This is a genomic window from Luteimonas abyssi, from assembly GCF_001482195.1.
Classification (GTDB): domain Bacteria; phylum Pseudomonadota; class Gammaproteobacteria; order Xanthomonadales; family Xanthomonadaceae; genus Luteimonas; species Luteimonas abyssi.
Genome location: NZ_KQ759763.1, coordinates 1,780,219 through 1,837,394 on the forward strand (window position 1 = coordinate 1,780,219; position 57,176 = coordinate 1,837,394).

At 69.3% G+C, this 57,176-nt stretch carries 54 protein-coding genes (1 of these 54 running past the window's edge); 35 read left to right on the top strand and 19 right to left on the bottom strand.

Going from position 1 to position 57,176, the window contains the following annotated elements:
- The first annotated feature begins 72 nt into the window (after positions 1-72).
- Positions 73-987, top strand: a complete 915-nt coding sequence (locus RG19_RS07400; protein ID WP_058834718.1) for an SDR family oxidoreductase — start codon at positions 73-75, stop codon at positions 985-987.
- Between the two features lie 108 nt (positions 988-1,095).
- Here the strand turns inward: RG19_RS07400 and RG19_RS07405 are convergent, their stop codons facing one another.
- The 7 genes from RG19_RS07405 to rpsF form a co-directional block, all read right to left on the bottom strand.
- Positions 1,096-1,773: a YiaD family glycine zipper/OmpA-like lipoprotein gene (locus tag RG19_RS07405; RefSeq protein ID WP_058834719.1), complete on the bottom strand. Its 678-nt coding sequence runs from the start codon at positions 1,771-1,773 to the stop codon at positions 1,096-1,098.
- 114 nt (positions 1,774-1,887) lie between these two features.
- Entirely contained in the window at positions 1,888-3,324 is a 1,437-nt protein-coding gene (locus RG19_RS07410) for a cryptochrome/photolyase family protein (protein ID WP_058834720.1), read from the bottom strand.
- Positions 3,325-3,395: 71 nt separating this feature from the next.
- Entirely contained in the window at positions 3,396-4,529 is a 1,134-nt protein-coding gene (gene alr / locus RG19_RS07415; RefSeq protein ID WP_058834721.1) for an alanine racemase, read from the bottom strand.
- 84 nt (positions 4,530-4,613) lie between these two features.
- The gene (locus RG19_RS07420) at positions 4,614-6,029 is read right to left on the bottom strand and encodes a replicative DNA helicase (protein WP_058834722.1); all 1,416 of its coding nucleotides are present in this window, start codon (positions 6,027-6,029) and stop codon (positions 4,614-4,616) included.
- Positions 6,030-6,320: 291 nt separating this feature from the next.
- Positions 6,321-6,788 (bottom strand): 50S ribosomal protein L9, encoded by a 468-nt coding sequence (gene rplI / locus RG19_RS07425; RefSeq protein WP_058834723.1) that lies wholly within the window; start codon positions 6,786-6,788, stop codon positions 6,321-6,323.
- Between the two features lie 137 nt (positions 6,789-6,925).
- Complete coding sequence (rpsR, locus tag RG19_RS07430) at positions 6,926-7,156, bottom strand: 30S ribosomal protein S18 (protein ID WP_058834724.1); 231 nt, start codon at positions 7,154-7,156, stop codon at positions 6,926-6,928.
- A gap of 11 nt (positions 7,157-7,167) precedes the next feature.
- Complete coding sequence (rpsF, locus tag RG19_RS07435; protein ID WP_058834725.1) at positions 7,168-7,599, bottom strand: 30S ribosomal protein S6; 432 nt, start codon at positions 7,597-7,599, stop codon at positions 7,168-7,170.
- 563 nt (positions 7,600-8,162) lie between these two features.
- On the opposite strand from rpsF, the gene RG19_RS07440 reads away from it, so the two are divergent.
- Positions 8,163-9,716, top strand: a complete 1,554-nt coding sequence (locus RG19_RS07440) for a hypothetical protein (protein ID WP_157515196.1) — start codon at positions 8,163-8,165, stop codon at positions 9,714-9,716.
- Positions 9,717-9,850: 134 nt separating this feature from the next.
- Here the strand turns inward: RG19_RS07440 and RG19_RS07445 are convergent, their stop codons facing one another.
- Positions 9,851-10,192: a HesB/IscA family protein gene (locus RG19_RS07445; protein WP_058834727.1), complete on the bottom strand. Its 342-nt coding sequence runs from the start codon at positions 10,190-10,192 to the stop codon at positions 9,851-9,853.
- Positions 10,193-10,296: 104 nt separating this feature from the next.
- On the opposite strand from RG19_RS07445, the gene asnS reads away from it, so the two are divergent.
- From asnS to RG19_RS07530, 17 genes are all read left to right on the top strand, one after another.
- Positions 10,297-11,697 (top strand): asparagine--tRNA ligase, encoded by a 1,401-nt coding sequence (gene asnS, locus RG19_RS07450; RefSeq protein ID WP_058834728.1) that lies wholly within the window; start codon positions 10,297-10,299, stop codon positions 11,695-11,697.
- Between the two features lie 4 nt (positions 11,698-11,701).
- A complete protein-coding gene (locus RG19_RS07455; protein ID WP_058834729.1) occupies positions 11,702-11,887 on the top strand; it encodes a hypothetical protein in 186 nt (61 codons plus the stop codon).
- Positions 11,888-11,915: 28 nt separating this feature from the next.
- On the top strand, positions 11,916-12,215 hold the full coding sequence (locus tag RG19_RS07460) for a hypothetical protein (protein ID WP_058834730.1): 300 nt from the start codon (positions 11,916-11,918) through the stop codon (positions 12,213-12,215).
- 67 nt (positions 12,216-12,282) lie between these two features.
- Positions 12,283-12,618, top strand: coding sequence for a hypothetical protein (locus RG19_RS07465; RefSeq protein ID WP_058834731.1), 336 nt, complete (start codon positions 12,283-12,285; stop codon positions 12,616-12,618).
- A gap of 84 nt (positions 12,619-12,702) precedes the next feature.
- A complete protein-coding gene (locus RG19_RS07470) occupies positions 12,703-13,341 on the top strand; it encodes an FMN-binding negative transcriptional regulator (protein ID WP_058834732.1) in 639 nt (212 codons plus the stop codon).
- 40 nt (positions 13,342-13,381) lie between these two features.
- Positions 13,382-14,167, top strand: a complete 786-nt coding sequence (locus RG19_RS07475) for an SDR family oxidoreductase (RefSeq protein WP_058834733.1) — start codon at positions 13,382-13,384, stop codon at positions 14,165-14,167.
- A gap of 104 nt (positions 14,168-14,271) precedes the next feature.
- Positions 14,272-15,096, top strand: coding sequence for an endonuclease VIII (gene nei / locus RG19_RS07480; protein ID WP_058834734.1), 825 nt, complete (start codon positions 14,272-14,274; stop codon positions 15,094-15,096).
- A 67-nt stretch (positions 15,097-15,163) separates the two neighbouring features.
- Entirely contained in the window at positions 15,164-16,597 is a 1,434-nt protein-coding gene (locus tag RG19_RS07485; RefSeq protein ID WP_058834735.1) for an aldehyde dehydrogenase, read from the top strand.
- Positions 16,598-16,617: 20 nt separating this feature from the next.
- Positions 16,618-17,292, top strand: a complete 675-nt coding sequence (gene can, locus RG19_RS07490) for a carbonate dehydratase (RefSeq protein ID WP_058834736.1) — start codon at positions 16,618-16,620, stop codon at positions 17,290-17,292.
- The gene (locus RG19_RS07495) at positions 17,285-17,752 is read left to right on the top strand and encodes a RidA family protein (protein WP_058834737.1); all 468 of its coding nucleotides are present in this window, start codon (positions 17,285-17,287) and stop codon (positions 17,750-17,752) included. The genes can and RG19_RS07495 overlap by 8 nt, the downstream gene beginning before the upstream one ends.
- A 4-nt stretch (positions 17,753-17,756) precedes the next feature.
- The gene (locus RG19_RS07500; protein ID WP_058834738.1) at positions 17,757-18,320 is read left to right on the top strand and encodes a 3-hydroxyanthranilate 3,4-dioxygenase; all 564 of its coding nucleotides are present in this window, start codon (positions 17,757-17,759) and stop codon (positions 18,318-18,320) included.
- 43 nt (positions 18,321-18,363) lie between these two features.
- Positions 18,364-19,389 (top strand): amidohydrolase family protein, encoded by a 1,026-nt coding sequence (locus RG19_RS07505; RefSeq protein ID WP_058834739.1) that lies wholly within the window; start codon positions 18,364-18,366, stop codon positions 19,387-19,389.
- Between the two features lie 110 nt (positions 19,390-19,499).
- A complete protein-coding gene (gene kynU, locus RG19_RS07510; RefSeq protein ID WP_058836476.1) occupies positions 19,500-20,774 on the top strand; it encodes a kynureninase in 1,275 nt (424 codons plus the stop codon).
- 85 nt (positions 20,775-20,859) lie between these two features.
- Positions 20,860-22,233 carry an FAD-dependent oxidoreductase gene (locus RG19_RS07515; protein ID WP_058834740.1) on the top strand — a complete coding sequence of 458 codons (1,374 nt, stop codon included), beginning with the start codon at positions 20,860-20,862 and terminating at the stop codon, positions 22,231-22,233.
- Complete coding sequence (gene sbcB, locus RG19_RS07520) at positions 22,230-23,672, top strand: exodeoxyribonuclease I (protein ID WP_058834741.1); 1,443 nt, start codon at positions 22,230-22,232, stop codon at positions 23,670-23,672. The genes RG19_RS07515 and sbcB overlap by 4 nt, the downstream gene beginning before the upstream one ends.
- 142 nt (positions 23,673-23,814) lie before the next feature.
- Positions 23,815-24,501 carry a DUF2461 domain-containing protein gene (locus RG19_RS07525; RefSeq protein WP_058834742.1) on the top strand — a complete coding sequence of 229 codons (687 nt, stop codon included), beginning with the start codon at positions 23,815-23,817 and terminating at the stop codon, positions 24,499-24,501.
- Between the two features lie 2 nt (positions 24,502-24,503).
- The gene (locus RG19_RS07530) at positions 24,504-25,052 is read left to right on the top strand and encodes a DUF2939 domain-containing protein (protein ID WP_058834743.1); all 549 of its coding nucleotides are present in this window, start codon (positions 24,504-24,506) and stop codon (positions 25,050-25,052) included.
- A 23-nt stretch (positions 25,053-25,075) separates the two neighbouring features.
- Here the strand turns inward: RG19_RS07530 and RG19_RS07535 are convergent, their stop codons facing one another.
- The 4 genes from RG19_RS07535 to RG19_RS07550 form a co-directional block, all read right to left on the bottom strand.
- Positions 25,076-26,020 carry a 5'-nucleotidase gene (locus RG19_RS07535; protein WP_058834744.1) on the bottom strand — a complete coding sequence of 315 codons (945 nt, stop codon included), beginning with the start codon at positions 26,018-26,020 and terminating at the stop codon, positions 25,076-25,078.
- 61 nt (positions 26,021-26,081) lie between these two features.
- Positions 26,082-26,852 (bottom strand): NAD kinase, encoded by a 771-nt coding sequence (locus RG19_RS07540; protein ID WP_058834745.1) that lies wholly within the window; start codon positions 26,850-26,852, stop codon positions 26,082-26,084.
- Positions 26,853-27,000: 148 nt separating this feature from the next.
- Positions 27,001-32,007, bottom strand: coding sequence for an NAD-glutamate dehydrogenase (locus RG19_RS07545; RefSeq protein ID WP_058834746.1), 5,007 nt, complete (start codon positions 32,005-32,007; stop codon positions 27,001-27,003).
- Positions 32,008-32,196: 189 nt separating this feature from the next.
- Positions 32,197-33,381, bottom strand: a complete 1,185-nt coding sequence (locus RG19_RS07550) for an acyl-CoA dehydrogenase family protein (protein WP_425599724.1) — start codon at positions 33,379-33,381, stop codon at positions 32,197-32,199.
- 95 nt (positions 33,382-33,476) lie between these two features.
- Between RG19_RS07550 and RG19_RS07555 the strand changes: the two genes are divergently transcribed.
- The 4 genes from RG19_RS07555 (at position 33,477) to RG19_RS07570 (ending at position 40,152) form a co-directional block, all read left to right on the top strand.
- Complete coding sequence (locus RG19_RS07555) at positions 33,477-34,415, top strand: ArsR/SmtB family transcription factor (protein ID WP_058834747.1); 939 nt, start codon at positions 33,477-33,479, stop codon at positions 34,413-34,415.
- Positions 34,412-35,503, top strand: coding sequence for a homocysteine S-methyltransferase family protein (locus RG19_RS07560; protein ID WP_058834748.1), 1,092 nt, complete (start codon positions 34,412-34,414; stop codon positions 35,501-35,503). Before RG19_RS07555 ends, RG19_RS07560 begins: the two co-directional genes overlap by 4 nt.
- A 117-nt stretch (positions 35,504-35,620) precedes the next feature.
- Positions 35,621-38,335: a methionine synthase gene (metH, locus tag RG19_RS07565; protein ID WP_058834749.1), complete on the top strand. Its 2,715-nt coding sequence runs from the start codon at positions 35,621-35,623 to the stop codon at positions 38,333-38,335.
- A 386-nt stretch (positions 38,336-38,721) separates the two neighbouring features.
- Positions 38,722-40,152, top strand: a complete 1,431-nt coding sequence (locus RG19_RS07570) for an amidohydrolase family protein (RefSeq protein ID WP_082672547.1) — start codon at positions 38,722-38,724, stop codon at positions 40,150-40,152.
- 4 nt (positions 40,153-40,156) lie between these two features.
- Here the strand turns inward: RG19_RS07570 and RG19_RS07575 are convergent, their stop codons facing one another.
- From RG19_RS07575 to RG19_RS07600, 6 genes are all read right to left on the bottom strand, one after another.
- Positions 40,157-40,975, bottom strand: coding sequence for an alpha/beta fold hydrolase (locus tag RG19_RS07575; RefSeq protein ID WP_058836479.1), 819 nt, complete (start codon positions 40,973-40,975; stop codon positions 40,157-40,159).
- 49 nt (positions 40,976-41,024) lie between these two features.
- Positions 41,025-41,663, bottom strand: a complete 639-nt coding sequence (locus RG19_RS07580; RefSeq protein WP_058834750.1) for a DUF2058 domain-containing protein — start codon at positions 41,661-41,663, stop codon at positions 41,025-41,027.
- Positions 41,664-41,676: 13 nt separating this feature from the next.
- Positions 41,677-41,898 carry a SlyX family protein gene (locus RG19_RS07585; RefSeq protein ID WP_058836480.1) on the bottom strand — a complete coding sequence of 74 codons (222 nt, stop codon included), beginning with the start codon at positions 41,896-41,898 and terminating at the stop codon, positions 41,677-41,679.
- 130 nt (positions 41,899-42,028) lie between these two features.
- Positions 42,029-42,784 (bottom strand): FKBP-type peptidyl-prolyl cis-trans isomerase, encoded by a 756-nt coding sequence (locus RG19_RS18365; protein ID WP_058834751.1) that lies wholly within the window; start codon positions 42,782-42,784, stop codon positions 42,029-42,031.
- Between the two features lie 70 nt (positions 42,785-42,854).
- Positions 42,855-43,793: a BamJ family beta-barrel-assembly machinery protein gene (gene bamJ, locus RG19_RS07595; protein ID WP_058834752.1), complete on the bottom strand. Its 939-nt coding sequence runs from the start codon at positions 43,791-43,793 to the stop codon at positions 42,855-42,857.
- Positions 43,794-43,962: 169 nt separating this feature from the next.
- Positions 43,963-44,529, bottom strand: coding sequence for a glutathione peroxidase (locus RG19_RS07600; RefSeq protein WP_058834753.1), 567 nt, complete (start codon positions 44,527-44,529; stop codon positions 43,963-43,965).
- 168 nt (positions 44,530-44,697) lie between these two features.
- On the opposite strand from RG19_RS07600, the gene RG19_RS07605 reads away from it, so the two are divergent.
- The 6 genes from RG19_RS07605 to RG19_RS07630 all read left to right on the top strand — a co-directional run bounded on the left by RG19_RS07605 (position 44,698) and on the right by RG19_RS07630 (position 49,029).
- The gene (locus RG19_RS07605; RefSeq protein WP_157515197.1) at positions 44,698-45,069 is read left to right on the top strand and encodes a hypothetical protein; all 372 of its coding nucleotides are present in this window, start codon (positions 44,698-44,700) and stop codon (positions 45,067-45,069) included.
- 3 nt (positions 45,070-45,072) lie between these two features.
- Positions 45,073-45,444, top strand: a complete 372-nt coding sequence (locus RG19_RS07610; protein WP_058834755.1) for a GntR family transcriptional regulator — start codon at positions 45,073-45,075, stop codon at positions 45,442-45,444.
- The gene (locus RG19_RS07615) at positions 45,441-46,316 is read left to right on the top strand and encodes an ABC transporter ATP-binding protein (protein WP_058834756.1); all 876 of its coding nucleotides are present in this window, start codon (positions 45,441-45,443) and stop codon (positions 46,314-46,316) included. The genes RG19_RS07610 and RG19_RS07615 overlap by 4 nt, the downstream gene beginning before the upstream one ends.
- Entirely contained in the window at positions 46,313-47,344 is a 1,032-nt protein-coding gene (locus RG19_RS07620) for an ABC-2 transporter permease (protein ID WP_058834757.1), read from the top strand. Before RG19_RS07615 ends, RG19_RS07620 begins: the two co-directional genes overlap by 4 nt.
- 70 nt (positions 47,345-47,414) lie before the next feature.
- The gene (locus RG19_RS07625) at positions 47,415-48,245 is read left to right on the top strand and encodes a GIN domain-containing protein (protein ID WP_058834758.1); all 831 of its coding nucleotides are present in this window, start codon (positions 47,415-47,417) and stop codon (positions 48,243-48,245) included.
- A gap of 16 nt (positions 48,246-48,261) precedes the next feature.
- Complete coding sequence (locus RG19_RS07630) at positions 48,262-49,029, top strand: hypothetical protein (RefSeq protein WP_157515198.1); 768 nt, start codon at positions 48,262-48,264, stop codon at positions 49,027-49,029.
- A 94-nt stretch (positions 49,030-49,123) separates the two neighbouring features.
- Here the strand turns inward: RG19_RS07630 and RG19_RS07635 are convergent, their stop codons facing one another.
- A complete protein-coding gene (locus RG19_RS07635) occupies positions 49,124-50,515 on the bottom strand; it encodes a class II fumarate hydratase (RefSeq protein WP_058834760.1) in 1,392 nt (463 codons plus the stop codon).
- A 190-nt stretch (positions 50,516-50,705) separates the two neighbouring features.
- Between RG19_RS07635 and purB the strand changes: the two genes are divergently transcribed.
- The 6 genes from purB to RG19_RS07665 form a co-directional block, all read left to right on the top strand.
- A complete protein-coding gene (gene purB / locus RG19_RS07640; protein WP_058834761.1) occupies positions 50,706-52,073 on the top strand; it encodes an adenylosuccinate lyase in 1,368 nt (455 codons plus the stop codon).
- A gap of 5 nt (positions 52,074-52,078) precedes the next feature.
- The gene (locus tag RG19_RS07645; protein WP_058834762.1) at positions 52,079-53,284 is read left to right on the top strand and encodes a hypothetical protein; all 1,206 of its coding nucleotides are present in this window, start codon (positions 52,079-52,081) and stop codon (positions 53,282-53,284) included.
- A gap of 37 nt (positions 53,285-53,321) precedes the next feature.
- Complete coding sequence (locus tag RG19_RS07650) at positions 53,322-53,762, top strand: VOC family protein (RefSeq protein WP_058834763.1); 441 nt, start codon at positions 53,322-53,324, stop codon at positions 53,760-53,762.
- 69 nt (positions 53,763-53,831) lie between these two features.
- A complete protein-coding gene (locus tag RG19_RS07655; protein ID WP_058834764.1) occupies positions 53,832-55,058 on the top strand; it encodes a ribosomal protein uL16 3-hydroxylase in 1,227 nt (408 codons plus the stop codon).
- Positions 55,058-55,978, top strand: a complete 921-nt coding sequence (locus tag RG19_RS07660) for a GNAT family N-acetyltransferase (RefSeq protein WP_082672548.1) — start codon at positions 55,058-55,060, stop codon at positions 55,976-55,978. The genes RG19_RS07655 and RG19_RS07660 overlap by 1 nt, the downstream gene beginning before the upstream one ends.
- A gap of 233 nt (positions 55,979-56,211) precedes the next feature.
- On the top strand, positions 56,212-57,176 hold the 5' portion of the coding sequence (locus tag RG19_RS07665) for a 2-oxoglutarate dehydrogenase E1 component (RefSeq protein WP_058834765.1). Its footprint extends 1,870 nt past the window's final position; 965 of the gene's 2,835 nt are visible here — the first part of the coding sequence; its start codon is at positions 56,212-56,214; the stop codon falls past the right edge of the window.

Genomic DNA, 57,176 nt, shown 5'->3' on the forward strand with positions numbered 1-57,176 from the left:
GCGGCCGATACGTCACACGGCCGCCTCGACATGCCGATGTCATCCCCCCGAGACGATCCAGGATCTTTCCCGATGAGCAGATGGACCACCAACGACATACCGTTGCAGGCCGGCCGGACAGCCGTGGTGACCGGGACCGGCGGGATCGGTTTCGAGATCGCACTCGCCCTGGCCCGGGCCGGAACGCGGGTGGTGATCGCCGGCCGCAACCCCGACAAGGGCGCCCAGGCGGTGGCCGCCATCCACCAGGCCATTCCCGCGGCCCAGGTGATGTTCGGCCAGGTCGATCTGGGCGACCTCGCCTCGATCGATGCCTTCGCGTATCGCCTGGCGCAGGAACAGGACAGCCTCGATATCCTGATCAACAATGCCGGCGTCATGAACCCGCCGACCCGGCGCGAGACCCGCGATGGGTTCGAGCTCCAACTCGGCACCAACCATCTCGGGCATTTCGCGCTGACGGCCGGTCTGCTCCCGCTGCTGAAGCGGGGAAACACCCCGAGGGTGGTATCGCTGAGCAGCGTGGCGGCCCGCGACGGCGCCATCGATTTCGACAACCTCCAGGCCGAACACGGCTACAAGCCGATGTCCGTCTACAGCCAGTCGAAGCTGGCGTGCCTGATGTTCGCGCTCGAGTTCGACCGGCGCAGCCAGGCGGGTGGCTGGGGCGTGGCGGGGATCGCCGCGCACCCTGGCGTCTCGCGTACCGACCTGCTGCCCAACGGCGCGGGGCGCACCAGCGCCGCGGGATTGGCCCGGCGATTCCTCTGGTTCCTGTTCCAGCCGGCCTCCCAGGGCGCATTGCCGGCGCTCTTCGCGGCCACCGACCCCGCCGCACGACGTGGTGCCTACTACGGACCCGACAGACTGGGCGAAACCCGTGGACACCCCACCGAAGCCAAGATGCCCAAGCAGGCCCTGGACGCCACCGTCGCGTCGCGGCTCTGGGAGGTGTCCCAGCGGCTGACGCGCACGTCGTTCGGGTAGAGGCTCCGCCCCTGCCGCTGCCCCCTCCCGCCTCGAACGAAAAAAGGGCCGCACGGAGCGGCCCTTCTTCGCTTACGCCACCCGTGAACGAGGCGACTGAAGCGACGTTTACTGCTGGATCGGCACCAGGGTGATCTCGACGCGGCGATTCTGCGCGCGACCGGCCTCGGTCCCGTTGTCGGCGATCGGACGGCTGAAGCCGGCGCCGACCGTGATCATCCGCTGCTGGTTGATGCCCTGCCCGCCCAAGTACTGCGACACGGCCTGCGCCCGGCGCTCGGACAACTGCTGGTTGTAGCTGGCGCTGCCCTGGTTGTCGGTATGGCCGGCGATCTCGATCACCGTCTGCTCGTACTGGCGCAGCGTGCTGGCGACGTTGTTGAGGACCGGATAGAACTGCGGCTGGATGTCGGCCTGGTCGAACCCGAAGGTCACGTTGCCCGGCATGTTGAGGGTGATGTTGTCGCCCTGGCGCACGACATCGACACCGGTGCCGGCCATCTGGCGGCGCAGCTCCGCTTCCTGGCGATCCTGGTAGGAGCCGACTGCGCCACCGGCGAGCGCCCCGACGCCGGCGCCGATCATCGCGTGCTGGCGACGCTCGGTCGCGCTGTCGCCGCTCAACAGACCGGCCACGGCACCGATGCCGGCGCCCACGAGCGCGCCGGTACGGGTGCGGTTCGGATCGTTCGGGTCGTTGGTCTGTCCGGTATAGCTGGCACAGCCGGTCATCAGCAGGGCGCTGGCGAGGGCGGCGGTCAGGCCGGTGGTCACTGACTTGCGCATGGTCGTCTCCCTTGAGGTCCGCCGGAACGTCCGGCTTGGTTGAAGTAGCGACCGCATCCTAGCCATGGCGGAGTGGCGGAGGGGTGACGGTATACGTCACCGGACACCACCCATTCATTTTTCCGGACGCCCGCGCGAAGACACCTTGCCGTAGGCATCGAGTGCCGCCTGCCGCCCTTCCGCGAGATCGACGATCGGCGCCTTGGGATAGCCGCGCAGGGACTTGAGCGCCGCCGCCGGCACCTCCCAGGGTGCGAGCCGATGACGCGCCGGCAGCGTTTCGAGCTCCGGCAACCAGCGCAACACGTAGGCCGCCTCGGGATCGAAGCGCTGCGCCTGGGTCAGCGGGTTGAACACCCGGAAGTACGGCGCCGCATCGGCACCGGTCCCGGCCACCCATTGCCAACCGAGCGTGTTGTTGGCCAGGTCGGCATCGACCAGCGTGTCCCAGAACCACCGCGCACCATGCCGCCAGTGGATGCGCATGTGCTTGGTCAGATAGCTGGCGACGATCATCCGTACCCGGTTGTGCATCCAGCCGGTATGCCAGAGCTCGCGCATCCCGGCATCGACGATCGGCACCCCGGTCCGCCCGCGCTGCCAGGCCTCCAGCCGCGCGCCCCGCGCCGGCGCCCACTGGAAATCCTCGAAGCGCGGGTTGAGGTTCTCGTCGACGGTCCGCGGGAAATGATGCAGCAGATGGTGGGCGAACTCGCGCCAGCCCAGTTCGGCGACGAAGGTCTTGCCGTCCTCCCCCGCATCGCGCTCTCGTGCGGCGTGTGCCACCCGGGCGATGGACACCTCGCCGAAATGCAGGTGTGGGGACAGCCGCGAGGTGCCACGCGCCGCCGGCAGATCGCGCGCACGGCCGTAGCCGTCCAGGCCTGCATCGAGGAAGTGCGTGAGCGCCGCACGCGCGCCCGGCTCGCCCGGGGTGAACCGATCCCAGCAGCCCGCGTCCCAGCCACGCGCCGGCCGCAGGTGCAGCCCGTCGAGCGGCACGCCGTGCGGAACCGCATCGTCGTCTTCGAGCGTCTCGAAGCGTGCCGGTGCATCCCACAATCGCGGCGCCCGCCATTGCCCCAGCGCGCGCTTCCAGAAGGGGGTGAAGACCTTGTACGGATCCCCCTGGCCGGTCTCGATCTCCCACGGCTCGAACAGCAAGGCGCCGTTGAAGCTCTCGGCGCGCAGGCCGCTGCGTCGCAGCGCGCGCTTGATCTCGGTGTCGCGTGCCTCGACGGCGGGCTCGTAGCGCCGGTTCCAGAACACCGCCTCGGCACCGACCGCTGCGCAGATCGACTCCAGTGTCGCCAGCGTCGGGCCATGGAAGCAGCGCAGTTGCGATCCGCGTTCGCGCAGACGGGCATCGAGCGCCGCCAGCGCGTGGTGCCGCCACGCATCCGAGGCCGCACCGGGGCGCCAGTCGCCCTCCTCGGCAGGCGCATGGATGTACACCATCAGCGGCACGTAGCCGCCGTCGATGGCGGCACGCAATGCCGGGTTGTCGTCGAGACGGAGGTCGTTGCGGAACCAGACGAGGGCGATCTGCATGCCGCAGTATCGATCAATCGGGTCGAAGCGGCGTCAAGCCGGTGTCGCGCCCGCCTCGGTCTGCCGCCGCGCTATGCCTCGACCGGCGGCAGATACTCACGCGGAATGCGGTCGTTGAGTCCGACCAGAAACTCGTACGGGATGATGCCGGCCGCCTCCGCCAGCGCTTCCACGCGCAACATCGCGCCGCGCTGCTCCCCGACCAGGATCACCTCGTCCTCGTTGAACGCGCTGTCGTGGCCGATGTCGACCATGAACTGGTCCATGCACACCCGCCCCACCACCGGGTAAAGGTGGCCGTGGATCAGCACCTGACCGCGCCCGGACAACGCGCGGGGATACCCGTCGCCATAACCGATCGGCACGGTCACCACGCGGGTATCGTCCGTCGGCGCCCAGGTCGCTCCGTAGCTCACGGTCCGGCCTGCGCGCACCACCTTGAAGTACACCACCCGCGAAACCAGCGACAGCGCCGGCGCCACTTCCACTGTCGCGCGTGCTGCCGGATCCGGCAGGACGCCGTAGAGCATGATCCCCGGCCGCACCAGATCGAGATGGGTCGCGGGCGCATGCAGGATGCCGCCCGAGTTCGCCAGATGGCGCAATGGCATGCGCGCCCCGATCCTGTCGAAATGAGCGCACGCCTCGAGAAAGCGCTCCAGCTGAAGCGCCGTCATCGCCGAGGTCGGATCGTCCGCGCAGGCCAGGTGCGAGTAGATACCCTTGATCTCGCACCAGCGCGACGCCACCGCGGCCTCCACGAAGGCAGCGGCCGAGTAATGGTGTACCCCGATCCGCTCCATGCCGGTGTCCACCTTCAGGTGCACCACCGCGCGTGTGCCCATGGCCTCGGCGGCCGCCTCGACCTGCCGGAGCTTGTCGAGCGACGACACCGTGATCTCCAGGTCGTGGGCCAGGAACTGCCCGACCTGCGGCCCGAAGATGCCGCCCAGCACCAGGATCGGCACCGTGATCCCTGCGCGGCGCAGCGCGACGCCTTCCTCCAGGAACGCCACCCCCAACTGATCGACGCCGGCCTGCTGCAATCGCCGCGCGACCGGCACCAGCCCATGCCCGTAGGCGTTGGCCTTGACGATCGCCATCGCCGGCGTCCCGGTATGCGTGCGGATACGGTCGAGATTACCGGCGATGCGGTCGAGATCGACCACGATCCGGGTCGGGCGCTGGTCGACGGAGATCGTCATAGCGCGGCGCCCACCCCTTCGAGACGGAGGGCGTGATGTCCGGGAGTGAGCATGGAAACGGATTGTAGCCGTGTGCGCCTGCGGCTACTCGAAGCTGCCCATCGCGTCGTTGGCGAGGTTGTCGAACCGGGTGTACTCGCCGAAGAAGCGCAGCTTGAACGACCCGGTCGGGCCGCTTCGGTGCTTGCCGATGATGACCTCGGCCAGGCCCTTGTCGGGCGAGTTTTCCTTGTTGTAGTACTCGTCGCGGTAGATGAAGATGATCATGTCCGCGTCCTGCTCGATGGCGCCCGACTCGCGCAGGTCGGCCATCACCGGGCGCTTGTCGGTACGCGATTCCAGCGAGCGGTTGAGCTGCGACAACGCGATCACCGGCACATTGAGCTCCTTGGCCAGACCCTTGAGCGAACGCGAGATCTCGGAGATTTCGGTCGCGCGGTTCTCGCTGTTGCCCGGCACCTGCATCAACTGCAGGTAGTCGATGACGATCAGGCCCAGGTCGTGCTCGCGCTTCAGCCGGCGCGACTTCGCCCGCAGCACGTCGGGGGACAGGCCCGGCGTGTCGTCGATGAAGATCTTCGATTCCTTGAGCATGCGGATCGCCGCGGTCACGCGGCTCCAGTCCTCGTCCTCCAACTGGCCGGTCCGCAGGCGGGTGGCGTTGATGCGGCCGTTGGACGAGATCAGGCGCAGCGCGAGCTGGCTGGCCGACATTTCCATCGAGAACACCGCCACCGCCTTCTTCGACTTCAGCGCGGCGTACTCGGCGATGTTGAGCGCCAGCGTGGTCTTGCCCATGGCCGGGCGCGCCGCCAGGATCAGCAGGTCGGTGGGCTGCAGGCCCGAGGTCATCTGGTCGAAGGCCTCGTAACCGGTCGGCAGGCCGGTGATGCCGTCGCCGTTGGCGAAGCGGGTCTGCAGCACGTCGAAGGCTTCGGCCATCGCCTTGTTGATGGCGGTGAAATCGGTGCGACCGCGCGCGCCGGCCTCGGCGATCGCGAACACCTGCTGCTCGGCCTTGGAGAGGATCTCGCTGGAGTCGCGGCCCTCGGGCTGGAACCCGTCGTTGACGATCTCGGTGCCGACGTCGATCAGCTGCCGCATCACCGCCTTGTCGCGCACGATCTCGGCGTAGGCACGGATGTTGGCCGCCGACGGCGTGGTGCTGACCAGCTCGATCAAGTAGGCGCCGCCGGCGACCTGCTCGGAGGCACCCTGCGATTCGAACCACTCGCCCAGGGTGACCGCATCGAACGGCCGGTTACGCTCGGCCAGCTCGCGGATCGCGCGGAAGATCAACTGGTGGTCACGCCGGTAGAAGTCGTTGTCGACCAGCATGTCGGCGACGCGGTCGAACGCCTCCGGTGCCAGCATCAGGCCACCGAGGACCGCCTGCTCCGCCTCCACCGATTGCGGCGGCAGCCGCAGCTGGTCGATACGGACGTCGTGTTCGTGACCGCCGCGGTCGCCGCGGTCGCTGAAACGGGGTCGAGCGGACATCGGGATTCGAACTCCTGTGGCGGTACGCGGCACCCGGTCGTGCCATGGCGAGCGCCGGGTCGACATCGTAGTCGCCCTGGGCTCGGGGGGGTGCAGACAACTCTGTTGACGAGCTGTGGATAACCTGGGGAGATCGCACAGGCCGCGACGCCACCCGGGTCCGGGCACGGCGGCGGCGATCGTCCGTCCGGTCCGGGCCGCGCCCGGCGATCCACACGGGGCCGGGACCACCCCCCGAAAACAAGACGGGCGCCTCTCGGCGCCCGTCCCGTCGAACCGGAAACGCGCGGATCAGACCGCGACGGCTTCCTGCTCGATGACCACCTTGACGGTGGTTTCGACGTCGGCCAGCAGATGCACGACCACTTCGTACTCGCCCACGTGGCGAATCGGACCTTCGCCCATCACCACTTCGGACTTGTTGAACTCCACGCCCGACTGCGCCGACAGCGCCTCGGCGATGTCGCGGTTGGTGATCGAGCCGTACAGCTTGCCTTCCGACGACGCGTTGGCCTTCAGCGAGACGGTGAAGTCCTCGGCCTCGATCTTCGACAGGCGCACGCTCGCGGCGTCGTGCTGGTCCTTGGCCTTGGCCTCGTACTCGGCGCGCTTGGCCTCGAACGCGGCCAGGTTGCCGGCGGTCGCCGGCACGGCCTTGCCCTGCGGGACGAGGAAGTTGCGGCCGTAGCCCGGCTTCACCTCGACGGTGTCGCCGAGATTGCCGAGGTTGGTGATCTTCTGCAGCAGGATCAGTTTCATGGGATTGCTCCGTGTTCGTTAGTGGCCCGACGCCGGCAATGCGGCGCGCGTGACCACAACGGGTGCTGTCCGAAACGGACGGAAACGTCTTACGGGACGCGCGCCCGCACCGACAGGTGCGGACGCGGCGGCAACCATCAGACGTTGTGGTTGTCGGTGTACGGGATCAGGGCGAGATAGCGGGCACGCTTGACCGCGGTCGCCAGCTGGCGCTGGTAGCGCGACTTGGTGCCGGTGATGCGGCTCGGCACGATCTTGCCGTTCTCGGTGATGTTCTGGCGCAGGGTGTTGAGATCCTTGTAGTCGATCTCCTTCACACCCTCGGCGGTGAACTTGCAGTACTTGCGGCGACGGAAGAACTTGGACATGTCAGGGCTCCTCAGGCGGCTTCGGCGTTGTCGTCGGCCTTGTCGGCCTTCGGGGCATCATCACCGGCGGTGTCGTCATCGCGACGGCGACGCTCGGGGCGCTCGGGCTTGTCGCCCTTGTCGTCCTTGTTCTTCATGATCAGGGACTGTTCGGTGACCGCTTCGTCCTGGCGGATCACCAGGTGGCGCAGGATCGCGTCGTTGAAGCGGAAGGTCTCGACCAGTTCGTCGAGCACCGACTGGTCGGCCTCGATGTTGAACAGCACGTAGTGCGCCTTGACCAGGTTGTTGATCGGGTAAGCCAGCTGACGGCGGCCCCAGTCTTCCTGGCGGTGGATGGTGCCGTTGCCGGTCTGGACGATCGAGGTGTAACGCTCGACCATCGCCGGCACCTGCTCGCTCTGGTCCGGATGGACCAGGAACACGATTTCGTAGTGACGCATGGTGGTTCCTTTCGGTTATCGGCCGCGCGGCGATGCCGTGCGGTGTGGACAGCCCCCCGTCGTGGGTCCAGCAGGACACGCGGTGGAGCAAGGGCTTCCGGGGCTGGACGCGAGGCCCAGAGACACAGGAAGCCTAGCATTTTCGCAGACCCGGCGCCCCACGGCAACGGGCAGGCAGCCCGGGCGCCCGGACCCGCGGGGTATCGCGTCGGCCGGTCTTCCGGCTGCCGGGCGCGCGCTCGGCCCGGACGCGCCCGAGCGTGCCCGCCCGACGCCGGTGAACGCTGCGTCGATTCGGCCCTGCGCTGGCGCGTGGCCATCTTCACGCACGTATTCAGATCCGGCGCCCCACCGCCCCCCCGGGCTGTGCCCGACCCTCGATTTACGGCCGCCCAGGCGATGCGCGACCGCACCGCACCGCGCAGTCATGCATCGATAACGGACTTGTCATGGCGCTGGAGTGCGGCCACGGGCGGGCTCAGGGCAGCGTCTTCGCTTCCGTGCCACTGCCCCCGAGCGGCCGGCCCATCACCCGACGCCCACCGCTTCCAAGGAGACCTCCGATGTCCTGTCGCTCCGTGCCGGCGCTGTCTCGGCGCCCCGTATCCGCGCTCGCCGCGGCGCTCGCGCTCGTTCTGATCCCCACATTGGCTCACGCCGCACCGCCGACCTTGACCGACCTCGGCGCCCATCACTACGTGCAGGACGTCTCCGACGATGGCGCGGTGGCGGTCGGGCTGTTCGACGATCGGGACACGGGGACCATCGGCGTCTCGCGATGGACAGAGACTGGCGGCACCGACGTCATCGGCGGGCTGGGACGGAACCCCGGCGCCGGATCGCCGGCGGTTTCGGCCGACGGCAGCAGGATCGCGGCCACCGTGAGCGGCGACGTCACCACGGCCGCCTTCTGGAGCGAAGCCGAAGGTTGGCAACCCATCGACGGCCTCGGTTTCCTGCCGCCTTATCCGGGCTGGGGCACCTACGCCAATGCCATTTCCGCCGACGGCCAGCGCCTTGCCGGCGGCACCATCGCCGCCCCGGTGACCCTGGGGCGCATGCGTGCCTTCAGCTACAACCCCGACGATTGGCAAGACCGCTGGTCCGATTTCGGCTGGCAGGAACTGCCGCTGCTGCGCAAGGGCAGCTTCTCCGAAGCGACCGCCATCTCCAACGACGGCACCGTACAGGCGGGCCGCTCGACCACCGGCATCAGCAGCGCGTTCCGGGCGGTCATGTGGAAAGACGGCCGGGTCAGCGAGCTTCCTGGCTACGGCGACGACCACCTCGGCGGCGAGAGCGTGGCCTGCAATGGCGACTGTTCGGTGATCGTCGGCGGCGGTGGCGGCAACAGCGCGTTCGCGCCCGTGCTCGCATGGCGCTACCGCCCGGCCGACGTCCGCCGGCCGGCCTGCCATCTTCAACCGCACGCCGACGCACCGCGCGACGCACTGCGCTACTACGCGCGCAGCACCAGCGAAGACGGCAACGTGATCGTCGGTTCGTACCACTACAACCAGGTCTCGGACGATGGCTGGATCAGGAATCTGTCGAAGGGATTCATCTGGATCGGCGATGCCACGGGCGGCACCATGCACGATCTCCAGGGCTATCTCACGCGTCTCGGGCAACCCGGCCTCGCGGGCTGGCAGGACCTGAACGCCACCGGCCTGTCGGCGGATGCGCGTTACCTGGTCGGCTGGGGCGTGGACGCCGCGGGCACCCCGCGCGGTTGGCGCGTCGACTTCGGCGGAGCACCCCGCGCAACCGGCGGAGCCGAGGACCGCACCCGCTGCCCGACCAGCCTGAAGCCCCCGCATGCGCACCTCGCCTCCGCGCCCGCAGCGGAGGCCGACGACTTCCGAGAAACCCCGGAGGGCCGCTTCGGCGACGGGGCCGGCACCGAGTACGTCCTGCGCAACGACGGCATGCGCCTGACCGGCGCGATGGCGGGCAGGAATGAGACGACGGAACTCCTCCCGCTGGGCGGAGGACGCTATCTGACGCCGGGGCAAGGGGTGTTGACCGTGACCCACGACACACGGGGACTGGTCACCGGCATCGAGTCCCTGCGGCCCGATGGCGGCCGCCGTCGGCTCGAGCGGATTGCGGACTGAGGCATCGCCTCCGGAGTCCGTTCCGGCGCCGGGACGGAGCCGGTCCATGCACCGGGCCCAGGCACGCCGTACATGCGCCGCCGGAGGGCGACGAGAGATGATGACGTCGCCGGACGGGGCCGACGCGCAGCGCCTCAGATGGCCTTGTCGGCGTCGGTGGTGAAGCTCTCGCCGCACCCGCACTCGGCGGCCGCATTCGGGTTGTGGAACACGAACTCGTGGTTCAGTCCCTTCTGCGCGAAGTCGATCCGGGTACCATCGACCATCGGCTGGCTGACGGCATCGACATAGATGCGCAGCCCGTCCTGCTCGCTCACGGTGTCGCCCGCGCGCTCCTCGTGCGCGAGATCCACCACGTAGCCCCAGCCGGAACAGCCGGTCTTCTCGACACCGAAACGGATGCCGAGGACACCGGGAGTGCCCGCGACGAAACGGCGGGCGCGGTCGAGGGCGGCGGGTGCGAGGAAGATGGCCATGGATCGATTCTAGCTCCGGACATGCTGCGACGCCTTAGTCGGCGCTGACTTTTCGGTAGACTGCTGCGTTCCGATATCGGTTCCATCAGCACGGGATTCAAGGCATGACGACGGTGAGCGTGGCACAGGCGCTGGCGGGCAAGGTGCCCGAGGGCGGCGAAGTGACGGTGCGTGGCTGGGTGCGGACCCGGCGCGACTCCAAGGCCGGGCTCAGCTTCGTCAACGTGAGCGACGGCTCCGGCTTCCATCCGATCCAGGTGGTGGCATCGTCGAGCCTGTCCAACTACGACGCCGAAGTGAAGCGGCTGACCGCGGGCTGCGCGGTGATCGCCACCGGCACGCTGGTGCGTTCGCAGGGCCAGGGCCAGCAGTTCGAGATCCAGGCCGCGCACGTCGAGGTCGTCGGCTGGGTGGAAGACCCCGAGACCTACCCGATCCAACCGAAGGCGCATTCGTTGGAGTTCCTGCGCGAGGTCGCGCACCTGCGTCCGCGGACCAACCTCTTCGGCGCGGTCACCCGCATCCGCGATTGCCTCGCCAAGGCGGTGCACCGCTACTTCCACGAGCACGGCTACTACTGGATCAGCACGCCGATCGTCACCACCTCCGACGCCGAGGGCGCCGGGCAGATGTTCCGGGTCTCCACGCTGGACCTCGCCAACCTGCCCCGAGACGCACAGGGCGGGGTGGATTTTTCCCGCGACTTCTTCGGTCGCGAGGCGTTCCTGACCGTTTCCGGTCAGCTCAACGTCGAGGCCTACTGCCTGGCGATGTCCAAGGTCTACACCTTCGGCCCGACCTTCCGCGCCGAGAACAGCAACACCACCCGCCACCTGGCGGAGTTCTGGATGGTCGAACCCGAGATCGCCTTCGCCGACCTGGCCGAGAACGCACGCGTGGCCGAGGATTTCCTCAAGTATCTGTTCCGCGCGGTACTCGACGAGCGCGGCGACGACATGGGTTTCATCGCCGAGCGCGTGCAGAAGGACGCGATCGAGCGCCTGGAGAAGTTCGTCAACGCCCCGTTCGAGCGCATCGAGTACGGCGACGCCATCGAGCTGCTGCGCAACTCCGGCCACCGTTTCGAGTTTCCGGCCGAATGGGGTCTGGACCTGCAGACCGAGCACGAGCGCTGGCTCACCGAGCAGCACGTCGGCCGCCCGGTGGTGGTGACCAATTACCCCGAGCACATCAAGGCGTTCTACATGCGCCTCAACGACGACGGTCGCACCGTGGCCGCGATGGATGTGCTGGCGCCGGGCATCGGCGAGATCATCGGCGGTGCCCAGCGCGAGGAGCGTCTGGACGTGCTCGACACCCGCATGGACCAGTTCGGTCTCGATCGCGAGCACTACGACTGGTACCGCGATTTCCGCCGCTACGGCAGCGTGCCGCACGCCGGCTTCGGCCTCGGTTTCGAGCGCCTGGTGGTGTACGTGTGCGGGCTGTCCAACATCCGCGACGCCATCCCCTACCCGCGCGCACCGGGCCACGCGGAGTTCTGATCGCATGGCTCTGCTGGCCGGGGTCGTCGCCATGATCGTTGCCGGGATCGTCGCCGGCCCGCGTACGCCGCAGCAAGCGGGTCCCGGCGGGGTCAAGACGATCGTGCGGCATCGCCGACCGGCGCGTGCGCCGATCCTGGCCGCAGGATCCAGCCTCGTCTCCGCGGTCGCCGCGGCCTGGGCGCGTTGATGTCGTCCGTTTTCACCGGGAGTCCGCCTTGACCCTGTTCTTCGCCCTGGTCTTCGTCGGCGTCGCCATCGGCGGCGGCTGCGCCTTCGTCATTTTCTGGCCGCTGTCGCTGGTGCACCTGCGCGAGCGCGAACCGGCGATCCGCGCCAAGCTGGGCGAGAGCCCGTTTCTGAGCCCATCGGCACTGCGCTGGCTGCTGTCGGGCGACTACCGCGAAGTGCGCGACCGGCGCTTCACCGGCCTGGCCACGCCGGCGCGCATCGCCCTGGTGGTCACCGTATGCGGCGTCGTCATGGCGGCGATGCTGGCGCTCTGGGCGCTGAGCTGATCCGAACGACCGCGCGCCGGGCACGGCCGCCACCCGTTTCAGAGGAACCCGTTCAGAGGAACCCGTCATGCACCACGACATCCGCAATCCCGCCGTCGACGACAGCTACGACGAATGGTGGCTGGCCAGCCTCGGCCGCACCGTGGTCTGGGCCCGCCTGCGCGTGCGCGTCGGCGGTACCGCCGAAGTCTTCGACAGCGACGGCAACACCTTGTCCTACGACAGCGAGGACACCGCTCGGGCCGCCCTGCTCGACGCCGAATTCGTCGGCTACGACGGCCTCGACGAGGACGACGCCCTCGCCCGCGGATTCTCCCTGAACGAGCTGGCGCCGCCCCAGGCTGAGGACGACGACCGGCTGCGGCCGCTGATGGTGCGCGCACTGGCGGGCGGCAACGCCTGACCGCCCTGCGGCGGATCGACAGCGCCCACCGCGCCGACGCGCCGGTCCCGGCCCCGCACACCTTCGACCCTTCGAGGGAGACCCATGCACACCCCCGCTGCATTCGCGGTCGCCGACCTCGCCGCACTCGATGCGCTGCTCTCGAACGATCCCTTCGTCACCCTGGTCACCGTCGAGGCGGATGGCACGCCATGCGCCACGCAGTTGCCGGTCCTGTACCGGCGCGAGGCCGGGGCCGTGCTGATCGAAGGCCACTGGGCGCGGCCGAATCCGCAATCGTGCCATGCCGGCTCGGCGCTGCTGATCGTGCAGGGGCCGCACGCCTACGTCTCGCCGGGCTGGTACCCGGACAAGGAGGCCGCGTCGCGCGTGCCGACGTGGAACTACGCGACCGCTCACCTCACCGGCACCCTGGAACGCTTCGACGACGAGCCCGGTCTCGCCGATCTGGTGGTGCGCACCAGCGGTGCGTTCGAGGCCCGCGTCGGCGGCGACTGGCGATTCGATCCGATGGCCCCGCGCTTCCGGCGCCAGCTCGCCGGCATCGTCGGCTTCCGCTTCGTGCCCGGGCGCATCGTCATCAAGCACAAGCTGAGCCAGAATCATCCCGAGGCGAACCGGCGCGCGGTCTCCGCGGCGCTGGCCACAGGCGACGCGGGCGCACGCGACGTGGCCGCGTTGATGCGCGCCACACTGCCGTCGAACGCACCCGCCACCGACTGACCCGCCACGCGAACCGGACACCGGACTTCAGGAGCCCCGTATGGACCTCGACCTCACCGGCAGGCACGCCCTCGTGTGCGGCGCTTCCGAAGGCATCGGCCGCGCCGCCGCGCACGAGCTCGCCGCGCTCGGCGCCCGCATCACCGTGCTCGCACGCCGCGAGGCGGCATTGCGCGACGTCGTCCGGGCGTTGCCCGCATCGGCCGGGCAACAGCACGACGTCTGCGTCGCCGACCTGGCCGATGCCACGTCGCTGCGAGGCACGCTGCAGGCGCTGGTCGCACGGCAGCCGGTCGACATCCTGATCAACAACACCGGCGGCCCGCCCGGCGGCAGTGCGCACGAGGCCGCCGCGGAGGCCTACCTGGAGGCGTTCACCCGCCATCTCGTCGCCGGGCAGACCCTCGTCCAGGCGGTCCTGCCGCACATGCGCACGCAGCGCTGGGGCCGCATCGTCAACGTGGTCTCGACCTCGGTGCGCGAGCCGATTCCCGGCCTGGGCGTGTCCAACACCGTACGCGGTGCCGTCGCCGGCTGGGCCAAGACGCTGTCGCGCGAACTCGGTCCCGACGGCATCACCGTCAACAATGTGCTGCCGGGCTTCACCGAGACCGCTCGGATCGACCAGATCGTTCGCGAGCGCGCCGCCCGCGAGTCCCGCGACGAAGCCGCCGTCCGCGCCGACATGGCGGCGAGCGTCCCTGCGCGGCGCTTCGCCCGGCCCGAGGAGACCGGCGGCGTGATCGCGTTTCTGTGCTCGCCGGCGGCGGCCTACGTCACCGGCGTCAGCCTGCCGGTGGACGGCGGACGGATGGCCTCGATCTGATCGACCCGATCCTGTCGGGTTCGCGCTGATCCGCAACACACGGGTGCCGGAGCGCCCCGCGCTGCGCTCACCCGCCGCCGACGCGGGGCCTGCTTCGATGCCGAATGCCTGAAGGTCCCGAAACCCACGCCCTCGCCGACCGCCTGCGGCAGATACTCGTCCGCCGCAAGATCCTCGACGTCGGTTTCCTGGCCCCGGCACTGCGCAAGGAATCCGCTGCACTCACCGGCCAGCGCGTGCGCGGCGTCGACGCGCGCGGCAAGGCGCTGCTGACCCGGTTCGGGAACGGTCTGGTGCTGTACACGCACAGCCACCTGTTCGGGTTCTGGCGGATCGAGGCGCGCGGATGCGAGCACGACACCGCGACCGCGCCGCGGGTGTTGCTGCGGACCCGCACGCACAGCGTGCGCCTGTTCGCCGCACCGTCGGTGCGGGTGGTCGACGAGCGGCAGGTCGAGACGATCCCCTATCTGGCCGGGCTGGGTCCCGACGTGCTCGCCCCCGGGACGACGGCCGCCACGCTGGCGACCCGCACCGGACAGCCGCCGTTCGCGCGCAGGCCCCTGGCCGCGCTGCTGCTCGATCAAGGCTTCGCCGCCGGCATGGGCAACTATCTGCGCTCAGAGGTGCTGTTCGCCGCGCGCCTGTCGCCGCACCGTATCGCCGGCACCCTCGATCGCAACGAAGCGGCACGGCTGGGGCGTGCCCTGCTCGCCGTCCCGCGCCGGTCCTATCGCGCACAGCTCGAACGCGCCGAAGTGAAGCCGGATCTCGTTTCCGGCAAAGCGTATCTGGCCGATACACCGTCGTCGTTCCGCTTCCGGATGTTCGAGCGGGACGGCGAGGCATGCCCCAGGTGCGGCGGCCCCGTGCGGCAAGAGCGGCTGGCGCAGCGACGCCTGTACTGGTGTCCGCACTGCCAGCACTGAGCGGCCATACGCCGACGCACGGCGGCGCCGGATGGGGCTCGGCCGATGGGCCGGTTAAGCTGTAGGGATGTTGCGCTTCGGCCATCTCATCGACGGACAGACCCGCGACGGCAGCCGCCGGCTCGAGGTTTTCGAGCCGGCGCGCGCGACGCCCTACGCGCAGGTCGCGGACGGAACCGCCGCCGACGTGCACGACGCGGTCACCGCGGCCGGGCGCGCCTTCCCCGAATGGAGCCGTTGGCCGGCCGAGCGCCGTGCGCGCTGCCTGGAGCGGCTGGCCGATGCGCTGGAGCAACGTGCGGGCGACTTCGCCCATGCCGAATCGCGCGATGGCGGCAAGCCTTACGCGCTGGCGCACGACGCCGAGATTCCGCGCGCGATCGCCAACCTGCGCTTCTTCGCCCACGCCGCCACCCAGTTCGCCAGCGAAAGCCATCACGGCCAGGCCGGTCTCAACTACACCCTGCGGCTGCCGCTGGGCGTGGTCGGCACGATCTCGCCGTGGAACCTGCCGCTGTATCTGTTCACCTGGAAGATCGCCCCCGCGCTGGCCGCCGGCAATACGGTGGTGGCCAAGCCCTCCGAGGTGACGCCCGCGACCGCCGCGATGCTCGGCGCGCTGGTGCGCGATGCGGGTTTCCCGGACGGTGTGCTCAACATCGTCCACGGTCGCGGCGAGACGGTGGGCGAGGCACTGGTGACGCATCCGCAGGTCCGCGCGGTGTCGTTCACCGGCAGCACCGCGGTGGGGCGGCGCATCGCCGGTCTCGCCGCTCCGATGCTGAAGAAGCTCTCGCTGGAACTGGGCGGCAAGAATCCCACCCTGGTCTTCGCCGACAGCGATTGGGAGACCCACCTGGACACCCTGGTGCGCTCCGCCTTCCAGAACAGCGGCCAGATCTGCCTGTGCGGTTCGCGGCTGCTGATCGAGCGCGGCATCGCGCATCGCTTCCGGGATGCCTTCATCGAGCGTGTGCGCGCGCTGCCGGTCGGCGATCCGATGGACCCCGCCGTGCGCGTCGGCCCGCTGGTGTCGCGCGCGCACTTCGACAAGGTGACCTGGGCCATCGAGCGCGCACGCGCCGAGGGCGCACGGGTGCTGTGCGGCGGTGGGCCGCTGGATCGCCCCGGCTGGTTCGTCGCACCGACCGTACTCGACGGCCTCGGCCCGGACGCCGCGACCAACCGGGAGGAAATCTTCGGGCCGGTGGTCACCCTGCAGTCCTTCGAGCGCGACACCGAAGCGCTCGCGCTCGCCAACGCCTCGGACTACGGGCTCGCCGCCAGCGTGTGGACGCGCGATCTCGACCGCGCGCACCGCTTCGCCGCGCATCTGCAGGCGGGCATCGTCTGGATCAACAGCTGGCTGGTCCGCGATCTGCGCACGCCGTTCGGCGGAACGGGTCACTCCGGGCTCGGCCGCGAAGGCGGCCTCGAGGCGATGCGTTTCTTCACCGAGCCGAAGAACGTCGGCCTGTCATTCGAACACCGTCTGCTCTAGCACTCTGGGATAATCGCACCATGGGCGAACTCGACAACCTCCTCCAACGCAACCGCGACTGGGCCGAGCGCGTGCTGCGCGACGACCCGGAATTCTTCCACCGTCTGGAAAACCAGCAGACGCCGCGCTATCTGTGGATCGGCTGTTCCGATTCGCGGGTGCCGGCCAACCAGATCCTCGGCCTCGATCCCGGCGAGGTGTTCGTCCACCGCAACGTCGCCAACGTGCTGTCGCACGGCGACCTCAACGCATTGTCGGTGATCCAGTTCGCGGTCGACGTGTTGAAGGTCGAGCACGTCCTGCTGGTCGGTCATTACGGCTGCGGCGGCGTGCATGCGGCGATGACCGGCGCACGCGTGGGCCTGGTCGACAACTGGCTGCGGCACGTGTCCGACATCAACCACAAACATGCCGACCTGCTGGGTTCGGTCGCCGACGAACGCCTGCGGCATGCGCGCCTGTGCGAGCTCAACGCCATCGAACAGGCGCTCAACATCTGCCAGACCACGGTGGTGCGCGACGCCTGGGCACGCGGGCAGAAGCTGGCCGTGCACGGCTGGGTCTACGCGCTGGGCGACGGCCGCGTGCGCGAACTCGGCATGGATGTGACATCGGTGGAGCAGATCGGCCCGGCCTACGCCGCGGCAGTGGCGGATGTGGCCCGGGTGGCGGCGCAGGGCCGCCGCGATGACTGAGGCCGTCCAGGCCGGGGCCGCACCGCGCCCGGTCGGGCGGTATCCGCATGCCCGCCGCGTGGGCGACCTGTTGTTCCTGTCCGGCCTCGGCCCGCGCGACCCGGCCAGCGACGGCGTTCCCGGCAACGTACTCGACGACCACGGCCGGGTCGTCGCGCACGACATCGCGGCGCAGACCCGCGCGGTGTTCGCCAACGTGCGCACCGTCCTCGAGGCCAGCGGCGCCCGTTGGGAAGACCTGGTGGACGTCACCGTCTATCTCACCGACATGGCCGGCGACTTCGACGGCTACAACGCGGTCTGGGCCGAAGCATTTCCCGATCCCGCAGGCGCACCGTGCCGGACCACGCTGGGCATCGATGCGCTGCCGACGCCGATCGCCATCGAGCTGAAGTGCGTGGCGGCCGTCGGCCCGAACACCGCCCTCGCCGCACGGGCGATCGAACCGTCGAAGGAGTAGACCCATGCTGCCTCCACCGCTGAACTTCCAGAAGTGGATCGACGAACACCGTCACCTGCTCGAACCGCCGGTGGGCAACAAGTGCCTCTACGACGGCGACTTCATCGTGATGGTCGTCGGCGGCCCCAATGCGCGGACCGATTATCACTGGGAAGAGGGCCCGGAGTGGTTCCACCAGCTCGAGGGCGACATGGTCCTGCGCGTCCAGGAGGACTACGACGGCGAGCGCGGCACCCTGCGCGACATTCCGATCCGTGCCGGCGAGACCTTCCTGCTGCCGCCGAAGGTCCCGCACTCGCCGCAGCGCGGGCCCGGCTCCATCGGCCTGGTCATCGAGCGCAAGCGGCTGGCGCACGAGGACGACGGGCTGCTCTGGTTCTGCGAGCGCTGCAACGCCAAGGTCTACGAGGAGTTCTTTCATCTCGAGAATATCGAGCAGGACTTCTTCCGCGTCTTCGAACGCTTCTACCGCGACGACCACCTGCGCACCTGCAAGGCCTGCGGCCATCTGAATCCGCGCCCGAACCGCTACGAGCTGCAGGCCGACTCGCAGGCCGACATCACCTGAGTGCCGGCAGACCGCGCGTTCCTCCTCGTCTACGATGCCCGTCATGCTCAAGATCGACATCCACGCCCACTACCTGCCACGCGACTGGCCGGACCTGGCGAAGAAGTACGGCGATCAGCGGTTTCCGGTGATCCATCACACCGACGACGGCCGGCACCGCATCTACAAGGACGGCAAGTTCTTCCGCGAGATCTGGTCCAAGACCTGGGATCCGCACGAACGCATCGAGGATTTCGCCCGCTTCGGCGTGCAGGTGCAGGTGATCAGCACGGTGCCGGTGATGTTCAGTTACTGGGCCAGGCCGCAGCACGCACTCGAACTGCACCAGGCGCTCAACGACCACATGGCGCAGACCTGCGCCGCCCACCCGCGCCACTACGCCGGCATCGGGACGGTGCCGCTGCAGTCGCCGCGACTGGCGATCCAGGAGCTGGAGCGCTGCATGGACCAGTTGAACCTGCAGGGCGTGCAGATCGGCTCGCACATCCAGCTCGCCGACGGGCAGCACTGGAATCTCGACGCACCCGAACTGTTCCCGTTCTTCGAGGCCGCCGCCGATCTCGGTGCGGCGATCCTGGTGCATCCCTGGGACATGATGGGCGCCGACACCATGCCCCGGTACTGGCTGCCCTGGCTGGTCGGCATGCCGGCCGAACAGGCGCGCGCGGCCTGCAGCCTGATCTTCGGCGGCGTGCTCGAGCGCCTGCCGCAGCTGAAGATCTGCATGGCCCACGGCGGCGGCAGCTTCCCGTACACCATCGGGCGGATCGAGCACGGCTTCAACATGCGTCCCGACCTGGTCGCCACCGACAACCCGCACAACCCTCGCAACTATCTCGACCGGCTGTACTTCGATTCCTGGGTCGCCGACCCGCGCGCGTTGCGCTATCTGATCGACACCTGCGGCATCGATCGCGTCATGCTCGGCACCGACTACCCCTTCCCGCTCGGCGAACAGACGCCCGGCGCCGGCATCGCCGAACTCGGCCTGGACAGCGCCGGCCAGGCACGCCTGTATCACGGCACCGCGCTGGAATGGCTGGACCTGCCCATGTCCCGTTTCGCCTGACGGCCCGCTGCTTGCGCGAACTCGCCGCCGCATCCCCGGGATCGCCGGCCCCCTTCCTTGCCGGCGCCCCGTCCCGCCGCCCGCCGGCCCAGACCGATCTCACCGACCCGATGACCCGACCGCTTCTCCCCGCCCATTCCGACGCCCTCGCCCTCGACGCCCACGACCCGCTCCCGACCCGGCGCGACGAGTTCCTGATCCCACGCCACGGCGATGGCGAACAGGCCTACTTCGTCGGCAACTCGCTCGGCCTGCAGCCGCGTGCGGCGCGCGCCAGCGTGGACGAAGTGCTCGATGCCTGGGAACGGGTGGCGGTGGAAGGCCACTTCACCGGCCAGGCGCAGTGGATGACCTACCACGAGCTGGTCGCCGAACCGCTCGCGCAGGTGGTCGGCGCACATCGCGAGGAAGTCGTCGCGATGAATTCGTTGACCGCCAACCTCCACTTCCTGATGGTCAGCTTCTACCGCCCGACCCGCGAACGGCCGGCAATCCTGATGGAAGCCGGCGCGTTTCCCTCCGACCGCTACGCACTCGAGTCGCAGGTGCGCTTCCACGGTTTCGATCCCGCCACCGACCTGATCGAAGTCGAGCCCGGTGCCGACGGCCTGTTCGGGACGGCGCGGATCGCCGACGCCATCGAGCGGCACGGCGACCGCCTCGCACTGGTGCTGTGGCCGGGCGTGCAGTACCGCACCGGAGAAGCGTTCGATCTGGCCGAAATCACCCGCCTCGCCCATGCTGCCGGCGCCGTGGCCGGCTTCGATCTGGCCCACGCCGTCGGCAACCTGCCGCTGCACCTGCACGACAGCGATGCCGACTTCGCCGTGTGGTGCCACTACAAGTACCTCAACAGCGGGCCGGGTGCGGTCGCCGGCGCCTTCGTCCACGCGCGCCACGCGCAGGCCGACCTGCCCCGCTTCGCTGGCTGGTGGGGTCACGACAAGGCGACGCGCTTCCGCATGGGTCCCGAGTTCCAGCCGACGCCGGGCGCCGAAGGCTGGCAGCTGAGCAACCCGCCGATCCTCGGCCTCGCCCCGTTGCGTGCGGCCCTGGCGCCGTTCGCGGACACCGGCATGCCGGCGCTGCGGGCGAAGTCGGCGCGTCTGACGGGCTACCTGGAACACCTGATCCGGACGCATCTGCAGGATGTCCTGGACATCGTCACGCCAGCCGACCCCGCCCGCCGCGGCGCCCAGTTGTCGCTGCGCGTCAGAGGCGGCCGCGACGAGGGTCGCGCATTGTTCGATCACCTCGCCGCACACGGCGTCCTCGGCGACTGGCGCGAGCCCGATGTCATTCGCATCTCGCCGGCACCGCTCTACAACACCCATGCCGACATCCTGCGGTTCGCGCAGGGCGTGGCGGCTTGGCGCGCGGGATGAGCGCATCCCTCGCGCCACACCCGCACATGTCCGGGCTTGGGCAGGTGCGGCGTTCCGCCCCCCTCCGCACGCGGAGCGCGTTCTGATGGCCGAGCGTCACCTCACCATCGTCGGCGCGGGCCTGGCCGGCGCGCTGCTGGGGATCCTGCTGCGCCGGCGTGGCTGGCGCGTCGATCTCTACGAAAAGCGCGGCGACCCGCGCGTGCAAGGCTACGGCGGCGGACGCTCGATCAATCTCGCCCTGGCCGAGCGCGGACGGCATGCCCTGCGCCAGGCGGACGCCGACGAGGCGGTGATGGCCCACGCGATCATGATGCGCGGGCGCATGGTCCATGTCGGCGACGCGCCGCCGCGCCTGCAGCGCTACGGTCGCGACGACAGCGAGGTGATCTGGTCGGTCCATCGTGGCGACCTGAACATCGTGCTGCTCGACCTGGCCGAGGCGGCGGGCGCGCGCCTGCATTTCGACCGCGGCCTGGACCGCGTGGATTTCGATGCCCGAACCGCACGCTTCCTGGACCCGCGCGATGGCGACGCGCACGAGGTCGCCTTCGAGGCGCTCGTGGGTGCCGATGGCGCAGGGTCGGCACTGCGCGCGGCGATGACGCGGGTGACGCCTCTGGGTGAGCAGGTCGACTTCCTCGACCACGGCTACAAGGAACTCGAAATCCCTCCCACGGCCGACGGCGGCTTCAGGATCGAGCCCAATGCCCTGCACATCTGGCCACGCGGTCACTACATGTGCATCGCCCTGCCCAACGACGAGCGCACCTTCACCGTCACCCTGTTCCTGCCGCACCACGCCGATCCCGGGACCGGGCCGGCGTTCGACCAACTGCCGGACGTCGCGGCCGCACGCGCGTTCTTCGAGCGGGAATTCCCGTCCGCGCTGGCGCTGATCCCCGCCTTCGACCGCGACTGGGCGGCCAACCCGGTCGGCCAGCTCGCCACCCTGACCCTCGACCGCTGGCACCTCGACCGCAGGGCGGTCCTGCTGGGCGATGCCGCCCATGCCATGGTGCCGTTCCACGGCCAGGGCATGAACTGCGCGTTCGAGGATTGCGTCGCCCTGGCGCAGCATCTGGATGCGCATGCGGATCTGGCCGATGCCTTCGCCGCCTTCGAGGCCGAGCGCAAGCCGAACGCCGCAGCGATCCAGCACATGGCGCTGGAGAACTACCACGAGATGCGCGACCGTGTGGACGACGCCGACTACCTGCTGCAGCGCGAGCTCGAACTGGCCCTGCAGACCCGGCATCCCGCACGCTTCGTCCCGCATTACGCGATGGTGACCTTCATGCGCATGCCTTACCGCGAGGCGCTGGAGCGCAGCGAGATCCAGCGCATGCTGCTGTCGCAGGCGACCGACGGCATCGACACCCTCGATGCCGTCGACTGGGCAGGCCTGGACGCCGCCATCCACGCGCGGCTGCCGCCGCTGGAGCCCGAATCGCGATGAGTGCGAGCTTCCTGTTCTACGACCTCGAAACCTTCGGCCGCGACCCACGTCGCTCGCGCGTGGCCCAGTTCGCGGCGATCCGGACCGACGAGGCGTTGATCGAGATCGAGCCGCCGATCGACATCATGCTGCGCCCGGCCGACGACCTGCTGCCCTCGCCCGGCGCCACCCTGGTCACCGGCATCACTCCGCAACGCGCCCTGCGCGACGGCCTCGCCGAGGCCGACGGCTTCGCCCGGATCCAGGACGCCATGGCGCAGCCGCGGACCTGCAGCGTGGGCTACAACTCGCTGCGCTTCGACGACGAGTTCGTGCGGTACGGGCTGTTCCGCAACTTCCACGACCCCTACGAGCGCGAGTGGCGCGGCGGCAACTCGCGCTGGGATCTCCTCGACGTGATGCGCCTGGCGCACGCGCTGCGCCCGGACGGCATCGTCTGGCCGAAGCGCGAGGACGGCGCGACCTCGTTCAAGCTCGAGCACCTGGCCGCCGCGAACGGCGTGCGCACCGGAGACGCGCATGAAGCCGTGTCCGACGTGCGTGCCTTGATCGGCATGGCGCGACGGCTGCGCGATGCGCATCCGAAACTCTGGGCCTACGCGTTGCGCCTGCGCGACAAGCGCCACGCCGGCAGCCTGCTCGACGTCGCCGCCATGGAGCCGGTGCTCCACGTGTCCCAGCGCTACCCCGCCGCGCGCATGTGCGCGGCCCTGGTGCTGCCCATCGCCCGCCACCCACGCATCGACAGCCGGGTGATCGCGTTCGACCTCGACGACGATCCGCAGCGACTGCTCGACCTCGCTCCCGACGAAATCGCCGACCGCCTCTATACCCCGGCACGCGATCTCCCCGACGGCGAGCGCCGCGTGGCGTTGAAGGAGATCCATCTCAACCGGTGTCCTGCGCTGGTCGCCTGGCGTCACCTGACGGGCGCCGACACCGACCGCCTCGGGCTGGACCTGCCCCGCCTGCTCGAACGTGCGCGCACCCTGCGCGAAGCCGGCCCTGCCCTGGCCGAGAAGATCCGTCGCGTCTACGCCACCCCGTCCGACCACGGTGACAGCGACCCCGACGCCTCCCTGTACGACCGCTTCGTCGGCGACGGCGACCGCCGCCGCTGCGCCGAGGTCCGGGCGACGCCGCCCGACCAGCTCGGCACGCGTGCGTTCGGCTTCCAGGATCCGCGCCTGACCGAGCTGCTGTTCCGCTACCGCGCGCGCAACTGGCCCGACACGCTCGATCACGACGAGCGGTCACGCTGGGATGCGTATCGCCGGCGGCGCTTCGCGGACGGGACCGTCCTCGCCGAATCCAGTCTCGCCGGTTATCACCACGAAATCGCCCAGCTGCGCGCCGCCCATGCCGGCGACGGCCGCGTCCAGGGTTTGCTCGACCACCTGGACGCCTGGGGGCACGAGCTGGCGGGCTCGCTGGACTGAACCACGCCACTACGGACGCTGGATACCTGTCGGCGCCGGCGCAGTGCCGCGCCGGCACGCGCCCACGGCTCACATGGCGACTCGCCGCCGGCCCTACAATCGGCAGACATCCAAGCGAGTGTCCGCACGCCACCGATCCCCCATGACCGCCTATTTCAGCGACCGCAGCTTCCGCTTCCTGCGCAGTCTCGCCCGCCACAACGAACGTGCCTGGTTCCAGGACCACAAGAGCGACTACGAGACGCACGTCCGCGAGCCGTTCCAGCGCCTGCTGACCGATCTGCAACCGGTTGTGGCCGAGGCCGCGCCGCAGTTCAACGCCGATCCGCGCCCGGTGGGCGGCTCGCTGTTCCGGATCCACCGCGACACCCGCTTCGCCAACGACAAGACGCCTTACAAGCGCTGGCAAGGCGCGCGTCTGTTCCATACCCGGCACCGCGAGCGCCCGGCCCCGTACTGGTATCTGCACCTGCAGCCCGGCGAAAGCTTCTTCGCCGCCGGCATCTGGCGGCCGGATACGCCGGTCGTGCGCCAGATCCGCCAGTTCATCGTCGACAATCCCGAAAGTTGGCGCAGCGCCGCCCACGCACCGGCGTTCGCACGACGCTGGCCGTTGTCCGACCACGACATGCTGGTCCGGGCGCCGCGCGGCTTTCCCGACGACTTCGCTTTTCCCGACGATCTCCGGCGACGCAGCTTCATCGTCTCCCACCCCCTCGACGACGCCACCATGACCGGTGCGCGCCTGCGCCAGACGCTCGCGCGCGACATCGCCGCGACGGTGCCGTTCGTCGACTATCTCTGCGCCGCGCTCGACCTGGAGTTCTGAGCATGCCGACGCACCGTCGCCGTCCCTGGTGGCCCTGGATCGCAGTGGCCGCGGCATTGCTGCTGCTCGCCTATGTCGTCGCCGGGCCCTTCCTGACCGTGCGCGCCATCGCGCGTGCGGTGCAGAACGACAACACCCGCGCGCTCGCCCGCCAGGTGGACTTTCCGACCCTGCGGACCAATCTGCGCGCGCAGGCCGAGGACTGGCTGGCCCGCGAATACGGCGATCTGCAGGACGGGCCGTTCGGCCGTTACGGCATGCGTATCGCCAACGGTCTGGCCGGCGGCATCGTGGACGGCATGGCGACCCCGGTCGGCCTGGCCGCGATGATGGAGGGACGGCGCGTGTGGTCGCGGATGGAGGGGCGCCCGCCGGTGCACAGCGTGCCGCAGGAGGCCCGTCCGGACCCGTTCGAGGATGCGGACTGGCGCTACGAATCGCCCTCCCGCTTCACCGTCACCGTGGTGGACGAAGCCGGTCGCCCGATGATGTTCGTACTCACCCGGCAGGGCCTGCGCTGGCGCCTGTCCGACATCCGGGTCACGCCCTGACCGCGGGCATGGGCCCAGCCACCCTACGCGCCCGGGTTCGATACCCCATGCGGGACATGGCCGGCAGTGACGTGCTGATGGCGCGCCGAATCGATGTTGTGGACCGAATCGTCGAAGAAGATGTCGGCGCCGAAGGCTTCCAGGAACGGGCCTTTCGCGCGGCCGCCGAGGAACAGCGCTTCGTCCAGCCGTACGCCCCATTCGCGCAGCGTGCGGATGACCCGCTCGTGGGCGGGCGCCGAGCGCGCAGTGACCAAGGCGGTCCGGATCGGCGCGGCCTGCCCGACCGGAAACGCCGCCTGCAGGTCGTGCAACGCGGCCAGGAAGCCGCGGAACGGCCCGCCCGAGAGCGCCTCGCGGGCGCGTTCGCGCTCGTGGCGATGGAACGCCTCGATACCCGATTCCTGCGAGACCCGCTCGCTCTCGTCGCCGAAGATCACCGCGTCGCCGTCGAAGGCGATGCGAATCTGGGTGCGGCTGTCGCTCGCGGATTCGTCCGAGCGCGCCGGGGGAGGTACCGCGGCGGTCGGCAGGATCGTGGCGGCCGCGATCCCGCCCGCCAGTGCCCGCCGGACCGAATCGGGGTTCGCGGACAGGAACAGCTGCGCGCCGAACGGGCGGATGTACGGCCAGGTCGGCTCGCCGGACGTGAAGGTGGCGCGGGAGATCGGCAACCCGTGATGTTCGATGGCGTTGAAGATCCGCAGGCCGGTGTCGGCGGAGTTGCGCGACAGCAGGATCACCTCCACCCGTGGCGCATCGGCCGGCGCATCGTGGTTGAGCGCGAGCAGCTTGCGCACCAGCGGAAACGCGATACCCGGCGCCAGGATGTCGTCCTCGTGCGTGCGCTGGTACTCCGAATAGGCCTCGATGCCCTCTGCCTCGAACAGCGCGTGGCTGTCTTCGAGGTCGAACAGGGCGCGCGAGGAGATCGCGATGGTGAGCGTGGCGGCGGACGGGGTTCCCATGCCGCGCATTATGCCGTCAGACATCGTCGCCTCGTGTCGAGGCGTTCGCGATCGCGCGGGCTCAGGCCATGAACTGCTCGCTGAGGATGCGCTCTTCCAGATTGTGCTCAGGGTCGAACAGCAACGCGACCTGGCGGTCGCGCGCCTCGCGCAGACGCACTTCGACCACGTTGCGCACTTCGTGCGAATCGGCGGTGGCGCTGACCGGACGCTTGTACGGGTCGAGCACGCGGAACACCACCTCGGTGTCCGCGCGCAGGATCGCGCCGCGCCAGCGACGGGGCCGGAACGGCGCGATCGGCGTCAACGCGACCACCCCCGCGCCCAGCGGCAGGATCGGCCCATGCGCGGAATAGTTGTACGCGGTGCTTCCGGCCGCTGTGGCCACCAGTACGCCGTCGCAGATCAGCTCGTCGAGACGGGTATGCCCGTTGAGTTCGATCCGGATGTGCGCCGCCTGGCGGGTCTGCCGCAACAACGCGACCTCGTTGTAGGCCAACAGGTTCACGCTGGCGCCGGACTCCGCCTGCGCCACCATCTCCAATGGCCGCAGTGCGGCCGGCTCGGCCGCGGCGATCCGCTCCAGCAAACCAGTTTCACGGTACTGGTTCATCAGGAACCCGACCGTGCCCAGCTTCATCCCGTACACCGGCTTCTCGAGCCCGGCGTACTTGTGCAGCGTCTGCAGCATGAAGCCGTCGCCGCCCAACGCGCACAACACGTCGGCGTCTTCGGGCGCGTGCTGGCCGTGCATCGCCGACAGGGCCTCAAGCGCCTTGCCCGCCTCTTCGATCGGGCTGGCGAGAAAGGCGAGTCGCGGTGTCTGGGTCATCGAACGGCTCCGGCAGCGTCGGTCTCAGGATAACGCGGCGCCCCAACCCCGCGCGAACACATTCCTGCGCCCGGTGCGACAGGCCGGAGCGGCGCGTCGCGATCGGCGCGGCCCGCTCGCGAGAGCGGGCACGCGATGCCTGGCGGACTCAGCGCTTGCCCGCGGCCGCCAGCTGACCGAGGCGACTGACCGCCACCGATGCGGTGGGGTAGTCGATCGACTTCTGCGCGAACATCTCGTCGAGCATCGACAGGGTGAAACGCAGCGCTGCATCGTCGCGTCCGATCCAGGCGGCGACCTTCTCGTCGGCAGTGGTCCCGGGCATGTCCAGCGCCTGCGCAGCCAGCTGGGACTGCTGGGCGGCGAGGTCGTCGCGCAGCACGCCGCGGGCGACCGCGTGCCAGCGTCCCTGCACCTCCAGCGCATCGATCTGCGCGAACAGCCACGGCAGGTGCAGCGCCTCGCCGACGCGGAAGTGCACCCGGGCAACGTCCACCGGCTTGGCCTTGCGCAGACGGGCCAGTTCGACGATGTCGAGGGCGGCGCTCAGATACGGCAGTTCCGCCAGTTCGCGCGCCAGCGATGCCGGCACGCCCTGCTCGCACCACTGCGCCAGGGCCGCTTCGTACTCGGGCCGCTGGCCGTCGCCGAGGATGCCGTCGCCGCTGCGGATGTCCGCCAGTGCGCCGTGATAGCGCTCCACCGCCTTGGTGATGCCGGGCATCTCGCCGGGGCGGTTCAGCAGCCAGCGCACCAGCCCACGCTGCAGGTTCCAGATCACCTGCAGCGCATCGATCTGGGTGGACTCGGAAATCGTCAGGTCGAGCGCATCGATCTGCGTCCACAGGGCGCGCGCATCCAGCGTCTCGCGGCTGATCGTGTACGCCTTGGCGACCTCGGCCGGGCTGCGGCCGGTATCTTCCTGCATCCGCAGCAGGAAGGTCGCGCCCATCCGGTTGATGGTGGTGTTGGTGACTGCGGTGGCGATGATCTCGCGCTTGAGCGGGTGTGTCTCCATCGCCGCCGCGTACTTCTTGCGCAGCGGTTCGGGGAAATAGCGCTGCAGCTCCTTGGACAGGTACGGATCTTCCGGAATGTCCGAATCCAGCATCTGCTGGTAGGCCACGAGCTTCGAGTACGACAGCAGCACGGACAGTTCGGGGCGGGTCAGGCCCTGCCCACGCGCCTTGCGCGCGGAAATCTCCGCATCCGACGGCAGGAACTCGATCTGCCGGTCCAGCAACCCCTGTGCTTCCAGGGTGCGGATGAAGTGCTGCTTGGAGCCCAGGCGCGACACGCTCATCCGCTCCATCAGGCTCAGCGCCTGGTTCTGGCGGATGTTGTCCCACAGCACCAGCGCCTCGACCTCGTCGGTCATGTTGGCCAGCAAGGTGTTGCGCGCGGGCACGGTAAGCTTCTTCGCCTGCACCTGGCCGTTGAGCAGGATCTTGATGTTGACCTCGTGATCGGAGGTGTCCACGCCGGCCGAGTTGTCGATGAAGTCGGTGTTGAGCAGCACCCCGGCCTGCGCCGCTTCGATACGGCCGCGCTGGGTCAGGCCGAGGTTGCCGCCCTCGCCCACCACCTTGCAGCGCAGTTCGCCACCGTCGGCGCGGATGGCGTTGTTGGCGCGGTCGCCGGCATCGGCATGGCTCTCGCCCGATGCCTTGACGTAGGTGCCGATGCCGCCGTTCCACAGCAGATCCACAGGCGCCTTGAGGATGGCGTTGAGGAGCTCGTTGGGGCTCAGGCTGGTGGCCGACGCGTCGAGACCGAGCACCGCACGCACCTGGGCCGATACCGGGATGGTCTTGGCGCTTCGCGGCCAGATGCCGCCGCCGGCGCTGATCAGCGTCTTGTCGTAGTCCTCCCAGCTCGAGCGCGGCAGGCGGAACATGCGCTCGCGCTCCTTCCAGGAGCGCGCCGCGTCCGGATCGGGATCGAGGAAAATGTGGCGGTGGTCGAACGCCGCGACCAGCCGGATGTGCTTCGACAGCAGCATGCCGTTGCCGAACACGTCGCCGGACATGTCGCCGATGCCGGCCACGGTGAAGTCCTCGTTCTGGCAGTCCACGCCGAGCGCGCGGAAATGCCGCTTCACCGACTCCCACGCGCCCTTGGCGGTGATGCCCATGCCCTTGTGGTCGTAGCCGACCGAACCGCCAGAGGCGAATGCGTCGCCCAGCCAGAAGCCGTGGTCGGCGGCGATGCCGTTGGCGATGTCGGAGAAGGTGGCGGTGCCCTTGTCGGCGGCGACCACCAGGTAGGCGTCGTCGTCGTCGTGGCGGACCACGTCGCGCGGCGCCACGATCTTGCCACCGACCACGTTGTCGGTGATGTCGAGCAGGCCGTTGATGAAGCGGCGATAGCAGGCCACGCCCTCGGCGAACACCGCGTCGCGGTCGCCCCCGGCCGGCGGGCGCTTGACGAAGAAGCCACCCTTCGCACCGACCGGCACGATGACGGTGTTCTTGACCATCTGCGCCTTGACCAGGCCCAGCACCTCGGTGCGGAAGTCCTCGCGGCGATCGGACCAGCGCAGGCCGCCGCGGGCCACCGGCCCGAAACGCAGATGCACGCCTTCCACGCGCGGTCCGTAGACGAAGATCTCGCGATACGGGCGCGGTTTGGGCAATTCGGGGACCCGGGCGCAATCGAACTTGTAGGCCACGTAGTCCTTGTCGGCACCGTCGGCGCCGCGCTGGTAATGGCTGGTGCGCAGGGTGGCGTCGATGACGCCGCGGAAGCTGCGCAGGATGCGGTCCTCGTCGAGGCTGCCAACGCTGTCGAGCAACGTCCGCAGGGCCTCGCGCACGGCCTCGCAACGGGTCTCGCGATCGGCCGCCCGTGCGGCGATCACCGGCTCCACGGCCGCCAGCGACGCAGCGTCGCCGCCGGCCAGCGCGGTCAGCTGGGTCCGCAGCGCCTCCATGCCCTCGCGCAACGCCGCCTTGCCCAGGCTGCCGGCCCCGGGATCGAAGCGTCCTTCGAACAGTTCGACCAGCAGCCGCGACAGCAGCGGATAGCGCGCCAGCGTCTCCTCCATGTAGGCCTGCGAGAACGGCACGCCGACCTGCAGCAGATACTTGCAGTACGCACGCAACATGGCGGTCTGCCGCCAGTCCAGACGGGCCAGCACGATCAGGCGGTTGAACCCGTCGTTCTCGGCGTCGCCGCGCCAGATCCGGGCGAAAGCATCCTCGAACGCCGGGCCGACACGCTCGACATCCAACTCGATGCCGGGCGCCTCCACACCGAAATCCTGCACGTGGTAGGCCTCGCCATCGGCATCGATGCGGTGCGGATGTTCGGACAGCACCCGCAAGCCCATGTTCTCCATCATCGGCAACACGTCCGACAGCGGCAGGTCGCGGCCGCGCCGGAACAGCTTCAGACGCAGGCCGCCCTCGCCCTCGGCGCCGGTCGTGCGCACGAGACTCAGGCGCAGATCCTCGGCCGAGCCCAGCGCGGCCAGCCGGCTCACGTCCTGGGCGGCGACCGCAGGGGTCGCATGCTCGATGTAGCTGGCGGTCAGCGATCGGCCGAAGCGGCCGGCGAGTCCCAGGCCCTCGCTCTCGCCGTGGTGGGCGATGAGCGCATCGCGCAGGTCGTCCTGCCAGTTGCGCACGATCGTCGACAGCGTCGAGTCGAGCGCGGCCGCATCGACGTCCGCCGTGACGCCCGAGCGCGGCCGCACGATCAGGTGCAGCTGCGCCAGCGGCGACTCGCCGACTTGGACGCTGGCGTCGATGCGGTCGGCATCGAGCGCGTCGCGCAGCATCGCCTCGATCCGCAGGCGCACCTCGGTGTTGTAACGGTCGCGCGGCACGTAGGCCAGCACCGAGTAGAACCGGCCGTAGCGGTCGCTGCGCAGGAACAACCTGCTGCGCACGCGCTCCTGCAGGTTGAGGATGCCCATCACCAGGCGATACAGCTCCTCGCCGCTGGACTGGAACAGCTCGTCGCGCGGCAGCGTCTCCAGAATGTGCTTGAGTGCCTTGCCGCTGTGGCCGGTCTCGCGCAGGCCCGAGCGGCTCATCACCTGCTCGAAGCGTTCGCGCACCAGCGGGATGTCCCATGGACGCCGGTTGTAGGCGCTGGACGTGTAGAGACCGATGAAGCGCTGCTCGCCGACGGCGCGTCCCTTGGCGTCGAACAGCAGCACGCCGACGTAATCCATGAAACCGGGCCGATGCACGCTGGAGCGGGCATTGGTCTTGGTCAGGATCAGCGGGTCGACGTCGCCTTCGCCGCGGGCGGCCTGCGCGGCCAGGGCACGCAGCGAACGCGGCTGGCCGACATCCTTGCCGCGCAGCAGGCCGAGGCCGGTGTCCTCCACGGCGACCAGCGTGTGGTCGCTGCCACGCGAGTTCACCCGATACTCGCGATAGCCGAGGAACGTGAAGTGGTCGCTCGACGCCCAGCGCAGGAACTCCTGCGCCTCGCGGCGCACCGCGTCGCTGACCGGCAGCTTGCGGGTCGCCAGGTCGGCGGCCACCTGCAGCATCTTCTCGCGCATCACCGGCCAGTCGCCGACGATCTGGCGCACGTCGTGCAGGACGCGCTCCAGCACCGCGGTCAGCTCGGCGATGCCCTCCGGGGTCTGCCGGTCGATTTCCAGGTGCATGGTGGATTCGACCTCGCCTTCGCCCACCGACAGCAGCTTTCCGCTGCGGTCGCGACGCATCGCGATCACCGGGTGCCCCAGCACGTGCACGCCCACACCTTGTTCGGCAAGCGCCATGGTCACCGAATCGACCAGGAACGGCATGTCGTCGTTGACGATCTGCAGCACCGTATGCGGCGACTCCCAGCCGTGGCTCTTGATCGTGGGATTGAACAGCCGCAGACGCGCGCTGCCGGGCTTGCGCTTGCGTGCGAATTCCAGCACGCCGTGCGCCAGCGCCGCCCAGCCGGCGGGGCTGTGCAGCGCTACCTCGTCTTCGCCCATGCGGCGATAGAACGCGGCGGCGAACGACTCGGCATCGCCGGCGGCGGCACGGCCTGCCAGCTTGCGGATCTCGGCCAGGATCGGCGCCATCGCCTCCGCATCGGTGGGCTTACGGCTCGGGCGCGCCTTCTTCGGCGCCGGGTCGAGCGTGGACGGTTGCGGTTTGCTCGCGCGGGACGACGGGGACTTGCGTTGCGTGGTCATGATCGATGATGGGTCCGGATGCAATGAGGCCCGCGCAAAACGCGGGCCGGGCATGGGGGATTTGATTCAGAGCGGCACGACGGAAACGACAGGAATGTCGGGCATCGGCAGCGCACGGCTGGCGACCGCGCGCGCGACGATGGCGCGGCTGACGACGGCGGGGCGGGCGATGCACGACATCGGGACGCTTCAGCGCAGGCCGGTTTCGTTGCGGGCGATGACCAGGCGCTGGATCTCGCTGGTGCCCTCGTAGATCTCGGTGATCTTGGCGTCGCGGAAGTAACGTTCCACGGGCATTTCCTTGGAATAGCCCATGCCGCCGTGGATCTGCACCGCCTGGTGGGTGATCCACATCGCCGCCTCGGACGCGGTCAGCTTGGCGACCGACGCTTCGGTGGTGAACTTCTTCCCCTGGCCCTTCAGCCAGGCCGCGCGCAGCGTGAGCAGCAGCGAGGCGTCCAGCTTGCACTTCATGTCGGCGATCTTGGCCTGGGTCATCTGGAACGCGCCGATGGGCTGACCGAAGGCCTTGCGCTCACGCACGTACTCGAGGGTCGCCTCGTAGGCGGCGCGCGCCAGCCCGATCGCCTGCGAGGCGATGCCGATGCGGCCGGCGTCGAGCACGCTCATCGCGATCTTGAAGCCCTGGCCTTCCGCGCCGAGCACATCCTCCGGGCGGGCCACGTAATCCTGGAACTCGATTTCGCAGGTGGCCGAGGCCCGGATACCGAGCTTGGGCTCGGTCTTGCCGCGGTGGAAACCGTCGCGGTCGCCATCGACCAGAAATGCGGTGATCCCGCGCGCGCCCTGATCGGGATCGGTCATCGCGAACAGGACGAAATACTTGGCCACCGGGCCCGAAGTGATCCAGCTCTTCTTGCCGTTGATCACGTAGCTGCCGTCGTCACGCTTGACCGCGCGACAGCGCATCGCCGTCGCGTCGGAGCCGGACTGGGGCTCGGTCAGCGCGAATGCGCCGATCTCGCGGCCTTCGGCGATGGCCCGCACGTAGGTCTGCTTCTGCTCCTCGGTGCCGTGGGTCAGGATGCCGTTGCAGAACAGCGAGTTGTTGACCGACATGATGGTCGAGTGCGCAGCGTCGCCGGCGGCGATTTCCACCATCGCCAGCGCGTAGGCCACCGGATCCATTCCGGCGCCACCGTATTCGGTGGGCACTTCGATGCCCATCAGCCCGTTCTCGCCCAGCAGGCGGATGTTGTCCAGCGGGAATTCGCCGCTCTTGTCGAAGGCCTCGGCCGACGGCGCGATCTTCTCCTGCGCGATGCGACGCGCCACGTCCTGGATCATCAACTGCTCTTCGCTGAAACCGAACTCCACGTCGCACACCTCTGGACCTTGATCGGAAGCCGGAATTGTAGCCGCGCACGCGCGCAAACCCCACTCTTGCCGGTTGACGCCGGAACGCCTCGCGCGCAGACTTATCTCATTATCGCGATACAAAGATATTCATGAATCTCGAGAGCTGGTCCGCACGTCTGAAAGTGCTCGCCGACGCCACCCGCGTGCGACTTCTCGCCTTGCTGGAGGGCGAGGAACTCACCGTCGCCGAGCTGGCCGCGATCACCCGCCTGGCCCAGCCGCGGGTGTCCACCCACCTCGCGAAGCTGAAGGAAGCCGGACTGGTGCGCGACCGCCGCGCCGGGGTTTCGGCTTATTACCGCTTCGACGACGCCCAGCTCGACGCCGCCCTGCGCACCCTGTGGATCACCTTGCGCGACGGCAGCGACGACCCGCTGCTGCGCCAGGACGCCGAGCGCGTTCCCGGTGTGCTGGCGATGCGCGCAGCCGACCAGAACTGGGCCGACTCCGTGGCCGGCGACATGGAACGCCACTATTCACCGGGCCGCACCTGGGAAGCCCTGGCACGATCCGCGCTGCCGTTGCTCGAGACCGGCGACGTCCTCGACATCGCCTCCGGCGATGGCGTGCTGGCCGAACTGCTGGCGCCGCACGCCCACCGCTACGTCTGCATCGACACCAGCGCCCGCGTCGTGAACGCCGCGGCCGAGCGACTCAAGCGTTACCGCAACGTCGAGGTCCGCGAGGGCGACATGCACGCGCTCACCCTCGACGACGCCAGCTTCGACCTGGTGGTCCTGATGCATGCGCTGACCTACGCCGCCAAGCCGGCTCAGGCCGTGGCCGAGGCGGCGCGCGTGCTGCGACCCGGCGGTCGCCTGTTGCTGACCAGTCTGGCGCGGCACGAACACCGCGCCGCCGTCGAGGCGTACGGGCACGTGAATCTCGGCTTCACCGACCGCGAACTGCGGCGCTTCGTCGACAAGGCCGGGCTGTCGCTGCAGAGCATCACCACCGTGACCCGGGAGAAGCGCCCCCCGCACTTCGAGGTGCTCTCGCTGATCGCCTCGAAGGAGGCCGACCGATGAGCGCCGCCCTGCCCTGGCGCGACCCGGACCGTGTGGCCGCGCTGGAAGACGCCCTCGCCCGCCGCATCCTGATCATCGACGGCGCGATGGGCACCATGATCCAGCGCGAGACGCTGGACGAGCACGATTACCGCGGCGAGCGCTTTGCCGACGGCATCGACTCGCAGGCGCCGGACACCGCACCGCCCGGCACGCCCGGCCGCGAACTCAAGGGCAACAACGACCTGCTGACCCTGACCCGTCGCGACCTCATCTTCGGCATCCACCGCGCTTACCTGGAAGCCGGCGCGGATCTGGTCGAGACCAATACCTTCAACGCCACCGCGGTCAGCCAGGCCGACTACGGCCTCGAGCATCTCGTGCACGAACTCAACCGGGAAGGCGCCCGGGTCGCCCGCGACGCCTGCGACGCGGTGGAGGCGACCATGCCGGGGCGCCCCCGCTTCGTGATCGGCGTGCTCGGCCCGACCAGCCGTACCGCCTCGATCAGCCCCGACGTCAACGATCCCGGTTTCCGCAACACCAGCTTCGATGCGCTGCGCGACACCTATGCCGAAGCCACGCGCGGCCTGGTCGAGGGCGGCGCCGATGTGCTGATGGTCGAGACCGTGTTCGACACGCTCAACGCCAAGGCCGCGCTGTTCGCGATCGAGGACGTCTTCGCCGAGATCGGAAACCGTCTGCCGGTGATGATCTCCGGCACGATCACCGACGCTTCCGGGCGCACGCTGTCCGGCCAGACCGCCGAGGCGTTCCAGGTCTCGCTGGCGCACGCGCAGCCCCTGGCGATCGGCCTCAACTGCGCGCTCGGCGCCCGCGACTTGCGGCCCCACGTGGAGGCGCTGGCGCGGATCGCCCCTTCCTGTGTCAGCGTCCACCCGAACGCCGGCCTGCCCAACGCCTTCGGCGGATACGACGAAACGCCCGAGGACATGGCGGAGGTGCTGCACGAGTTCGCCCAGTCCGGCCTGGTCAACCTGGTCGGCGGCTGCTGCGGCACGACCCCGGACCACATCCGCGCGATCGCGGACGCGGTCGACAACATCCCCCCCCGCAGGCGCGCGGAGGCGCCGGCGCATGCGGCTTGATGCGCTGTGCCACGCCCGCCATGACGCGCCGTGCATGGGCGCGGACGGCGCGACGCCCGTGACGATGCGACCTCGTCGTCCTTACCGGCCTCGATCCGCCGCCGACCAGGCTTTCCGATGACCCAGCTGCATCGCCATACCCGCCTGTCCGGCCTCGAGCCGCTGGTGATCACGCCCGACCTGCTGTTCGTCAACGTGGGCGAGCGCACCAACGTCACCGGCAGTGCGCAGTTCCGCAAGATGGTCAAGGAGGACCGCTTCGAGGAGGCGGTCGAGGTCGCACGCCAGCAGGTCGCCAGCGGTGCGCAGATCCTCGACGTCAACATGGACGAGGGTCTGATCGATTCCGCCCGTGCGATGACCCGCTTTCTCAACCTGATCGCGTCCGAGCCCGACATCGCCCGCATCCCGGTGATGGTGGACTCGTCGAAGTGGGAGGTCATCGAGGCCGGCCTGAAATGCCTGCAGGGCAAGGGCGTGGTGAACTCGATCTCGCTCAAGGAGGGCGAGGCCGCCTTCGTCGCCCAGGCGCGCACGGTGCTGCGCTACGGCGCGGCCGCAGTGGTCATGGCGTTCGACGAACAGGGCCAGGCCGACACCTGCGCGCGCAAGGTCGAGATCTGCAGCCGCGCCTACCGGATCCTGACCGAGGACGTGGGCTTCCCGCCCGAGGACATCATCTTCGACCCGAACATCTTCGCGGTCGCTACCGGCATCGAGGAGCACGACAACTACGCCGTCGACTTCATCGAGGCCACCCGGATCATCAAGGACACCCTGCCGCACTGCCACGTGTCCGGGGGCGTGTCCAACGTGTCGTTCTCCTTCCGCGGCAACGAGACGGTGCGCCAGGCCATCCACGCCGTCTTCCTGTATCACGCCATCGCCGCCGGCATGGACATGGGCATCGTCAACGCGGGGGCCCTGCCCATCGTCGACGACCTCGATGCGGAGCTGCGCGAACGGGTCGAGGATGTGGTGCTCAACCGTCGCCGCGACGCCACCGAGCGTCTGCTGGAGATCGCCGAACGCTACAAGGGCCGCAAGGGCGAGGCGAAGGTCGAGGACCTGGCCTGGCGCGAACGTCCGGTGCGCGAACGTCTCGCACATGCGCTGGTACACGGCATCGACGCCTTCGTCGAGCCCGACACCGAGGAATGCCGCCGGGAGGCGAAGCGTCCGCTGGACGTGATCGAAGGCCCGCTGATGGACGGCATGAACGTCGTCGGCGACCTGTTCGGCGCCGGCAAGATGTTCCTGCCGCAGGTGGTCAAATCCGCGCGGGTGATGAAGAAGGCCGTGGCCTACCTGCTGCCCTACATCGAGGCGGAAAAGGCGGCCGGCGGCGATGCCGGACGCTCCAACGGCCGCATCGTGATGGCGACGGTCAAGGGCGACGTACACGACATCGGCAAGAACATCGTCGGTGTGGTGCTGGCCTGCAACAACTTCGAGGTGGTGGATCTCGGGGTGATGGTCGCGGCCCAGACCATCCTCGACAAGGCGCGCGAGGTCGACGCCGACCTGATCGGTCTGTCCGGGCTGATCACGCCGTCGCTGGAGGAAATGAGCCATGTCGCACGGGAACTGCAACGGCAGCGGTTCGAGATCCCGCTGCTGATCGGTGGCGCGACCACCTCGCGCGCACACACCGCGCTCAGGATCGACCCGCACTACGAGGCGCCGACGGTCTGGGTCAAGGATGCCTCGCGCGCGGTCGGCGTCGCCCAGTCGCTGATTTCCACGGAACGGCGCGCGGCCTTCGTCGCCGCCAACGACGCCGACTACGCCGAGATCCGCCAGCGCCACGCCAACCGGGGCGACGCCAAGCGCCTGGTCTCGCTGGGCAAGGCTCGCGCACAGCGCTTCGACGGCGGATGGGACGCGTACGTGCCGCCGGCTCCGAACAGACCCGGGCTGCACGTGTTCGACGACTACCCGCTGGACGAGCTGGTCGACAGCATCGACTGGACGCCGTTCTTCCAGGCCTGGGAGCTGGCCGGGAAGTTCCCGGCGATCCTGGACGACGAGATCGTCGGCACCCAGGCGACCGAGCTGTATCGCGACGCGCGCGCCATGCTCGACACCATCGTCGCGGAAAGGTGGCTCACTGCCAAGGCCGTGTTCGGCCTCTGGCCCGCGCACAGCATCGGCGACGATGTGGAGGTGCTGGTCGGCGATCCGGATCCCGCGGCCGGGACGGCGTCTGCGCGTACGATGCTGCACTTCCTGCGCCAGCAGGTCGACAAACCCGTCGACCGTCCCGACTTCTGCCTGGCGGACTTCATCGCCCCCCGCGACAGCGGTGTGCAGGACTGGATCGGTGCATTCGCGGTCACCGCCGGCATCGGCATCGACGCGCACGTCGCCCGCTTCGAGGCCGACCACGACGACTACAACGCGATCCTGCTCAAGGCCCTGGCCGATCGCCTGGCCGAATCGCTCGCCGAACGCCTGCACCAGCGGGTACGCACCGACCACTGGGGCTACGCCGTCGACGAGGCGCTCGACAACGACGCACTGATCGCCGAGCGCTACCGCGGCATTCGGCCCGCGCCGGGCTATCCGGCATGTCCGGAACACAGCGAGAAGAGCACGTTGTTCGCGATGCTCGATGCGCCCGGCAAAGCCGGCATCACCCTGACCGAAAGCTTCGCGATGCTGCCCACCGCCGCCGTCTCGGGGTACTACTTCAGCCATCCACGGGCGCAGTACTTCGTGGTCGGCCGGGTATCGAAGGAACAGGTTGCCGACTACGCCCGCCGCAAGGGCGTCGAACTGCAGCAGGCCGAACGCTGGCTGGCGACCAATCTCGACTACGACCCCGAGTAGCTCCAGACAACCCGACCGTCCCGAAGCGACCGCATTCCAGGCACCGCATCGCCGACGAAGTCGCTCCCGCACGGCACCATCGCCCCTCTCCCGCCAGCGGGAAAGGGGTTGGGGTGGGGCATTCCGCCTGCCGCACGATCCAAAGCCCCTCATCCGCCCCTGCGGGGCACCTTCTCCCGCCTGCGGGAGAAGGCGAAACGCCACGACAGGCCGGGCGCTATCGCCCCTCTCCCGCAGGCGGGAGAGGGGTTGGGGTGAGGGCACTTCGCCTGCCGCACGATCCAAAGCCCCCCGTCCGCCCCTGCCGTCAACTTCCCCATCTCACACCCCACGCACCCCAAGGCCGCTACCCTGACCGGCGCACCCGCCCGACAGGATCAAGCTGCATGCCCCTTCCCCGCGTCCACCCCGCCCTCGCACCGCTCGCCCTGGTCGCCATCGCCTTGCTGTCCGGATGTGGCGAGCGCGCGCCCGCCACGTCCGGCGATCGGGTGCCGCCGGCCAGCAACGCGGCTCCGGATGCCGACGCGTCCGCGCTCCTGTTCGAAGGCGCACGCGTGTTCGACGGCACCAAGGATCTGGGTGTGGTGTCGGTGCTGGTCCGCGACGGCCGGATCGAAGCCATCGGCGACACTCTCGACGCGCCGGACGACGTGCGTCGGATCGACTACGACGGCCACTGGCTGATCCCGGGCCTGGTGAGCGATCACTCCCATCTCGGCAACACCGACGGCACCGAGCACGGCGACCGCTTCTACACCCGCGACAACGTCGTACGCGACTTGCGCCGCTTCCAGGCCTTCGGCGTCACCACCGTCACCTCGTTGGGCATCAACGGCGAGGCGTTCTACGACATCCGCGCCGAGGTCAACGGCGATCCTGCGCTCGGCGCCTATCTGCTCGGCGCCGGTCCGGGCGTGGGCGTTCCCGGCGGCGCGCCGCCCGCCGCCAACATGGGCCTGACCGCGGACCTGATCGCACGTCCGACCGACGCCGACGGCGCCCGTGCCGCGGTCCGCGAGCAGGCCGAGCGCGGCATCGACATCGTCAAACTGTGGGTCGACGATCTCGGCGGCAACGCACCGCAGATGCAACCGGAGGTCTACCGCGCCGCGATCGAGGAAGCCCACGCCCGCGACCTGAAGGTGGCCGCGCACATCCACGACCTCGCCCCGGCCACCGACCTGGTCGTCAGCGGCGTCGACGTCATCGCCCATGGCGTGCGCGACGCACCTGTGGACGACGCCCTGATCGACGCGATGCGGCGCAACGGCACCTGGTACATCCCGACCGTGCAGATCGACGAGGCCAACTACCTCTACGCCGAGAATCCTGGCCTGCTCGACGAAGAGCCCGCGCTGCGTGCCGCGCTGCCCGAGGCACTGCGCACGCAGTTCGCCGATCCTGCGTGGCAGGAGCGCCAGCGCTCGGGCGACAACATTCCGGCGGCGAAGGCGGCGGTCGAAATGAACCTGCGCAATCTGCGCACCCTGCACGAGGCCGGGGTGCGCATCGGCTTCGGTACCGATTCCGGCGCACTGCCGCACCGGGTGATCGGCTTCGCCGAGCATCGCGAACTCGAGCTCATGACCCAGGCCGGCTTCAGCGCGCAACAGGCCCTGACCGTCGCCACCCGCGACGCCGCCGAGCTGCTTGGCCTGGACGATCGCGGCGTCATCGCGGCCGGGCGCCGTGCCGATTTCGTGGTGCTCGACGCCGATCCGCTGACCGACATCCGCAATACCCGGCGCATCCAGGCGGTCTGGCAGGCAGGCCAGGAAGTCGGCGGCCCGGTGACCGCGTTCGAGATCGACTGACGCACTATGCCGCCCGATGTCCTGCCGCCGCCTCGCACTCGTCGATGGCGGCCAGGATCCGGGTGGCGGTTTCGTCGGGACGTTCCATCGGGTACAGATGCCCGCCCTCGACCCATTGCACGCGCGCGCCGACCACCTGTCGTGTCGTGCGCAGACCGATCTGCGCCACCTCGCGAGACCGGAGGCCACCGATGAACGCGACCGGCATCGGCAAGCCCATTGCCGCGGTGCGCACGCTGCCGGTCGGCAGCGTGCCGTAGATGCGATGTTCGATATCGCGGTCGAACCAGAGCCGCCGTCCGCCCGCGGGGTCCGGTCCAGTGCCATGGGTCGCGTAGTCGCGCAGGACCTCGGGATGCCAGCGCGCGAAGCCCGGCTTGGCCGCGAAGTGCGCGGTCACGGCCTCGACATCCGTCCAGTGCGTCCGCCGCTGCAATGTCTGTCGCAGCGGCATCAGGTGCCGGTCCAGCCCGGTACGGCGCCCGATCTTGAGCACGCGCTCGGTCCAGCGGCCGATCAACGGCGAATCCAGCAGAACCACGCCGGCTACCCGTGTCGGCACCCGCGCGGCCGCCAGCACGCTCAGGTAACCGCCGAGGGAGTGCCCGACCAGCCACGTGCGACCGTCCACCGGCAGCGCCTCGATGTGGTCGACCAGTTGTCGCGCCAGTCCGTGCCAGCCACGCGCGACCGGGTAATCGGGCCCGTGACCGAAGCGCTCGACGCCGGACACTTCGAACCGTCCGGCCAGTGTCGAGAGCAGACGCCGATACGTCGCCACCGGGAATCCGTTGGCGTGCGAGAACACCAGGCGATCGCGCATCGGCCGGCCCGGGGGCTGCGTTCCGCTCACCCTGGCGCCCCCGACCGGATCACCAGACGAGGTCGTCGGGCACCTGGTACTTGGGGTCCGCATAGGGATCGGCCTCGGCCGGCGCGTCGGGGTCCACCTTCAGCGCCACCGCGGGTGCGAACACCGCTTCCGCCTCCGCCAGCACCGCCGCGGCCACCAACAGATAGCGGCCGTTGTTCTGCAGCACGCCCAACTCACCGGCATTGAGCGCCTGCAACTGCTCGCTCGTGACATAGATCCGCTTGATCTTGCCGCCGTACTCGAAGTGGCGGGCGATGTCCGCCTCCTCGCGGTTGAGCGCCTTGCCCTGCACGAGGGCGGCGAGCTTCGCGCGCGCCTCGCGGCGCAGGCGCGCCTCCTCCTGCTTGACGCGCTCGGCCTCGATGCGCTCGTCCTTTTCCCTCTGCGCGCGGATCGCGTAGGCCTTGGCCAGATCGATGTCCTCGCGGCTGCGCGGCTTGTTGCCGCCACGGCCGCGCGCATCGCCGGACTTGCGCTGGGCGCCTTCGGGTCGTCCATCCGCCTTGCGGCCCTGCGGGCGCTCGCGCTCGGGCCGGCCCTTGGCCTTGTGCGGCGGCCGGGCCGCGGGCTTGGGCGCCGGCTTCGGGACCGGCTTGAAGCCCAGGCCGAGCAACTGGTCGCGGAGGGTATCGCTCATGGCGTCGCGTCCATTAATAGTGCGGCGGGGGCGGCTCTTCCGCCGGATCGGCGTAGAACGCGCCGCGCGCCTGTTTGAGTTCGTCGAGGCTGCGCCGCAGCAGTTCCCTGCTCTGCGCAGCCTCCTTGCGCAATGCCGCCAGGGCATCGCTGAGTTCGGTCAGGGTCTGGTCCTGGAAAGCGACACGCGTTTCCAGCTCCACGACCCGCTGTTCGAGATCCTGCGTCATCTTCATCCGCATCCGCCGGTCGCCGCCGGACCGGCCCATGGTACGCCCGCCGGTTGGGCGGTGCGCGGCGGCACGAGGCCGGAACGCCGGGCATGCGCGGGCGGCCCGACGCCGTCGCGCGCACGCCCGGTCACCGTCATTCGCCTGCCGGCAGGACCTCGAGCAGCTCGACTTCGAACTGCAGCGCGGCGTTGGGCGGAATCGGGCCTGCGCCCTGCTCGCCGTAGGCCTGCGCGGCCGGAATCCACAGGCGGTACTTGGCGCCCGGCTGCATCAGCTGGAGACCTTCCTGCCAGCCCGGGATGATCTCGGCCAGCGCGAACTCCACCGGCTCGCCACGCTCGATCGAGCTGTCGAACACGGTGCCGTCGAGCAGGCGCCCCTCGTAGTGCACGCGTACACGGTCGTTCGCGGTCGGCGCGGTGCCTTCGCCGGCGGTCAGTACTTCGTACTGCAGGCCCGACTCGGTGACTTCCACGCCGTCCTTGCCGGCATTCTCGGCCAGGAAGGTCTCGGCCTCCTCGATGCGCGCCTGGGCGTCGGCGGCCTGTCGCGCCTGCATGCGCGTGGCCAGGCCCTGCATCACCTGCATCACCTGCTCTTCGTTGAGCTTCGGCTCGCGCTCGTCGAGGGTGTCGCGGATGCCCTGCAGCATCGCGTCGAGATCGACTTCCTCCTGGACCGGCTTGATCGAGTTGCCGAGATCCAGCCCGATGACGTAACCGACCTGCTCGCGATTGCTGTCGAGGCCGTCCACCTGCACCGCCGGCGCCTCGTCACCAGCGGCTGCGGCCGGTGCGGCATCGTCGTCGACCTTCGAGCAGGCCGAGAGGATCAGCGCGGTGGACAGCGCCAGGGCGGACAGGGTCAGGCCGCTGCGGGAATTGTTCATGGGGACACTCCTGGGGGAAACGTGGATCGACGGCCGGACACGACGGTGTCCGGCCGGAAGGACGGCGCGATCAGAGGACGTCGAGCAGTTCGACATCGAACACCAGCGTGGAGTTCGGCGGTATCCCTTCGGTGCCGCGGGTGCCGTAACCCAGGCCGGACGGAATCCAGAAACGGAACTTGCTGCCGATCGGCATCAGGGCGACGCCCTCGGTCCAGCCCGGAATCACCTGGTTGAGGCCGAACTCGGCCGGACGTGCGCGCTCGTACGAGCTGTCGAACACGGAACCGTCGAGCAGCGCCCCCTGGTAGTGGACGCGCACGCGGTCCGACGGCACCGGCCGGCGGCCCGATCCTTGCCGTATCACGCGATACTGCAGCCCGGATGGCGTCGTCTGTACGCCCGCTTCCTCGCGATTGCGGGCCAGGAACGCTTCGCCCTCGGTCCGGTTGCGCTCGCCGGCCTGCGCGGCTTCGGCCTGCATGCGCTGCTGCACGCGATCGGAGAAGGTCTGGCGCAACGCATCGGCCTGGGTCGCGTCGAGCAGCAATTGGCCACCTTCGATCCGGGTCCGCAGGCCCTGGAGCACTACCGCCAGGTCCAGTTCGTCCTTGATCGGCTGCAGCGACCGGCCGATGTCCGCACCGACCATCAACCCCACCTTGGCGCGATCGACCTCCGGCGGCGGCGCACCCGGCGGCATACCGGGCGGCGTCTGGCCACCGCGCAACGCCACGCGCTGCATCAGCGCCTGCGCGGTCCCCGCGGTCTCCTGTTCGGACAGCAGCGGCTCGCCGCCGTCGAAGGCGTTGCGGATCGCGCGCTCCAACGCCGCGTAGTCCACATCCTCGCCGACCGGCTCGATCGATTGACCGACGTCCATGCCGACCATGTAGCTGATCCGTGCCTGCTCGCTCTCCAGGCTCTGCACCTGCGCCCCTACGGGGACGGCGACCGCACAGGCCACGACCAGACACAGCACGGCCGCGCCGCGCATCGCTTTGTTCATCGGGAACGCTCCGGGTTGAGGCGCCGGTCCTGCGGCGCGTAGCCGCGTATTGTGGCGGTCACCTCAGCCCGCGGGCAATCGTGGGCCGCGGCCGGCGTTCACGCGCCCCACCGCAGGGGCGCCCGAAAGACCGCACACAGACACCATGCGACCGTCCGGGCGGGGCCGCTCAGCGACCGGGGACGGGCGCCTGCAGCGCCTGCTCGATCGCCGAGACGATCGCCGGTTCGTCGGGCACCGTCTTGCTGCCCCAGTTCGCCAGCACCCGGCCGTCCCGGCCGACCAGATACTTGTGGAAGTTCCATTGCGGCACGGCGCCGTCGCTGCCTGCCGCGAGTTCCCGGAACAGACCGGTCGTCTCCGGTCCGACCACATGCACCCGCTCGAACATCGGAAAACGCACGCCGTAGGTCAGCGTGCAGAATTCGCGGATCTGCGCTTCGTCCTCGAATTCCTGTTCGCGGAAATCGCCCGACGGGAACCCCAGCACCGCGAACCCGCGGTCGGCGTACTTCGTGTGCAGCGCTTCGAGCGCCTCGAACTGCGGCGTGAGGCCGCACTTGCTCGCGGTATTGACCACCAACAGGACCTGGCCGCCGTACTGCGCCTGGAGATCGACGGGTTCGCGACCCGCCAGTGGACGGTATTCGTGGTTGAGGACACTGTCGGCCGCCATCGCTGAAACTCCAATCGACATCAATAAAGATACGCAAACGATTGATCTATAAATGTTCATCTCGATACCCCGCCCTGATTGATGCCATCGACACCGGTTTTTCGCCATCGGCGCTTGCACTCCGGCGTGGTGGTGTTATAGTCACATACAACACCGATCAACCAGGGCAGGAGATTCGCCATGGACCGTAGACGCCCCAACACGATACTGGCTTTGTCGTCCGCCGCGGTGGCCGCGTTCGTCGCGCTGCTCGGCCTGGCGATCGTCGGCGGGCCGCCGAGGCCTCTTTCCGTGGCGGAGCTGGCCGAACTGGCCCAGCCCATCGACCCGCCCGTGCCTTCGACGGTGTCCGCGGTGGTGCCCGCGGGCGTCACGACGACCCCGGATCGATCCGACGATCTCGACGCGCTCGCCTCCGCCGGACCGGCGATGGCGGACGCCGCCATGGATGCAGCCGCGGACACCGGCGGGCGCGCGATGGCCGGCGAAGGTGGCATCGTCGACATCGCGGAGGCCCGCGGGCGCGCCCGCGCCAAGCGCAAGGCCATCGCCATGCCCTACTTTTCATTCGCGCAGGGCCTGCGCGGCACCAGGAGCTGAGCCATGGCCGACATCCAATGGAACGACGGCGCTCCCATCTACAGACAGCTGAAGGAACGGGTGATCGCGATGATGCTCGACGGCGTACTCAAGCCCGGCGACGCACTGCCCTCGGTGCGCCAGGTCGCGGCCGAGTACCAGCTCAATCCGATCACCGTGTCGCGCGCCTACCAGGAACTGGCCGACGAGGCGCTGGTCGAAAAACGCAGAGGACTGGGCATGTTCGTCACCGAAGAAGCATCCAAGAAACTGCTGTCCAACGAACGCGAGCGCTTCCTGCGCGAGGAATGGCCGCTGGTCCTCGAACGCATCCAGCGCCTCGGGCTGTCGCTCGACGAGCTGATGAAGCCGGCCCGCAACGGAGGTGACGCATGAACATCGAGTCCCTGCCCCACGTCATCGAGGCCCGCGGCCTGCGCAAGGGCTACAAGAACTCGGTGGCGCTCGACGACACCACGTTCTCGATCGAGCCCGGTCGCATCGTCGGCCTGATCGGCCCCAACGGCGCCGGCAAGACCACCGCGCTCAAGGCCATTCTCGGCCTGATCGACGTCGAGGGCGAACTGAAGGTGCTCGGCCTCGACCCGCGCCGCGAACGCGACCGCCTGATGAACGATGTCTGCTTCATCGCCGATGTCGCCATCCTGCCGCGCTGGATCCGGGTCCGCGAGGCGATCGACTACGTCGAGGGCGTGCACCCACGCTTCGACCGCGCCCGCTGCGAACGCTTCCTCGCCAACACCCAGCTCAAGCCCAATGCCCGCGTGCGCGAGCTGTCCAAGGGCATGATCGTGCAGTTGCACCTGGCCTTGGTGATGGCCATCGATGCGCGCGTGCTGATCCTCGACGAGCCCACCCTCGGCCTGGACATCATCTACCGCAAGGAGTTCTACCAGCGGCTGCTGGAGGACTATTTCGACGAGCAGAAGACGATCATCGTGACTACCCATCAGGTCGAGGAGATCGAGCACATCCTCACCGACGTGATGTTCATCCGCGACGGCCGCATCGTGCTGCAGGCATCGATGGACGAGGTCGGTGCGCGCTTCGTCGAGGTCCTGGTCAGCGCCGACCAGGTCGAGGCCGCGCGCGCATTGGGGCCCATCGGCGAACGCGCCCTGCCGTTCGGCAAAACGGTGATGCTGTTCGACGGCATGTCGCCGGCCGGTCTGGCCGGCTACGGCGAGACCCGCACGCCGGGCCTGGCCGACCTGTTCGTGGCCCAGATGAAAGGAGCCTACGCATGAACGCGCAGAGCCAACCCCGCAACACGCCGGCCCTGCGCCGGAGGCATCCGTTCGGCATGTTGTTGCGCCGCGAATACTGGGAGCATCGCGGCGGCTTCCTGTGGGCGCCGGTGATCGCTGGCGGCATCTCGCTGCTGCTGACCATCGTGTTCTCGATCATCGCCGTGGTCGTCGCCCGCCGCGCGGCCGCCGAAGGCGAGCTGCAGATCGACGGCATGGTGGTCAACGGTCTCGACCTGGCCCTGCTCACCAGCCGCATGAGCGCGAGCGATCTGCAGCAACTGGCCGACGCGATCGACCTCAGCCTGGTGATGTCGTCGAGCTGGCCGTTCATCGTGATGGCCTTCGTGGTGTTCTTCTACTGCCTGGGCGCGCTCTACGACGACCGCAAGGACCGCAGCCTGCTGTTCTGGAAGTCGCTGCCGGTCTCCGATCGCGACACCGTGCTGTCGAAGGTCGCCAGTGCCCTGCTGGTGGCCCCGCTGCTGGCGACCGCCGCCGCACTGGTGACCATGTTCGCGCACCTGGTCGTGGTCAGCGTGCTGGTGATGTCCCACGGCGGCAGCGCGTGGCAGCTGCTCTGGGCCAGCGGCACGCCGTTCCGGCTCACGCTGTTCTTCATCGCGGCGATTCCGGTCTATGCCGCCTGGGCCCTGCCGACCGTGGGCTGGTTGCTGATGTGCTCGGCCTGGGCGCGCAGCAAGCCGTTCCTCTGGGCGTTGCTGATCCCCGTGCTGCTGGGCGTATGCGTGAGCGCGTTCAGCGTGATGGAGTACTTCGGCCAGACCACCGGCTGGTTCTGGCAGAACGTCGTCGCCCGGATGCTGTTGAGCGTGGTACCCGCCGGCTGGATGGACGCGATCAACCTCGGTGCCCTGGCCGAGTCATCCGAGGGCATGCGCCACCTGACGTCGCTGCCGACGCTGTACTCCACGTTCGCCTCGCCGAAGATGTGGATCGGCATGCTGGCGGGCGCCGCGATGATCGCGATCTCGGTCCGCCTGCGTCGCTGGCGCGAGGAAGGCTGACCCGCTGCCCCGGACCGTCGCGGACGGATCGCGCCGCGACGGTTCGTACCGAACCCAAGGAGCACACGCCATGAAACGCCTCGTCGCCCTCGCATTCGCCTGCGCCCTGCCGCTGTCGGCGCCCGTCCTGGCCCAGCAGCCGTGCGCGCATAGCCAGCCGCAGGCCCTGACGCTCGATACCGCCGGCGTCTCGCGGATCCTGTTCGACATCGGTCCCCACACCTTGCGCCTGCAGGGCGCCAGCGGCGGCGATCACCGCATCGAGGGTCGCGCCTGCGCCTCCAGCCAGAGCGATGTGGAGCGCCTGAGCGTCGCCCAGGAGCGCCGCGGCGATGTGCTTCATGTCACCCTCGCCCGCGAGGACCGGCGCGGGATCAGTCTCGGTTCGCGCTACGCCTACCTCAGCCTGGAAGGCCGCGTACCCGATGACCTGCTGATCCAGCTGAAGGTCGGCTCCGGCGACGCCCGGTTGACCGGTGCTTCGGCCGCCAGCATCGACGTCGGTTCCGGTGACGCCGAGCTGCGCGAGGTGCGTGGCCTGGTGACGGCCAAGGTCGGATCCGGCGACATCAAGCTGCACGACATCGGCGCCCTGAACCTGCTGTCGATCGGCTCGGGCGACGTCGAGGCCAGCCGGATCGGCGGCAACGTGGACGTCGGCAGTGTGGGATCCGGCGACCTCGAGCTGAGCGGTGCCGGCGGTGACGTCGAGATCGGAAGCCTCGGCTCGGGCGACATCGACCTGGCCGATATCGCCGGCAACGTCGTCGTGGGTTCGATCGGCTCCGGCGACCTCGATGTCCGCGATGTGCGCGGCGACCTCACCGTCCGAGCCAAGGGCAGCGGCGATATCGACCACCGCGGCATCGGCGGCACGATCGACCTCCCGCGCCGGCGCTGACGCCTTGGAGAACACCATGACCATATCCCGACAGCCTTCTTCCATGCGCGCCCGGGGCGCCGCCAGCGTCGTCCTGATGCTGACCGCCGCCTTCGCCCTGTCCGCCTGCGCTCGTGACGAGCCACCGCCCACATCCGACGCCCCCGGGGCGCCCACCGCCGCTGCGCCGGATGCCCAGGTGGGGCTCGTCGAGCGGACCACGCGGCAGGCGATCGAACGGGCCCGGGAAAAGATCGCCAGCGGAAACATCAGTGTCGGCGGCGGCGGATCGTCCGGCAGCGCCGTGATCTTGCAGGGTTCGCGCACCCAGCACGGCGACCTGCCAAGGGCCGAGATCAGTCCGGAGGGCGACTTCATCATCGACGGACGAACGCAATCGGTCGACGCCGGACAGCGTCGGCTGCTGCTCGCGCACCGCGCCAACATCGTCGCGGTCGCCGATGCCGGCATGGAAATCGGCATCCAGGGCGCGCAGCTCGGGTTGGGCGCCGCCCGCGAGGCACTGGGCGCAATCCTCGGCGGACAGACCGGCGACCTCGAGGCGCGCCTGCGCGCCGAGAGCGATCGGTTGGAGATCGATGCGAAGCGCATCTGCGACCGCATGCCGGCCCTGCTCGAATCCCAGCAGGCGCTGGCCGAGGCCCTGCCCGCATTCGAACCCTATGCACAAATGACCGCCGCGGACATCGACGAATGCCGCCGCGGCAGCGACAGCGACAGCGACGGCGCCTCCGACGCGTCCGCCGCGGCGCGCACCGCTCCGGCATCCGTCCACGCCGTCTGAGACGCCACGCGTCGCCCGTACGGACGAGCGGGCGACGACGCACTTGCGAATGCCTCCGGTCCCGCCGCGGGGCGGCCGACCGGAGACATCAACATCAGCCTCCGGAAGTGCCGTGGATCCCACCCCGGGTCAGCGCGACCGGATCGAGCAGCCCGCGCAGGGTCTTCTCGTCCAATCCGCTGTCTTCCAGCGCGACATCCAGTACCGGGCGACCTTCCTTGTAGGCGCGCTTGGCGATCGCCGCGCCTTTCTCGTAGCCGATCACGGGATTGAGCGCGGTGACCAGGATCGGATTGCGGTCCAGTGCGGAAGCGACGTTGTCGCCGCGGACGGTGAGGCCCGCGATGGCACTGTCGGCCAGCAGCCAGGAGACGTTGGACAGCAGTTGGATCGACTCCAGCAGGTTCGCCGCGATCAGCGGCAGCATCACATTGAGTTGGAAATTGCCGCTCTGCCCGGCCACGGTGATCGCGGTGTGGTGGCCCATCACCTGCGCGCAGGCCATGCAGGTCGCTTCGGGAATCACCGGATTGACCTTGCCCGGCATGATCGAGCTGCCGGGCTGCAGCGCCGGCAGTTCCACTTCGCCCAGACCGCCCAGCGGACCCGAATTCATCCAGCGCAGATCGTTGGCGATCTTCATCAGCGCCACCGCGGTCGCACTCAGCTGACCCGACAGCTCCACCGCATCGTCCTGGGCGGCGATGCCCTCGAACTTGTCGGCGGCGCTGTCGAACTTCACCCCGGTCTGCTTGCTCAGCGCCCGCGCAACGCGCGGTCCGAACTTGGCATCGGCGTTGATGCCGGTGCCGATGGCGGTGCCGCCGATGGGCAGCCGACGCAGGCGCTTGAGCGCATCCTGGAGACGGCCGCGCGCGGAGGTCAGCTGCGCCGACCACGCGCCGAACTCCTGCGCGAAGCTCAGCGGCATCGCGTCCATCAGATGCGTACGGCCGGTCTTGACCACCTTGCGCAGGCGCCGGCCACGGCGATCGATCGTACGTCCCAGGTGCTTGAGCGCCGGCAGCAGCTCGTCTTCCACCGCCAGCACCGCGCCGACCCGGATCGCGGTCGGCACCACATCGTTCGAACTCTGGCCCAGATTGACGTGATCGTTGGGGTGTACGGTCTGCGCACCGCCGGACGCCAGCCGGGCGATGACCTCGTTGGCGTTCATGTTGGACGACGTGCCCGAGCCGGTCTGATAGATGTCGACGGGGAAATGTGCGTCGTAGTCGCCCTCGGCCACGGCGAGTGCCGCTTTGCGGATCGCGGCCGCCGGGCGCTTGGGCAGCAGGCCGAGATCCTGGTTGGCTTCGGCCGCAGCGGCCTTGATCAGGCCCAGCGCCTGGATGAAACCGGCCGGCATCGGGCGGCCGGAGATCGGGAAATTGTCCACGGCGCGCTGGGTCTGCGCGCCCCACAGGGCGTCGGCAGGCACCTGCAGTTCGCCCATGCTGTCGTGTTCGATGCGGAACTCGGCCATTGCGGTCTCCTGGAGAATGTCTGATGCGGTGTCATGGGAGGTTGGCGGCGGCTCCGGCGAGCATACGCGAGCCCCGGTACGCGCCCGGTCACGATCGCGCGAGGGTTCCGCAGCGCCGTTCGGCATCGCGGCCTGCAGGCTGCACCCGGAGCGCCTAAAATGCGCGGCCCGCCCCGTCGATCACACCGCCATGACCGCTGCCGCCCTGCTCGCCCTGTCTCCGCTCGACGGCCGCTACGCCACCAAGGTCGACGCATTGCGGCCGATTTTTTCCGAGTACGGTCTGATCCGGGCGCGGGTGAAGGTCGAGGTGGAATGGCTGCTGGCGCTCGCCGCCGAGCCCGGCATCGGCGAACTGGCGGCGTTCTCCGACGCCGCGCGCGATCGCCTGCGGGCACTCGCGCGCGACTTCTCCGTCGACCACGCCGCGCGGGTCAAGGACATCGAGCGGATCACCAACCACGACGTCAAGGCGGTCGAGTACTTCATCAAGGAACAGCTCGCCGACGACGCCGAACTGGCGCCGGCGCTGGAATTCGTCCATTTCGCCTGCACCAGCGAGGACATCAACAACCTCAGCTACGGGGTGATGCTCGAACTGGCCCGCAGCGAGGTGCTGCTGCCGGCGCTGGACGATCTCGCCGCACGCCTGCGGTCGCTCGCCCACGCCCAGGCCGCACAGCCGATGCTGTCGCGCACGCACGGACAGACCGCCTCGCCCACCACGTTGGGCAAGGAGATCGCCAATGTCGTCGCCCGCCTGGAGCGCCAGCGCACGCAGATCGCGGCGGTCGAACTGACCGGCAAGATCAACGGCGCGGTGGGCAACTACAACGCCCACGTCGCGAGCTACCCCGATGTGGACTGGCCGACCTTCGCCGAGCGTTTCGTCACCGGCCTGGGGCTGGTCTTCAATCCGTACACCACCCAGATCGAGCCTCACGACAACATCGCCGAGATCGGCGACGCCGCGCGCCGCGCCAACACGGTGCTGATCGACCTGTCGCGCGACATCTGGGGCTACATTTCGCTGGGCTACTTCAAGCAGCGCCTCAAGGAAGGCGAAGTCGGGTCCTCGACCATGCCGCACAAGGTCAACCCGATCGACTTCGAGAACGCCGAAGGCAACTTCGGTGTCGCCAACGCCCTGTTCGAACACTTCGGCGCCAAACTGCCGATCAGCCGCTGGCAGCGCGACCTCACCGATTCCACCGTGCTGCGCGCACTGGGCACCGCGTTCGGCCACACCCAGGTGGCGCTGGACTCGCTGAGCAAGGGCCTCGGCAAGCTGGAGGTCAACCCGCAGCGTCTGGATGCCGACCTCGACGCCGCCTGGGAGGTCCTGGCCGAGGCCGTGCAGACGGTGATGCGCCGCCACGGCCTGCCCAATCCCTACGAGCAACTCAAGGCGCTGACCCGCGGCCAGGGCATCACCGCCGATTCCATGCGCGCCTTCGTGGAGTCCCTCGACCTGCCCGAGGACGCCAAGCAGTCGCTGCGCGATCTGACGCCGGGCCGCTATACCGGGCTGGCCGAACGGCTGGCGCGCGAGGTCTGATCCGCGTGTCGGACGATACCTCGACGGCAACGGCCTCACGCCTTCCGGAACGTCACGAACACGGCCGCGGCATCGACTGGCGGGCAGCGCTCAAGGCCGCGCTGCTCGCGTTCGCCGTATCACGCCTGCTGGTTCTGCTCAGTGCGGGCCTGGCGGTGGCGGTGGCCCAGCAGTGGAGCGGCAACGACGGTCACGAGACACTGCGCCTGTTCGACGCTGCGTCGCGGGCATCGCTCGAGCAACGGACGCTGGCGAACGACGCGTCCTGGTATCTCAGCATCATCCAGTCCGGTTACGAAGCGCGCCCATTCGACGCCTCACAGCAAGCCAACTGGGCGTTCTTTCCGCTGCACCCGATGCTCTGGGGCAGCCTGGTGCACCTGGGGGTCGCCCCGGCCCTGGGTGGCATCCTGCTGGCGCACCTGCTGTTGCTGGCGGGATTGTTCCAACTGCACCGCTGGGTCCAACTGGTCCGCGATCGTGCCTCTGCGGACCGCGCGGTGTTCTGCGTCGCCCTGTTTCCGACCGCGTACTTCTTCTCGTTGCCGTGGACCGAGTCCCTGTTCCTGCTGCTGTCGGCCAGTGCACTGCTCGCGATCGCACGCCGGCAATGGGGCCGTGCCTCGGCCTGGGGCGCGCTGCTGTCGGCCACCCGACCGACCGGCGCGCTGATGGCCGCCCTGCTGTGGTGGGAGGGCCGTGACGGCAGGCGCCTGCCGTCGCCGCGGATCTGGCTGTTCGCCGCACTGGCCGGTACGGGCTTGCTGCTGTTCATGGGCTGGCTCTGGCTCAAGACCGGCAACCCACTGGCGTTCGCCGATATCCAGTCGGCCTGGGGTCGCGACGGGGGCAGCCTGACCAAGCACTTTCGTCGCTGGGTGGCCGATCCGCTGTTGATCGCCGACCCGTGGAACCTGCGCTGGATCAACAACAGCGCCCTGCTGCTCGCGCTCGCTGCCGCCGTCTGGCTGTGGCGAACGGGTCAGCGCGGCCTGGCCCTGCTGACCTTCTTCACCGTGCTGGCACCCTGGTCCACCGGCACCTTGGTCAGTATGGGCCGCTACGTCCTCACCTGCCTGCCGGTGTTCCTGGCCCTGGCCTGCTGGCTGCGGCATCCCTGGCTCGCGATGTCCTGGTTGCTGATCAGCGCATTCGCACTGTCGGTCATGAGCGCCTGGTTCGCGCTGGGCCTCAGCTTCGCTGGCGCCTGACCGCGCCGGCGCTCTTCCAGCACCCGGGAGCCTCCGTATGCGCCTGCTGATCAATCTCGATGTGCCCGATCTCGGCGCGGCTGAAACCGCGTACGCGGCCGCCTTCGGGTTGCACCCGGCGCGCCGGTTCGGCGGCGAGGTGACCGAGATGCTCGGTGGCCCTGTCCCGTTCTATCTGCTGCACAAACCGTCGGGCAGCGTGGCGGTCGACGATGCGGCACGCCGCTACGAGCGGCACTGGATGCCGATGCATCTGGATATGGTGGTCGACGATGTCGACGCCGCCCTGGCGCGTGCCGAGGCGGTCGGCTTTCGTCGCGAGGGCGGTGTCCGTGACCAGATTTGGGGACGGATCGTCCAGATCGCCGATCCCTGGGGCCACGGCTGGTGTCTGCTGCAGTTCGTCGGCCGCGGGTACGATGCGATCGCCGACGCTGCACCCGTCGCCCCGGAAAGCCCGGCGCCGGGCCGCGACTGACGCCGGATTCCCGGCCCGCCTCGGCAAGACCAGTCTCAAGCCCGGCACGGTTCGCGTACGCTATCGCGCATGTCCGATCTCCCCATCGAAATCGACGGCCGCCGCGCCGCACCGCTCGGCATGCCGCCGGCCCGTTTCCTGCGCGATTACTGGCAGCGCAGGCCCTTGCTGATCCGTAATGCGTTCCCGGACTTCGTGTCGCCCATCGCGCCCGAGGACCTCGCCGGCCTGGCCTGCGAGGATGGCGTGCTGGCGCGCATCATCGAGCACGACCGCGCCAAGGATCGCTGGACGCTGCGCAACGGTCCGTTCCCCGAGGATGCCTTTCCCGGCATGCCCGACCACGACTGGACCCTGCTGGTGCAGGACGTGGACAAGTGGGACGCCGATGTCGGCGCGCTGCTCGACGCGTTCGACTTCCTGCCACGCTGGCGACTGGACGACATCATGGTGAGCTTCGCCGCCACCGGCGGCTCGGTCGGTGCGCACGTCGACCAGTACGACGTGTTCCTGCTGCAGGCGCACGGCCGGCGGCGCTGGCAGATCGACGCACGGCCGAACCCGCCCACCGACTTCCGCGACGATGCCGAGATCAGGCTTCTGCGCAGCTTCACGCCGACCCACGAATGGGTGCTCGAGCCCGGCGACATGCTGTATCTACCGCCCGGCGTGCCGCACCACGGCGTCGCCGAGGACCCCTGCCTTACGTTCTCGGTCGGCATGCGTGCGCCCTCTTCGGCTGAACTCATCGGCGACTGGCTCGACGACATCCTGGCCGGCGCCAGCGACGACGTGCGTTATCGCGACGCCGGTATCGCGCCGCCCAAGGACCCCTGGGAAATCGACGCGGACGCCATGAGCCGTGTCGTCGAGGCTCTGAACGCGTTGCGCATGCACGATCCGGACCGCCTGGGCGATTGGTTCGGCCGCTTCATCACCCTGTATCGCGCCAGCGGCGAAGCCGTGTCCGACGGCCAGCCACATACGCCCGACGAGATCGCATCGGCGCTGGATGCCGGTGCCGGCCTGTATCGTCACCCGTGGAGCCGCATGGCATGGCGGCGCGCGCAGCGTGGTGCCCGCCTGTACGTGGCCGGGCACGACCTGACCCTGCCGATCCGCGATGCCCAGCGCCTGGCTCGTGCCGCCCATGTCGATGCGACGCTCTACGCCGCACTCTCGCAGGCCGGCCGCGATGCCCTTGTCGTGCTGCTCGACGCCGGGCACTACCGGCTGCTCGGCGGCGACGACATCGACGGCATGGATATCGGGACCGACGACGACGGCCTGCCGTAATGCCGAAAGAGACGCCCGCACCGCCGTTCCGCGTCGCCATCGCCGACTGGACACGCGATCGGGATCCGGTGCAGGCGGTGCGGCGGCGCGTCTTCATCGAGGAACAGGGCGTGCCGGAAGCGTTGGAGCACGACGTCGACGACGCGCGCCATCTGCACGTCCTCGCCCGTGACGCCGATGGCGCGCCGATCGGCACCGCGCGCCTGACCCGCGACCGGCGCATCGGCCGCATGGCCGTGCTGCCGGCCTGGCGCGGGCGCGGCGTGGCCGATGCGCTGATGGAGGTCTTGCTGCACGAGGCACGCGCCCGGCGTCTTCCGGATCTCCTGCTGCATGCCCAGATCGACGCCTCCGGCCTGTACGCGCGCCACGGTTTCCTGCCGGAGGGGGAGCGGTTCGAGGAGGCCGGGATCGTCCATCAGGCCATGCGCCGGGTCCTCGACGGCGCACAGGCGATCGACACCCAGGCCGCGGGCGTCGCCATCGCGACGGCCGTGGCGCGTCATGCCCGGCGCGGCCTGTGGCTGTACAGCCGCGATCTGGATCCGGGGCTGTTCGACGCACCCGACGTGCTCGCCGCGCTGCGACGGCTGGCCACCCGTCGCGGCGACGTCGCGATCCGGATCCTGGTGCAGGATCCGGAGGCGGCACAACGCGCCCATGCGCCCCTGCTCGCCCTGGCCCAGCGCCTGCCCAGCGTGTTCGCCTTTCGCAGCCCCGAGGATCCGGTCGACCGGTCCTGTCCGTCGGCCTTCCTCGTCAACGACACCGGGGGGTACTACTTCAGGCCGCTCGGGCACCGCTTCGACGGCGAGGCCGAGCTCGATGGCGGCGGTCGCAGCCGCCAGTTGCTCGAACAGATCCGCCCGGTATGGGAACGCGCCCGCCCCTGCACCGAGCTGCGCGCGCTCGGGCTGTGAGCCGTCGCGCCGTGCGACGACCGGCTCCGCGGACGGGCCGCCATGCCCGGAGCGCGCACCGCAGCAGTGTGAATGGCGTCTTCCGGACCCCGTGTCCACGACCGGATCGAGTCGCGTCGGACGGTCGCGTACGGCTATAATCACGATCTTTGCCGCATTCATGACCCGGGCGGCGGCACCATCCACGTCCGGGGCATCGCCAGCCCTCTCCCTTCGGTATTCGAAAGCCAGACGTGGACAGTCTCCTCAAGCAGTTCGCCCAGACATCGCAGCTCGGCGCCAACGCCGCCTTCATCGAGGATCTCTACGAGCAATATCTCGTCGATCCGGACAGCGTCGATGCGCGCTGGAAACGCTGGTTCGACGACCTCAAGGGGCGTGAGAGCGGCGACGTGCCCCACTCCGCGATCATGGCGTCGGTGGCCGAGGCCGGTCGCCAGGCCCTGCGCGGCCAGGTCGGTGGCACGGGCGGCGGCGACGAGCGCGAGCGCAACGTCGGTCGCCTGATCACCGCCTACCGCACCCGTGGCCACCTCGGCGCCAAGCTCGATCCGCTCGAGCTCAGCCCGCCGATGAACCCGCCCGATCTGGGGCTGGAGTTCCACTCCCTGTCCGAGCGCGACCTCGACAGCGAGTTCAGCACCGGTGGCGTGGCCGGCAACGAGCGCATGAAGCTGCGCGACCTGCTCGCCCACCTCAAGGCGACCTACAGCGCGACCATCGGCGCCGAGTTCATGCACATGCCCGAGGCGGAGCAGCGGCAGTGGCTCTACCGCAGGCTCGAGCAGGCCGGTGGCCGTTTCGACCGCACGCCCGAGCAGAAGCGCCGGATCCTGGAGCGGCTGTCCGCCGCCGAGGGCCTGGAGCGCTACCTCCACACCAAATACGTCGGCCAGAAGCGCTTCTCGCTGGAAGGCGGCGATGCGCTGATCCCGCTGCTCGACACGCTGATCCAGCGCGCCGGCAGCGAAGGCGTCAAGGACGTGGTGCTGGGCATGGCCCATCGTGGCCGCCTCAACGTGCTGGTCAACACCCTGGGCAAGAACCCGCGCAAGCTGTTCGACGAGTTCGAAGGCAAGTTCGACCATGTGCCGGAAGACCGGGCCCACACCGGCGACGTGAAGTACCACATGGGCTTCTCCGCCGACGTGCAGACCCCGGGCGGCGCCGTCCATGTGGCACTGGCGTTCAACCCGTC

Bases quoted from the DNA above. Each gene is read 5' to 3' on its own strand.
- RG19_RS07400 (WP_058834718.1), top strand. From the start codon at position 73: ATGAGCAGATGGACCACCAACGACATACCGTTGCAGGCCGGCCGGACA.
- RG19_RS07405 (WP_058834719.1), bottom strand. From the start codon at position 1,773: ATGCGCAAGTCAGTGACCACCGGCCTGACCGCCGCCCTCGCCAGCGCC.
- RG19_RS07410 (WP_058834720.1), bottom strand. From the start codon at position 3,324: ATGCAGATCGCCCTCGTCTGGTTCCGCAACGACCTCCGTCTCGACGAC.
- alr (WP_058834721.1), bottom strand. From the start codon at position 4,529: ATGACGATCTCCGTCGACCAGCGCCCGACCCGGATCGTGGTCGATCTC.
- RG19_RS07420 (WP_058834722.1), bottom strand. From the start codon at position 6,029: ATGTCCGCTCGACCCCGTTTCAGCGACCGCGGCGACCGCGGCGGTCAC.
- rplI (WP_058834723.1), bottom strand. From the start codon at position 6,788: ATGAAACTGATCCTGCTGCAGAAGATCACCAACCTCGGCAATCTCGGC.
- rpsR (WP_058834724.1), bottom strand. From the start codon at position 7,156: ATGTCCAAGTTCTTCCGTCGCCGCAAGTACTGCAAGTTCACCGCCGAG.
- rpsF (WP_058834725.1), bottom strand. From the start codon at position 7,599: ATGCGTCACTACGAAATCGTGTTCCTGGTCCATCCGGACCAGAGCGAG.
- RG19_RS07440 (WP_157515196.1), top strand. From the start codon at position 8,163: ATGTCCTGTCGCTCCGTGCCGGCGCTGTCTCGGCGCCCCGTATCCGCG.
- RG19_RS07445 (WP_058834727.1), bottom strand. From the start codon at position 10,192: ATGGCCATCTTCCTCGCACCCGCCGCCCTCGACCGCGCCCGCCGTTTC.
- asnS (WP_058834728.1), top strand. From the start codon at position 10,297: ATGACGACGGTGAGCGTGGCACAGGCGCTGGCGGGCAAGGTGCCCGAG.
- RG19_RS07455 (WP_058834729.1), top strand. From the start codon at position 11,702: ATGGCTCTGCTGGCCGGGGTCGTCGCCATGATCGTTGCCGGGATCGTC.
- RG19_RS07465 (WP_058834731.1), top strand. From the start codon at position 12,283: ATGCACCACGACATCCGCAATCCCGCCGTCGACGACAGCTACGACGAA.
- RG19_RS07470 (WP_058834732.1), top strand. From the start codon at position 12,703: ATGCACACCCCCGCTGCATTCGCGGTCGCCGACCTCGCCGCACTCGAT.
- RG19_RS07475 (WP_058834733.1), top strand. From the start codon at position 13,382: ATGGACCTCGACCTCACCGGCAGGCACGCCCTCGTGTGCGGCGCTTCC.
- nei (WP_058834734.1), top strand. From the start codon at position 14,272: ATGCCTGAAGGTCCCGAAACCCACGCCCTCGCCGACCGCCTGCGGCAG.
- RG19_RS07485 (WP_058834735.1), top strand. From the start codon at position 15,164: ATGTTGCGCTTCGGCCATCTCATCGACGGACAGACCCGCGACGGCAGC.
- can (WP_058834736.1), top strand. From the start codon at position 16,618: ATGGGCGAACTCGACAACCTCCTCCAACGCAACCGCGACTGGGCCGAG.
- RG19_RS07495 (WP_058834737.1), top strand. From the start codon at position 17,285: ATGACTGAGGCCGTCCAGGCCGGGGCCGCACCGCGCCCGGTCGGGCGG.
- RG19_RS07500 (WP_058834738.1), top strand. From the start codon at position 17,757: ATGCTGCCTCCACCGCTGAACTTCCAGAAGTGGATCGACGAACACCGT.
- RG19_RS07505 (WP_058834739.1), top strand. From the start codon at position 18,364: ATGCTCAAGATCGACATCCACGCCCACTACCTGCCACGCGACTGGCCG.
- kynU (WP_058836476.1), top strand. From the start codon at position 19,500: ATGACCCGACCGCTTCTCCCCGCCCATTCCGACGCCCTCGCCCTCGAC.
- RG19_RS07515 (WP_058834740.1), top strand. From the start codon at position 20,860: ATGGCCGAGCGTCACCTCACCATCGTCGGCGCGGGCCTGGCCGGCGCG.
- sbcB (WP_058834741.1), top strand. From the start codon at position 22,230: ATGAGTGCGAGCTTCCTGTTCTACGACCTCGAAACCTTCGGCCGCGAC.
- RG19_RS07525 (WP_058834742.1), top strand. From the start codon at position 23,815: ATGACCGCCTATTTCAGCGACCGCAGCTTCCGCTTCCTGCGCAGTCTC.
- RG19_RS07530 (WP_058834743.1), top strand. From the start codon at position 24,504: ATGCCGACGCACCGTCGCCGTCCCTGGTGGCCCTGGATCGCAGTGGCC.
- RG19_RS07535 (WP_058834744.1), bottom strand. From the start codon at position 26,020: ATGGGAACCCCGTCCGCCGCCACGCTCACCATCGCGATCTCCTCGCGC.
- RG19_RS07540 (WP_058834745.1), bottom strand. From the start codon at position 26,852: ATGACCCAGACACCGCGACTCGCCTTTCTCGCCAGCCCGATCGAAGAG.
- RG19_RS07545 (WP_058834746.1), bottom strand. From the start codon at position 32,007: ATGACCACGCAACGCAAGTCCCCGTCGTCCCGCGCGAGCAAACCGCAA.
- RG19_RS07555 (WP_058834747.1), top strand. From the start codon at position 33,477: ATGAATCTCGAGAGCTGGTCCGCACGTCTGAAAGTGCTCGCCGACGCC.
- RG19_RS07560 (WP_058834748.1), top strand. From the start codon at position 34,412: ATGAGCGCCGCCCTGCCCTGGCGCGACCCGGACCGTGTGGCCGCGCTG.
- metH (WP_058834749.1), top strand. From the start codon at position 35,621: ATGACCCAGCTGCATCGCCATACCCGCCTGTCCGGCCTCGAGCCGCTG.
- RG19_RS07570 (WP_082672547.1), top strand. From the start codon at position 38,722: ATGCCCCTTCCCCGCGTCCACCCCGCCCTCGCACCGCTCGCCCTGGTC.
- RG19_RS07575 (WP_058836479.1), bottom strand. From the start codon at position 40,975: ATGCGCGATCGCCTGGTGTTCTCGCACGCCAACGGATTCCCGGTGGCG.
- RG19_RS07580 (WP_058834750.1), bottom strand. From the start codon at position 41,663: ATGAGCGATACCCTCCGCGACCAGTTGCTCGGCCTGGGCTTCAAGCCG.
- RG19_RS07585 (WP_058836480.1), bottom strand. From the start codon at position 41,898: ATGAAGATGACGCAGGATCTCGAACAGCGGGTCGTGGAGCTGGAAACG.
- RG19_RS18365 (WP_058834751.1), bottom strand. From the start codon at position 42,784: ATGAACAATTCCCGCAGCGGCCTGACCCTGTCCGCCCTGGCGCTGTCC.
- bamJ (WP_058834752.1), bottom strand. From the start codon at position 43,793: ATGAACAAAGCGATGCGCGGCGCGGCCGTGCTGTGTCTGGTCGTGGCC.
- RG19_RS07600 (WP_058834753.1), bottom strand. From the start codon at position 44,529: ATGAACATTTATAGATCAATCGTTTGCGTATCTTTATTGATGTCGATT.
- RG19_RS07610 (WP_058834755.1), top strand. From the start codon at position 45,073: ATGGCCGACATCCAATGGAACGACGGCGCTCCCATCTACAGACAGCTG.
- RG19_RS07615 (WP_058834756.1), top strand. From the start codon at position 45,441: ATGAACATCGAGTCCCTGCCCCACGTCATCGAGGCCCGCGGCCTGCGC.
- RG19_RS07620 (WP_058834757.1), top strand. From the start codon at position 46,313: ATGAACGCGCAGAGCCAACCCCGCAACACGCCGGCCCTGCGCCGGAGG.
- RG19_RS07625 (WP_058834758.1), top strand. From the start codon at position 47,415: ATGAAACGCCTCGTCGCCCTCGCATTCGCCTGCGCCCTGCCGCTGTCG.
- RG19_RS07630 (WP_157515198.1), top strand. From the start codon at position 48,262: ATGACCATATCCCGACAGCCTTCTTCCATGCGCGCCCGGGGCGCCGCC.
- RG19_RS07635 (WP_058834760.1), bottom strand. From the start codon at position 50,515: ATGGCCGAGTTCCGCATCGAACACGACAGCATGGGCGAACTGCAGGTG.
- purB (WP_058834761.1), top strand. From the start codon at position 50,706: ATGACCGCTGCCGCCCTGCTCGCCCTGTCTCCGCTCGACGGCCGCTAC.
- RG19_RS07650 (WP_058834763.1), top strand. From the start codon at position 53,322: ATGCGCCTGCTGATCAATCTCGATGTGCCCGATCTCGGCGCGGCTGAA.
- RG19_RS07655 (WP_058834764.1), top strand. From the start codon at position 53,832: ATGTCCGATCTCCCCATCGAAATCGACGGCCGCCGCGCCGCACCGCTC.
- RG19_RS07660 (WP_082672548.1), top strand. From the start codon at position 55,058: ATGCCGAAAGAGACGCCCGCACCGCCGTTCCGCGTCGCCATCGCCGAC.